The organism is Arsenophonus endosymbiont of Apis mellifera, from assembly GCF_903968575.1.
Lineage (GTDB): Bacteria > Pseudomonadota > Gammaproteobacteria > Enterobacterales > Enterobacteriaceae > Arsenophonus > Arsenophonus apicola.
In genome coordinates, this window is the sequence record NZ_CAJCFU010000071.1 from 1 (window position 1) to 57671 (window position 57671).

The 57671-nt window shown below is 35.1% G+C and carries 41 protein-coding genes, 1 tRNA gene and 1 pseudogene (1 of these 43 running past the window's edge); 25 read left to right on the forward strand and 18 right to left on the reverse strand.

Annotated elements, in window-relative coordinates; translation table 11 throughout:
* Positions 1–190: 190 nt before the first annotated feature.
* Positions 191–2827 (forward strand): phosphoenolpyruvate carboxylase, encoded by a 2637-nt coding sequence (gene ppc, locus H1X92_RS11740; RefSeq protein WP_180560329.1) that lies wholly within the window; start codon positions 191–193, stop codon positions 2825–2827.
* Between the two features lie 1522 nt (positions 2828–4349).
* Positions 4350–6173 (forward strand): ribosome-dependent GTPase TypA, encoded by a 1824-nt coding sequence (gene typA, locus H1X92_RS11745; RefSeq protein WP_180560330.1) that lies wholly within the window; start codon positions 4350–4352, stop codon positions 6171–6173.
* Positions 6174–6638: 465 nt separating this feature from the next.
* On the opposite strand, the gene H1X92_RS11750 is transcribed toward typA, so the two are convergent.
* Entirely contained in the window at positions 6639–7190 is a 552-nt protein-coding gene (locus H1X92_RS11750) for a sel1 repeat family protein (protein WP_180560331.1), read from the reverse strand.
* A gap of 697 nt (positions 7191–7887) precedes the next feature.
* On the opposite strand from H1X92_RS11750, the gene yihX reads away from it, so the two are divergent.
* From yihX to fabY, 3 genes and pseudogenes are all read left to right on the forward strand, one after another.
* The gene (gene yihX, locus H1X92_RS11755) at positions 7888–8505 is read left to right on the forward strand and encodes a glucose-1-phosphatase (RefSeq protein WP_180560332.1); all 618 of its coding nucleotides are present in this window, start codon (positions 7888–7890) and stop codon (positions 8503–8505) included.
* Between the two features lie 62 nt (positions 8506–8567).
* Entirely contained in the window at positions 8568–9005 is a 438-nt protein-coding gene (gene dtd, locus H1X92_RS11760) for a D-aminoacyl-tRNA deacylase (protein ID WP_180560333.1), read from the forward strand.
* A gap of 41 nt (positions 9006–9046) precedes the next feature.
* Positions 9047–9963 (forward strand): annotated as a pseudogene (fabY, locus tag H1X92_RS11765) (fatty acid biosynthesis protein FabY).
* 47 nt (positions 9964–10010) lie between these two features.
* Here fabY and H1X92_RS11770 read toward each other — a convergent pair.
* Complete coding sequence (locus H1X92_RS11770; RefSeq protein ID WP_180560334.1) at positions 10011–11723, reverse strand: hypothetical protein; 1713 nt, start codon at positions 11721–11723, stop codon at positions 10011–10013.
* A 434-nt stretch (positions 11724–12157) separates the two neighbouring features.
* Here H1X92_RS11770 and gltS point away from each other — a divergent pair, with 434 nt between their 5' ends.
* The gene (gene gltS / locus H1X92_RS11775) at positions 12158–13390 is read left to right on the forward strand and encodes a sodium/glutamate symporter (RefSeq protein ID WP_180560335.1); all 1233 of its coding nucleotides are present in this window, start codon (positions 12158–12160) and stop codon (positions 13388–13390) included.
* 84 nt (positions 13391–13474) lie between these two features.
* On the opposite strand, the gene recG is transcribed toward gltS, so the two are convergent.
* From recG to gmk, 5 genes are read right to left on the reverse strand one after another with little or no spacing between them, the layout of a single operon-like run.
* Positions 13475–15556: an ATP-dependent DNA helicase RecG gene (recG, locus tag H1X92_RS11780; protein ID WP_180560336.1), complete on the reverse strand. Its 2082-nt coding sequence runs from the start codon at positions 15554–15556 to the stop codon at positions 13475–13477.
* A 4-nt stretch (positions 15557–15560) separates the two neighbouring features.
* Positions 15561–16280 (reverse strand): tRNA (guanosine(18)-2'-O)-methyltransferase TrmH, encoded by a 720-nt coding sequence (trmH, locus tag H1X92_RS11785; protein ID WP_180560337.1) that lies wholly within the window; start codon positions 16278–16280, stop codon positions 15561–15563.
* A 3-nt stretch (positions 16281–16283) separates the two neighbouring features.
* Positions 16284–18401, reverse strand: a complete 2118-nt coding sequence (gene spoT, locus H1X92_RS11790) for a bifunctional GTP diphosphokinase/guanosine-3',5'-bis pyrophosphate 3'-pyrophosphohydrolase (RefSeq protein WP_180560338.1) — start codon at positions 18399–18401, stop codon at positions 16284–16286.
* A 19-nt stretch (positions 18402–18420) separates the two neighbouring features.
* Positions 18421–18696: a DNA-directed RNA polymerase subunit omega gene (rpoZ, locus tag H1X92_RS11795; protein WP_180560339.1), complete on the reverse strand. Its 276-nt coding sequence runs from the start codon at positions 18694–18696 to the stop codon at positions 18421–18423.
* A gap of 51 nt (positions 18697–18747) precedes the next feature.
* Entirely contained in the window at positions 18748–19371 is a 624-nt protein-coding gene (gmk, locus tag H1X92_RS11800) for a guanylate kinase (RefSeq protein ID WP_180560340.1), read from the reverse strand.
* Between the two features lie 299 nt (positions 19372–19670).
* On the opposite strand from gmk, the gene ligB reads away from it, so the two are divergent.
* Positions 19671–21380, forward strand: a complete 1710-nt coding sequence (ligB, locus tag H1X92_RS11805; protein WP_180560341.1) for an NAD-dependent DNA ligase LigB — start codon at positions 19671–19673, stop codon at positions 21378–21380.
* A gap of 42 nt (positions 21381–21422) precedes the next feature.
* Here ligB and H1X92_RS11810 read toward each other — a convergent pair whose 3' ends face one another.
* Positions 21423–22040, reverse strand: coding sequence for a trimeric intracellular cation channel family protein (locus tag H1X92_RS11810; RefSeq protein WP_180560342.1), 618 nt, complete (start codon positions 22038–22040; stop codon positions 21423–21425).
* A 135-nt stretch (positions 22041–22175) separates the two neighbouring features.
* Between H1X92_RS11810 and H1X92_RS11815 the strand changes: the two genes are divergently transcribed.
* Positions 22176–23477 carry a DUF3748 domain-containing protein gene (locus H1X92_RS11815; RefSeq protein ID WP_180560343.1) on the forward strand — a complete coding sequence of 434 codons (1302 nt, stop codon included), beginning with the start codon at positions 22176–22178 and terminating at the stop codon, positions 23475–23477.
* Between the two features lie 223 nt (positions 23478–23700).
* On the opposite strand, the gene H1X92_RS15935 is transcribed toward H1X92_RS11815, so the two are convergent.
* The 6 genes from H1X92_RS15935 to H1X92_RS11840 all read right to left on the reverse strand — a co-directional run bounded on the left by H1X92_RS15935 (position 23701) and on the right by H1X92_RS11840 (position 28704).
* Positions 23701–24063 carry an outer membrane protein gene (locus tag H1X92_RS15935; RefSeq protein WP_233458159.1) on the reverse strand — a complete coding sequence of 121 codons (363 nt, stop codon included), beginning with the start codon at positions 24061–24063 and terminating at the stop codon, positions 23701–23703.
* Positions 24064–24203: 140 nt separating this feature from the next.
* Entirely contained in the window at positions 24204–24443 is a 240-nt protein-coding gene (locus H1X92_RS15940) for a hypothetical protein (RefSeq protein WP_225506549.1), read from the reverse strand.
* Between the two features lie 315 nt (positions 24444–24758).
* Positions 24759–25109 (reverse strand): YceK/YidQ family lipoprotein, encoded by a 351-nt coding sequence (locus H1X92_RS11825; protein ID WP_180560344.1) that lies wholly within the window; start codon positions 25107–25109, stop codon positions 24759–24761.
* A 787-nt stretch (positions 25110–25896) separates the two neighbouring features.
* Complete coding sequence (locus tag H1X92_RS11830; RefSeq protein ID WP_180560345.1) at positions 25897–27141, reverse strand: valine--pyruvate transaminase; 1245 nt, start codon at positions 27139–27141, stop codon at positions 25897–25899.
* Between the two features lie 153 nt (positions 27142–27294).
* Positions 27295–27864 carry a DNA-3-methyladenine glycosylase I gene (locus H1X92_RS11835; RefSeq protein WP_180560346.1) on the reverse strand — a complete coding sequence of 190 codons (570 nt, stop codon included), beginning with the start codon at positions 27862–27864 and terminating at the stop codon, positions 27295–27297.
* Positions 27865–28308: 444 nt separating this feature from the next.
* On the reverse strand, positions 28309–28704 hold the full coding sequence (locus tag H1X92_RS11840) for a hypothetical protein (RefSeq protein ID WP_180560347.1): 396 nt from the start codon (positions 28702–28704) through the stop codon (positions 28309–28311).
* A 722-nt stretch (positions 28705–29426) separates the two neighbouring features.
* Here H1X92_RS11840 and H1X92_RS11845 point away from each other — a divergent pair.
* The 6 genes from H1X92_RS11845 (at position 29427) to glyS (ending at position 39208) form a co-directional block, all read left to right on the forward strand.
* Positions 29427–33716, forward strand: coding sequence for a hypothetical protein (locus H1X92_RS11845; RefSeq protein WP_180560348.1), 4290 nt, complete (start codon positions 29427–29429; stop codon positions 33714–33716).
* Between the two features lie 45 nt (positions 33717–33761).
* Positions 33762–33941, forward strand: coding sequence for a hypothetical protein (locus H1X92_RS11850; protein WP_180560349.1), 180 nt, complete (start codon positions 33762–33764; stop codon positions 33939–33941).
* A 6-nt stretch (positions 33942–33947) separates the two neighbouring features.
* Positions 33948–34262, forward strand: a complete 315-nt coding sequence (locus tag H1X92_RS11855; RefSeq protein WP_180560350.1) for a hypothetical protein — start codon at positions 33948–33950, stop codon at positions 34260–34262.
* Between the two features lie 69 nt (positions 34263–34331).
* Entirely contained in the window at positions 34332–35936 is a 1605-nt protein-coding gene (locus H1X92_RS11860) for a M10 family metallopeptidase C-terminal domain-containing protein (RefSeq protein WP_180560351.1), read from the forward strand.
* A gap of 281 nt (positions 35937–36217) precedes the next feature.
* On the forward strand, positions 36218–37129 hold the full coding sequence (gene glyQ, locus H1X92_RS11865) for a glycine--tRNA ligase subunit alpha (protein ID WP_180560352.1): 912 nt from the start codon (positions 36218–36220) through the stop codon (positions 37127–37129).
* A gap of 9 nt (positions 37130–37138) precedes the next feature.
* Positions 37139–39208 carry a glycine--tRNA ligase subunit beta gene (glyS, locus tag H1X92_RS11870; RefSeq protein WP_180560397.1) on the forward strand — a complete coding sequence of 690 codons (2070 nt, stop codon included), beginning with the start codon at positions 37139–37141 and terminating at the stop codon, positions 39206–39208.
* A 201-nt stretch (positions 39209–39409) separates the two neighbouring features.
* Here the strand turns inward: glyS and H1X92_RS11875 are convergent, their stop codons facing one another.
* The gene (locus tag H1X92_RS11875; RefSeq protein WP_180560398.1) at positions 39410–40534 is read right to left on the reverse strand and encodes a filamentous hemagglutinin N-terminal domain-containing protein; all 1125 of its coding nucleotides are present in this window, start codon (positions 40532–40534) and stop codon (positions 39410–39412) included.
* 12 nt (positions 40535–40546) lie between these two features.
* Positions 40547–40765: a hypothetical protein gene (locus H1X92_RS11880; protein WP_180560353.1), complete on the reverse strand. Its 219-nt coding sequence runs from the start codon at positions 40763–40765 to the stop codon at positions 40547–40549.
* A 344-nt stretch (positions 40766–41109) separates the two neighbouring features.
* Between H1X92_RS11880 and H1X92_RS11885 the strand changes: the two genes are divergently transcribed.
* From H1X92_RS11885 to H1X92_RS11930, 10 genes are all read left to right on the forward strand, one after another.
* Positions 41110–41186 (forward strand) — tRNA-Pro (locus H1X92_RS11885).
* A 301-nt stretch (positions 41187–41487) separates the two neighbouring features.
* Positions 41488–43131: a ShlB/FhaC/HecB family hemolysin secretion/activation protein gene (locus H1X92_RS11890; protein WP_180560354.1), complete on the forward strand. Its 1644-nt coding sequence runs from the start codon at positions 41488–41490 to the stop codon at positions 43129–43131.
* A 433-nt stretch (positions 43132–43564) separates the two neighbouring features.
* Positions 43565–45175: a dipeptide ABC transporter periplasmic-binding protein DppA gene (dppA, locus tag H1X92_RS11895; protein WP_180560355.1), complete on the forward strand. Its 1611-nt coding sequence runs from the start codon at positions 43565–43567 to the stop codon at positions 45173–45175.
* 142 nt (positions 45176–45317) lie between these two features.
* Positions 45318–46337: a dipeptide ABC transporter permease DppB gene (dppB, locus tag H1X92_RS11900; protein WP_180560356.1), complete on the forward strand. Its 1020-nt coding sequence runs from the start codon at positions 45318–45320 to the stop codon at positions 46335–46337.
* Between the two features lie 11 nt (positions 46338–46348).
* The gene (gene dppC / locus H1X92_RS11905; RefSeq protein ID WP_180560357.1) at positions 46349–47251 is read left to right on the forward strand and encodes a dipeptide ABC transporter permease DppC; all 903 of its coding nucleotides are present in this window, start codon (positions 46349–46351) and stop codon (positions 47249–47251) included.
* 12 nt (positions 47252–47263) lie between these two features.
* The gene (gene dppD / locus H1X92_RS11910; RefSeq protein WP_180560358.1) at positions 47264–48244 is read left to right on the forward strand and encodes a dipeptide ABC transporter ATP-binding protein; all 981 of its coding nucleotides are present in this window, start codon (positions 47264–47266) and stop codon (positions 48242–48244) included.
* The gene (locus H1X92_RS11915) at positions 48241–49251 is read left to right on the forward strand and encodes a peptide ABC transporter ATP-binding protein (RefSeq protein WP_180560359.1); all 1011 of its coding nucleotides are present in this window, start codon (positions 48241–48243) and stop codon (positions 49249–49251) included. Before dppD ends, H1X92_RS11915 begins: the two co-directional genes overlap by 4 nt.
* Before the next feature lie 408 nt (positions 49252–49659).
* Positions 49660–51357: a two-partner secretion domain-containing protein gene (locus H1X92_RS11920; protein WP_180560360.1), complete on the forward strand. Its 1698-nt coding sequence runs from the start codon at positions 49660–49662 to the stop codon at positions 51355–51357.
* A gap of 312 nt (positions 51358–51669) precedes the next feature.
* The gene (locus H1X92_RS11925; RefSeq protein WP_180560361.1) at positions 51670–52479 is read left to right on the forward strand and encodes a two-partner secretion domain-containing protein; all 810 of its coding nucleotides are present in this window, start codon (positions 51670–51672) and stop codon (positions 52477–52479) included.
* Between the two features lie 1247 nt (positions 52480–53726).
* Positions 53727–55196: an insulinase family protein gene (locus H1X92_RS11930; RefSeq protein ID WP_225506534.1), complete on the forward strand. Its 1470-nt coding sequence runs from the start codon at positions 53727–53729 to the stop codon at positions 55194–55196.
* Between the two features lie 200 nt (positions 55197–55396).
* On the opposite strand, the gene yhjD is transcribed toward H1X92_RS11930, so the two are convergent.
* Together yhjD and H1X92_RS11940 are read right to left on the reverse strand one after the other, a co-directional pair.
* On the reverse strand, positions 55397–56320 hold the full coding sequence (gene yhjD / locus H1X92_RS11935; protein ID WP_180560363.1) for an inner membrane protein YhjD: 924 nt from the start codon (positions 56318–56320) through the stop codon (positions 55397–55399).
* 95 nt (positions 56321–56415) lie between these two features.
* Complete coding sequence (locus H1X92_RS11940) at positions 56416–56808, reverse strand: DUF1090 domain-containing protein (protein WP_180560364.1); 393 nt, start codon at positions 56806–56808, stop codon at positions 56416–56418.
* A gap of 173 nt (positions 56809–56981) precedes the next feature.
* On the opposite strand from H1X92_RS11940, the gene H1X92_RS11945 reads away from it, so the two are divergent.
* Positions 56982–57671, forward strand: partial view of a 23S rRNA (adenine(2030)-N(6))-methyltransferase RlmJ gene (locus H1X92_RS11945; protein ID WP_180560365.1) — the 5' portion only. It continues 153 nt past the right edge of the window; 690 of the gene's 843 nt are visible here — the first part of the coding sequence; its start codon is at positions 56982–56984; its stop codon lies off the right edge, out of view.

The following is a 57671-nucleotide window of genomic DNA, read 5'->3' on the forward strand; positions in this document are numbered from 1 at the left end:
CTTCGGGCTTTTCAAGCCCGACCAAATTCCCCTCCCACCTTATGTCGGTGGGAGTACCCTTTGGAGGTTAAGATGGTATTATTTCGCTATTCTGTTATTAGCGTGGAAAGGGTAATTATCTACTGATAAAACTGTTTCAACTTATATAATGCATAAATAAATGTTTGGGCAGTGAAAGTTAGGAGTCTTAATGGATCAACAATATTCAGCGATGCGCAGTAATGTAAGTATGTTAGGTAAATTATTAGGTGATACAATTAAAAATGCTTTGGGTGAGGATATCTTAGATAAAGTAGAATCTATCCGTAAATTATCAAAATCTTCCCGAGCAGGAAATAAAGCACAGCGTCAAGCTTTATTGAAAACCTTACAGAATCTCTCTAATGATGAACTACTGCCTGTCGCCAGGGCATTTAATCAATTTCTTAATCTAGCCAATGTCGCAGAGCAATACTATAGCATTTCTCCTCATGGTGAAGCATCCAGTAATCCTGAGGTATTGGCCAATCTTTTTACTCGCTTAAAAGAAAAACGATTTACTAAAAAGGTAATAACCAAAGCGATCGATGAATTATCGATTGAATTAGTCTTAACTGCCCATCCAACAGAAATTGCACGCCGAACTTTAATTCACAAATTGATTGAAGTGAATAGCTGTCTCGCACAGTTAGATCATGATGATTTAGTGGATTATGAACGTAATAATATTATGCGACGGTTACGTCAATTAATTGCCCAATGCTGGCATACTGATGAAATCCGCAAAAATCGCCCTACGCCGATTGATGAGGCCAAATGGGGTTTTACCGTGGTTGAAAACTCATTATGGGAAGGCGTTCCTGCTTTTTTACGTGAACTTAATGAACAGCTTGAAACGAGTTTGGCGATTAATTTACCTGTTGACACGAATTTGATCCGCTTCACTTCCTGGATGGGGGGAGATCGTGATGGTAATCCATTTGTTACCGCCGCTGTCACACAAGAAGCGCTTTTACTCAGTCGCTGGAAAGCCGCTGAACTTTTTTTAGCTGACATTCAAATCTTGGTCTCTGAATTATCAATGTCAGAAGCAACGCCTGAACTGAGACAATTAGCGGGTGGTGATGATATTGATGAGCCTTATCGTCAGATTGCAAAAGGTTTACGTAGTCGTTTACGTAATACACTCGATTATCTGGACAGTTGTATTAAAGGTGAAAAGGTCTTGCCACCTGAAGACTATCTTTATGATAATCAACAACTTTGGCAACCACTTTACACTTGTTATCAATCCCTGATTGCTTGCGGTATGCCAATTATCGCCAATGGACAATTACTCGATACCTTACGTCGCATTCGTTGTTTTGGTTTGCAATTAGTACGGATTGATATCCGGCAGGAAAGTAGCCGCCATACTGATGCATTAGCAGAGTTACTCCATTACCTTGAGTTAGGTGACTATAAAAATTGGTCAGAGGAAGAAAAACAGACTTTTCTATTGTCTGAACTCAGCTCTAAACGGCCACTTTGTCCGAAAAATTGGCAGCCTAGTGCAGAAACGCAAGAAGTATTAGCGACTTGCCAGGTGATTGCTGATTCACCGGCGGATGCTATTGCCGCTTATGTTATTTCCATGGCGAAAGTGCCATCTGATGTATTAGCGGTAAAATTGTTGCTTAAAGAAAGCGGATGTTCATTAAAACTGCCAGTGGTGCCACTATTTGAAACCCTAGATGATTTAAATAACGCTGAAAGTGTAATGCAAAAATTGCTCACTATTCCCTGGTATCGTGAGATTATCGATGATAAACAAATGGTTATGATCGGTTACTCAGATTCAGCCAAAGATGCAGGTGTGATGGCGGCTTCGTGGGCTCAGTATTGCGCTCAAGAAGCGCTGATTAAACTTTGTGACAAAGAAAAAGTTAAATTAACTCTATTCCATGGTCGTGGTGGTACCGTAGGCCGCGGCGGAGCACCCGCACATTCAGCGTTGCTGTCTCAGCCACCCGGTAGTTTAAAAGGCGGATTAAGAGCCACTGAGCAAGGGGAAATGATCCGCTTCAAGTATGGTTTACCACAAGTGACGATGAGTAGTTTATTTATTTATACTAGCGCAATACTGGAAGCTAATTTATTGCCACCACCAGAACCTAAACCGGAATGGCGTGCGGTTATGGAAATATTATCTGATATATCATGTAATATGTATCGCGATTATGTCTGCCAAAAACCGGATTTTGTTCCCTATTTTCGTGCTGCCACACCCGAGCTTGAATTAGCTAAATTACCACTAGGGTCGAGGCCGACAAAACGTCGTCAGGACGGGGGTGTAGAGACATTGCGGGCTATTCCATGGATTTTTGCCTGGTCGCAAAATCGCTTAATGTTACCTGCCTGGTTAGGCGCAGGGGCAGCATTGCAGCATGTGATTGATAGTGGCATGAAATCAGTGCTTGATGATATGTGGCATAACTGGCCTTTTTTTAAGACTCGCATTGCGATGTTGGAGATGGTTTTTGCTAAAGCTGATTTATGGTTAGCTGAATATTATGATCAGCGGCTGGTTGAAAAACGACTTTGGCCATTAGGCGAAGAGCTACGTCACCAGCTGGCGCAAGATATTAACAGTGTACTTGCTATCTCGAAAGATAAAACATTAATGGCGGATCTACCGTGGATTGCAGAATCCGTTGCCTTAAGAAATGTTTATACCGATCCTTTAAATGTCTTACAGGCGGAGTTATTGCATCGCTCTCGACAACAGCAACAACCGGATCCCTATATTGAACAAGCGCTAATGGTAACGATTGCCGGGATTGCTGCTGGCATGCGTAATACCGGATAAATTTTGTTCAAAACAGCCAATTAGCTGCTTTTGCAGCTAATTTTTGCTATCGCTAGTTTGCTTAGATTATTGAGTGTGAAATACTGACTTATAATCATGGAAATAAGCATATTTAATAATGAAAGGAGTTTATAATGCTAAATAATGTTAGCAGTTATCAGAGGATAAATGATCTTAATCCATTTATAAAAAAACAGATAATATAGGTAGTCGATTAAAACAACTAAAAAGTAGTATTACTAATGTCGTTAAAGATATTCGTAACACGATAATTCCGTCAGATTTACAGTTTTCAGTATCAGCAAGATATGATAAAAATTTTGCAACTCTTTGCCACATTATAAAAAGGAATATCGATATTAAAGGTAAAATTGCGACCAATTTTAGTGGCTATGAAAAAATTATTTATCTAGCTAAGACTGGTTATTTAAAGTCAGAAAGAACAGCGGTGCTTTTTAATACTTTACTTGCCGAAATAAAAAATAATTTAGTCCAATTAATTAACTTAAAAAATAATGATTTTGTATTATCTGAAAATATTGAGAAAAATTTTTTCAAAATAGTATATACTTTTCTTTTCTTTATCAATGGGTAACGCCAGAGAGTAGTAATATTTAAAAAATAGTCACTAGTATTTTTCTCAAAAATGGTGTTAATGATAAACAGTTTAATCTATTAATTGAGCTATGGAAAAAATAGTAGAGCCAAAGTTTATACAATACCTAAATCAGTTAAATTAGTCTCAATCTGATCCTTTATTGAAAGATATTTTTATACAAAAAACCTTGAAAATTATTCCTTACGCAAAGAAAAATTAGACAAAGTGAAGATATTAACAATTGTATTAAACCATTCACTCAATTTTATCTTTCAGACAATGTTGATGGTAAAAAGAAAATTATTGCTGATGTGAAAAAGTTAATATTGCAGCAAGATGAAGAGTTTAGTCAAATAGCAGAAAATTATTTCAGCAATTATCTATGGGTATCGAATAATGGTAACGTTATTAATATTTTTAAAAAGGCCTGGAGCCATGAAAATTATGCTAGCTTGCCTAAAATGAAAATCGCAAATATCTTAACTAGCTAACAATCTAATTGGGTTGATAGCTAAGAAAAATTTTTAATAAATGCTTTTATTTATCTTAATCCATTTTTAGCAGCTACGATCATAATAATTATCTTGATATTTTTAACAATAATTGGTGTCAAAAAAGTTACTCTAAACATCTTCTCTAAAGAGGAAAGTTTATTGTCATTTAGGGTTGCAAGAAGGGCCATTTAGAATGTAAGGAAAGCATTTGCTAACAAACAAGAGGAATAATTTTATCCCATCGTTTAAATGCCTTTGAAGCAATAATCTGCTCATTTCGGCGGATTATTTAACTTGATACAGTTCACATTTATTTCACTCAGCCAATATTATGTGTAAAATAACAGCATATGTGTAGATGCCTACCGGCAAGCCACTGCTTGGCCAGAGTCATTTAATCCTTTCCAGTTAGATAATATGGTAACAATTTGTGTCTATTGAAAATTTAAGAAATATCGCCATCATCGCCCACGTCGATCATGGAAAAACGACACTGGTCGATAAATTATTACAACAATCTGGCACCTTTGGTGAACGTAATAACCTCGATGAGCGTGTAATGGATTCCAATGACTTGGAAAAAGAGCGTGGCATCACAATTTTGGCAAAAAATACCGCCATCAAATGGCATGATTATCGAATTAATATTGTTGATACCCCGGGCCATGCTGATTTTGGTGGTGAGGTTGAACGGGTTATGTCAATGGTTGATAGTGTATTGCTATTGGTTGATGCAATGGACGGCCCGATGCCGCAAACCCGTTTCGTTACGCAAAAAGCCTTTGCTCACGGTTTAAAACCGATTGTGGTGGTTAATAAAATCGATCGTCCAGGTGCTAGGCCTGATTGGGTAGTTGATCAAGTTTTTGATCTGTTTGTCAACTTAGGGGCGACTGATGAGCAACTTGATTTTCCGATCATTTACGCCTCAGCCTTAAATGGTATTGCTGGAACCGATTATAATGAGATGGCGGCAGATATGACGCCACTCTATGAAGCAATCGTAAAATATGTTGCTCCGCCGCAGGTAGATCTGGCAGGTGCTTTCCAAATGCAAATATCTCAGCTTGATTACAATAATTATCTGGGTGTTATTGGTATTGGTCGCATTAAGCGTGGCGCGGTGAAACCCAATCAGACCATCACTATTGTCAATAGTGAAGGCAAAACACGTAGTGCTAAAGTGGGTAAGGTCTTAACGCATTTAGGATTAGAGCGTATCGACTCTGAAATTGCTCAAGCCGGTGATATTATTGCCTTAACAGGTCTGGGGGAATTAAATATATCAGATACCTTATGTGATCCAAATAATATTGAAGCATTACCAGCACTGGCCGTTGATGAGCCAACGGTAAGTATGTATTTTTGTGTTAATACTTCACCGTTTTGTGGCCGTGAAGGAAAATATGTAACTTCTCGTCAAATTTTAGATCGTCTGAAAAAAGAGTTAGTGCATAATGTTGCATTACGGGTAGAAGAGACTGAAGATCCCGATGCTTTCCGTGTTTCCGGTCGTGGTGAGTTGCACCTTTCAGTATTAATTGAAAACATGCGCCGTGAAGGTTTCGAATTAGCTGTTTCTCGACCTAAAGTAATTTTCCGTCAATTTGAAGGTCGTAAACAAGAACCTTTTGAACAGGTTACCCTCGATATTGAAGAGCGGCACCAAGGCGATGTTATGATGGCATTAGGTGAACGTAAAGGTGAACTGCGTGATATGTTGCCTGATGGAAAAGGACGAGTACGGCTTGATTATATTATTCCAAGTCGTGGGCTAATTGGTTTTCGAACTGAATTTATGACTATGACCTCAGGGACAGGCTTGCTGTATGCAACCTTTAGTCACTATGATGATGTGCGTCCTGGTGAAATTGGTCGCCGCCAAAATGGTGTCATGATCTCAAATGGTCAAGGTAAAGCGGTAGCTTATGCGCTTTATAGTTTGCAAGATCGGGGTAAGTTATTTCTTGGTCATGGTGCTGAAGTCTATGAAGGACAAATTATTGGTATCCATTCCCGCTCTAATGATTTGACTGTTAACTGTTTAACCGGTAAAAAATTGACCAATGTGCGTGCTTCAGGAACCGATGAAGCAACGACTTTATCCCCGCCGATCAAAAAAACATTAGAACAGGCGTTAGAATTTATCGATGATGATGAATTAGTGGAAGTTACGCCACAATCAATTCGTTTAAGAAAACGTTATTTAACAGAAAACGACCGCCGTCGTGCCTACCGAAATAAAGAAGTTTAAATAAAATTATTGGCTTTTTGATGCAAACAAAGGTGTTATATAATACCTTTGTTTGATTCTTATTGGTTATATAAAATGACTGTAAAGGATATGGTTTATTGTTTATGTTTAAATCGATTCTATAGCGTGTTATTAGCTACTTTTTAGAATTGAATCAATTATTATGATTAATTTCATTCGCAGTGGGCATGTTTGATCAGGCCGCTCTTGTTACTCAGATCAATTTTTGTAGGGGTTTTCTTGCCATTTTTCAGATTGAGTCGCTTTGTTTTTTTCGATGTACTCAGCTATTTCCTTTTCAGAACGTTGAATACACTTATTTACCCATTTTGGGTCGTCCCTATTTTTTTCTAAACATTTATCCGATCCTTGCTGTGCCTTTAAAAGAAAAACATGAGTATCCCAGTTATTTAAAAAATGTTGGTGTTTCTGACTACCATTTTTTGCCGCTATTTCTATATAGTGTTAAGCTTTATTGAGATCTTGTTGGACACCACGTTTCCCATAAAAGTAAATAACAAAAAGTGAGTCAATAGCGGCAAAGATTTTATTTCCGCCAATACGATAAGCTTTATCATAATAATCTATTGCTTTTAAAATATCTTTTTTGACCCCGTATCCATTTTTATACTTGGTAGCAGAATAATATAAAGCTACTACATTATTAGGATTAATTTCTAATGTCTTCAGTAAAAAATAGTTCGCAATATTACACTCTTCTTCTGCTCTAGCTTCTTGATATGGTTTACCTAATTCAAAACAGCCTACGGAAAATAAAGAAAACAGAGCATAATTACTGTACTCATCGTTTTCTTTTTCTCCCTTTTTAAAAAGCGCCACTACGTCTTGCTGTGTTTTTGGGCGAGGTGCATATTTAGGTAAATCAGGCATATCACGAAGTTCTAGCTCATTATAGTTATCTCCTAAGCGACTATCTCTTGGTGCAAGGTAGTTTTGCCCCCACGCTGGCTCATCCATAATCAGCATTCCCATCATCAATATACGAAAAATTTTCATTGTTATTAACCTAAATTATTAGCAACAAAAAAGACACTATGTTTCTGCTTTATTCGCGGTTAAATCTGGTGCGATAAAAATTGTTATTAAATAAAACCATTTATTTAATTAGCAGTTTAAATAATTAATAAATTTTAAATTGATAATTTTTGTATAATTTTGATTTTATATTCAATTAATAATGAAAATTTCATTTAATATAAAATTTTACTATTTTTTACAGTTATTAGATCAACAAAACATTGCGCTATCATTATACAATCAATAACAGATAACGTTAAAATTAGGTATTATGGTTATAGAATAATATGTTAAATAGCAAAAAATCAAAGTTATAATCCCACTACACAGGTTAACTAAGCCTTTTTTTTTTCAAGTCTATTCAATAGATAACTATCACTTTATAACCTGATTATCTAAAATTAAATAGTGTTAAAAGTTTTATATGCCTGATATTAATGGAGATTGCAATAAAATTATTTTCTAATTTTAAATTAATATACATGTCTATTTTTTTAATATGACTAATAATTAGTTTTAAATTTATTTTCATTGCATTAAGTTAATTTTATATTGCATCAATTAACTTAATAATTATTATGGAAGTTTTTTATTTATCATCAATTATTATTTTCTTCTGTTTGATTGCTTTAATAATGATATAGTAGAGTTATATTAATCACTATGGAGAGAATTTATGCTGTATATTTTCGATATGGGTAATGTAATTATTAATATCGACTTTAACCGAGCTCTACAGGTATGGAGTGAATTGAGTAAGATTCCAATTGCCAGTTTGGCGCAAAAATTTGAACTAGATGAAACAGTAAAACTCCATGAATGTGATAAAATTTCTGATTTTGAATTTGCTGAATTTACTAATGAAAAATTAGGTTTGTCGTTAAGTTTTGAAGAGTTTGCTCTAGGATGGAATGCTATCTTTGTTTCATTACGTTATGATGTGATTGAAATTATGACGCGCTTACGAGAGCAAGGCCATCGAGTTGTTATTTTATCGAATACAAATCGTTTACATCAAAATTATTGGCCCTCTCATTATCCTGAAATCGCAGCTTCTTCAGACTTTCTCTACTTATCCCAAGATCTCGGAATGCGTAAACCTGATCTGGAAATCTATAAATATGTTTTACAATCAGAGGGATTTGCTGCGAAAGACGCTATTTTTTTTGATGATAGCGAGGAAAATGTTACTGTAGCTGCACAGTTGGGTATTAAAAGCTGGCATGTTACTGATAAAAATAGTGTCGCAAAATATTTTGCTAACTATGATTTCAGCATCCTTGCCAAAGAGTAGTTATCGATATTGCAGAAATAATAGCTAGTTTATTATTATCTTTGTTGTTATACAGGATTTGTATGATTGCCCTAATTCAACGTGTGACTCAGGCTAATGTGATAGTTAAAGAAAAATGTGTTGGTCAAATTGCCGAAGGTTTATTAGTTTTTTTAGCGATTGAAAAAGAGGATAGTGAGCAGAAAGCTAAACGGTTGTGTGAAAAAATTATTGGTTATCGTGTTTTTAATGATGAGCAGAATAAAATGAATTTGAGTATTCAGCAAGTAGGCGGAAGTTTGCTGGTTGTTTCCCAATTTACCTTAGCGGCTGATACCAAAAAAGGAATGAGACCTGGTTTTTCAAATAGTGCGTCTGCTGATAAAGCCAATGCACTCTATCATTATTTTATTGAACAGTGCCGATCGAAAGGAATAAAAGCAGAAACAGGGCAGTTTGCTGCTGATATGCAAATTAGTTTAACGAATAATGGTCCAGTAACATTTTACTTGCAGGTTTAGTCTATAAACTCTGCCATTATTTATTAAAAGGAGGGAATTTTATGTATCATCTGCGAGTACCAAAAACAGAAGCCGATTTTAAAAATTATTATCAGTTTCGTTGGGAGATGTTGCGTAAACCTTTCCATCAACCACCCGGCTCTGAAAAAGACGGTTATGATTCCACTGCTCATCATCAGATGATAGTGAATGAAGCGGGTCAAATACTTGCCATTGGTCGCTTATATATAAATGCAGATGATGAAGGCGCTATCCGTTTTTTATCAGTCCATCCTAGTATGCGAGGTAAAGGATTAGGAAAACTGATTGCCATGGCATTGGAATCTGTTGCCCGTCAGGAAGGTGTAAAAAGAATTGTTTCTAGTGTCCGTGAGGAGGCAGTGCCTTTTTTTCGTTGTTTAGGATTTAAAAATCGGGGTCCTATTGCAAGTCAGCTTCTTACACCAGTGAAGCACTTTTTGATGATAAAAAAGGTACAAACGCTGGATAAAATTTTGCGTAGACCTGACTGGTGTAATCAATTACAAAAAATTTGGCATGAAAAAATTCCTTTAAGCGACAAGATGGGAATAAAGATCATACAGTATACCGGTCAGAGTTTTATCACCAGTATGTCTGAAGGCAGAAATCAAAATCCACACCATAGTATTTTTGCGGGTAGTCAGTTTTCACTAGCCACTTTAACCGGTTGGGGGCTGATATGGTTATTGCTACAGGAAAGACATTGGGTGGTAATATTATTTTGGTTGATGGGCATATTCGTTATCATAAACCAATTGTTGGTCGTCCAAATGCAGTGGCTGATCTTTGTAATATACGCGGTGCGTTAGATCGGCTTGCAAGAGGATGCCAGGCAGTAGTCGAGTTAGATGTCGATATTGGTAGTGAAAAAAGTGCTCACGCCTCACTATTTACCGGCACTTACATGGTATTAGCTGATCGTAAAAAACAGAAATGATGTGGCTTGCTAGCCATAATGCAAAAATTGTCAGCTAATCGATGCAACTAAGGTTTTTCTTCGTTAGCGGTAGTTAATGGTATTTGACTATCACTTTGTACCGTTATTTCACCTTTGATCATAGAGTAAGCCTTTTTTTCTCCACTAACGGTTTGATAGAATAGTTCTCCTGTCAATGTTTGCGCGATCGGTTTAGCCAACAAGTTGCCTTTAAGTGTGAAATCGAAATCTGCTAATGTTTGTATGGGTAAATTTTTCCATCCCCAATGATTTAATATTGCTAAATCTACATTTATTCCATTGGCTGATAATGAAAAAGCACCATCATTGGCCTGCTGTTGAATATTTGCAGTCAATTTTACTAAGCCATTTTCGACATTACTATTGAGCTCGGCCTTAAAAGAGCGGTCGCTGTGGGGTAGAACTTGTATATAAGGTTGTCGTAACGTAATTTGGTTTAAGGTACCACTACTAGCCATAAACCCGCCTTTTCCCTGCCATAATCCCCATTTTTTTTGTTTGATTAAATCTATATTGGACAAATAACCATTAACATTGGTCAATTCAAAGGGAAAATTAACGTTAACATCCATAAGTAAAGAATTAGTTAATTTAAAATTGGTAATATGTAATGAATTCAGCCAATTAGGTACGACAGATTGAAAAAAATTAAACCAATCATCCGCTAATTGATAACGTATGCCGGCTAATTGTGCGTTAATAATATTGATAGATTGCTGTTTGGTATGCCATTTTGCTTCGATGTTAAAAAGACCTTTGTCATAATAGCCAGCAAGACGGTTTATATGCAGAATATCATTGGCAAATGTCATATCGGCCATTAGTTGACTAATTTGCTGATTTTTATATATTAATTCATCTATATTTAGACTAATTTCACTGTTGGAATGGTTCCAGTTGCCTGCCGAAAGGACGATGTTATTCACTTTACCTGATAAGCCGGCAATGGCCCAATCTTTTCCTTCGAAGTGGGTATCAGTCAAATTCAGCTGTTTTATGTTTAATTTTTTAATATCTAGTAGCTTATTGGCCAATTGGGAAAGTGATGAAGAAAATTGCCAACCGGTATTGGTTAACATCAGTTTTGCTAAGGTAAGTGCTTGATCGGTGTATTGAATAGCGCTTGCATTAATGACCCCATTATTGAGATAGGCAGAAAGCTCATTGATGAAAAGAAAATTAGTTTTATAACTTCCTTTTACAAGCAAGGTTGTTAAGTGAATGTTATTAATTTCAAACTGCTCGGTAGTGAATTGAAAATTTCCCTCTCCAAATGGGTTATGAGCAGTTGGTTGCCAGGGTATTATTCCACCTGTCATATTGTTTGCCGACAGACCAATATTGCCGATTCGATAGCTAACATTCATGTTTTCTAGCTGCAATATTTTGCTATTGAAAGGAAAAATTTGGCGGGAAGAGGGTAGCGTTAATTCACCTTCAGTAACAATTAACCGATGTAACCATGAGTCTGTAAATATTTTTTGCCACTGCAATTCAAAGGTAATTTGTTTGACATTTAGCTTAAAGCTATTTTGTTTATTATGAATAGCAATATCTTGTAATACAATTTCGCCAGGCCTAGTTAGGTGATGACTAATAACACCTATTTTTACATCGTACAGGGTATATTTGCTTAGTATGTCACTTAATTGTTTTGCCCCCCACTGGGTTTGTATGATCAGATATATAAATATAATCAGTATAACAAGCGTAAGAATCAGGTTTTTTAGCCAGCGCAACCGTATGCCCTCTTTATCATTATTGTTTAGTTACAATCTTACTTTATGCTGTGATGAACTATTTGGATTAATATTAAAATAAAAAGAAATTATTTGGCTAATGAAATTTTTAGCATCACCAACAAAAATAGTAGATGGTGTGGATAAACCTATTCTCAGAATTTATTTACCAGGGTTTGAAAAGCTAAAGACATAATTAATATATGGCTTTTAACGGATAAAGAGCCCATTTTAATGGTTAAATTTAAGAATAGTTATTTATCGATTAGAATATACTCTTAAAAATGCTTAATCCTATCAAATTTTTGTTTTTCACTTGTGTTCAAATGAAAAATTAACTTTAATCAATGAGCCTGCTTTTTGTGTTGTGACATAACATTCACTACATCCTTTTTGTTTTTTCATAGAAATTAACAATAAAATGAGGTACGTAAATGTATCATCTTGATGTCTATGGCACCTTTGTTGCTGCCACTTTAGTATTATTACTTGGACGTAAACTTGTACAATCGGTCGCTATTCTAAAAAGATATACTATTCCTGAACCCGTTGCCGGTGGGTTACTTGTTGCTCTCATTCTTTTGTTATTGAAGACAACGTTAGATTGGGGAGTAAGCTTTGACTTATCTTTGCAAGAGCCCATGATGTTAGCTTTTTTTGCCACAATTGGACTCAATGCTAATTTACTTAGCTTAAAAGCGGGTGGTAAAACGCTACTTATTTTCATCTTTGTAGTTATGGGTTTACTGCTAGTGCAAAATACAGTCGGTATTGCTTTGGCAAAGTTATTGGGTCTCGATCCATTGATGGGTTTATTAGCCGGTTCCATTACATTGTCTGGTGGTCATGGTACCGGCGGTGCTTGGGGTAAAGTTTTTACCGAATATTATGGCTTTCAGAGTGCGACTGAAGTTGCAATGGCTTGTGCAACATTTGGTTTAGTATTTGGTGGATTAATTGGTGGTCCGATAGCGCGCTTTTTGGTTCGTAATATGAAAACACCAGCAGTGAGTCAAGATTATGACGATAATAAAGAAATGCCTATGGCATTTGAAAAGCCACAAACAGGACGAGTAATAAGTTCTTTAGTGTTAATAGAAACATTAGCCATGATTGCTATTTGTATGGTGGTGGGTAAATTTATTTCGCAATGGCTATTGGACAGTTATCAGTTTACTGTACCTACTTTTGTTTGTGTCTTATTTACTGGGGTTATTTTAAGTAATAGCTTATCATGGGTTGGTTTCTACCGAGTATTTGATCGCGCGGTTTCAGTTTTAGGTAATGTTAGTTTGTCACTTTTTTTAGCAATGGCATTGATGAGTTTAAAACTTTGGGAACTTGCTTCGTTAGCCATACCGATGCTCATTATTTTACTAATACAAGCGATTGTCATGGGGCTTTATGCTATTTTTGTTACCTTTCCAATTATGGGTAAAAATTATGATGCCGCAGTATTAGCAGCTGGTCATTGTGGTTTTGGTTTAGGAGCAACGCCGACCGCAATTGCTAATATGCAAGCCGTAACAGAACGGTTTGGCCCTTCTCATTTGGCTTTTCTTGTCGTACCAATGGTGGGTGCTTTCTTTATTGATATTATTAATGCATTAGTGATTAAATTTTATCTATGGTTACCCATATTTTCAGCACCAATAATGAATGGATAACAGAAATATCATTGATTAATGTAACGGAGCCGCTGATTTTCAGCGGTTTTTTGCTTAGTAATCAATTGATGTGGTTAATTAATATTAGGCGTTGCTGTATTGTGAACGTTCAGGTAACCAACGTTCGATCAGAGCATTGCTATGGAGCGGATAATGTTGTTGCAAATATTGAGCGGTATTCCTGATTTCCGGCAGTAGGTCTTGATCGCGCATTAAGTCAGCCACTTTGAATTCTGCATTGCCTGTTTGGCGAGTACCTAACAACTCTCCTGGGCCACGAATTTCTAAGTCTTTTTGTGCAATGACAAAACCATCATTACTATCTCTGAGTACCTGTAAACGTAATTTAGTCGCGTAAGTGAGTGGTGTTTTATACAGTAATACACAATGTGAGGCAATATTGCCCCTGCCAACGCGGCCTCTTAATTGATGCAATTGGGCAAGCCCTAAACGCTCAGGATTTTCAATAATCATTAAACTAGCGTTTGGCACATCGACTCCAACTTCAATAACCGTCGTTGCGACTAACAGTTGTAGTTTATTGGTGGTAAAATCTGCCATCACTTGTTGTTTCTCAGCCGATTTCATCCGACCATGTACTAAGCCAATATTTAATTCAGGCAATGCGCGCGCAAGTTCTTCTTGTGTCGCTTGAGCCGCTTGTGCTTCAAGCACTTCAGAGTCATCAATTAATGTGCATACCCAATATACTTGTCGCTTTTCTATCTGGCAGGCTTTTTTTACTCGTTGAATAACTTCATTGCGGCGGCTATCAGGAATGGCAACTGTTGTGACGGGAGTTCTGCCGGGTGGTAATTCATCAATAACTGAATTATCCAGATCCGCATAAGCCGTCATAGCGAGTGTACGTGGGATCGGCGTTGCAGTCATAATTAATTGATGAGGATAAATACCATGCTGCTGACCCTTTTCCCATAGCGCCAGACGTTGATGTACACCAAAGCGATGTTGTTCATCAATGATCACTAATGCTAAGGCGTTGAATTCGACTTGTTGTTGAAAAATGGCATGGGTACCAATTATCATTGCGACTTCGCCTCGTGCAATAGCTTCTTGTTGACTCAGCCTGGCTTTTCCTTTTTGTTTACCTGATAACCAACCAACTTGGATACCAAGTGGTTCTAGCCATTGGCGAAAAGTATTGGCATGCTGTTCTGCTAATAACTCAGTAGGTGCCATTAGTGCAGCCTGTTTACCATGAGCAATAGCACGAATTGCGGCAAATAGTGCCACTAATGTTTTACCAGAACCGACATCGCCTTGGACTAAACGCATCATAGGGCTGGCTTTAGCCATATCCGCTTCAATTTCACTGACAACTCTTTGTTGGGCTTTGGTTGGTGAATAGGGTAATCGTGTCAGCAACTGTTGTTTTAATTTTTTTTCTGCTGGTAGTGGTTGGGCAGAAAATTGTTGGGTTTCACTCCGAACCGTTAGCATACTTAACTGATGAGCTAATAACTCCTCAAAAATTAATCTGTGTTGCGCCGGATGTTTACCCTTTTCCAGTATATTCAGTGGAATATCGGGTGGCGGACGATGAAGAGTTTTAATAGCTTGTGGTAAGCTTATTAGCCCTTGATTAAACGGCGCAGGGATCAACTCATTGATCGCACAGGTATCAAGTAGCGTTAGCGCTTGATCAATAAGTTTGCGTAAAGTTATCTGACGTATCCCTTCAGTTGTTGGATAAATGGGTGTTAATGTATCTTGCAACTCAATATTGTCGGCATTAGGTTTTATTTTATATTCGGGATGAATAATTTCTGGCCCTAAGTTGCCTCGCCGTATTTCACCATAAGCAATAACAAATTTACCAGTGGCTAGGCTATTTTTCATAGCGGTAGAAAAATTAAAAAACCGCAGGGTTAATATTCCTGAACCATCACTAATTTGGCTGGTCATCATTCGTTTACGTCCAAAGACGATTTTAGTTTGTAATATTTCGCCGCTGACGGTCACAGTGCTGCCCGGTTGAACATCACTAATTGTATAAAGTTGAGTTTGATCTTCATAACGTAAAGGTAGGTGAAAGAGGAGATCCTGGATAGTACGAAGGCCAATTTTATTGAGTTTTTCTGCTTGTGATGCACCTACACCGTTTAGTGATGTTAATGGAATAGCATCAAGTAATTTCCCCCGCATGCGGTTAATTCTCCAGAGTGCGTTTTTTACCTGGTACTTTTGTCGATTGCATTGCTGCCCACCATTCATCACAGGCAACAATTTCGCCATGTTCGTTAATTAATGGACGGGGGAGCCCTTTATGTTTTGAAACGGCTGCTAATACTGGATAACCGCCCTCAAAGAGCCATTCTTGTTGTTCTTCTTCTGATAGCTGACTAAAAAGGCTGTCATACATATTGGCATTTTGTCTTTGTCGTTGTGCTTCATAAAGAATTAAGGCAGAAGCAACAGAGACATTTAATGACTGTACCATGCCCATCATAGGAATATGAATATTATGATCAGCCAGTTTGAGAGCTTGTTTGGAAATACCCGTTCGTTCTTGTCCCAAAATAATACAGGTTGGTTGAGTATAATCTATTTGACGAAAATCGATAGCTTGGTTAGTAAGATGAGCGGCTAAGATTTGCATACCCGCAGCTTTGCAGGTAGAGATTGCCTTTTCAATAGTGGCATGGGTTTTTACTTTTACCCAATGATTACTACCCGCTGCTGCCGCAGATAAACTCTTGGTGCTATTTTGGCACCAGATTGCATGGATTTGTGGTATTCCAACCGCATCAGCAGTACGGATCACGGCAGAAATATTATGTGATTTATGGACATTTTCAAGACAAACCGTCAGATCAGGTTGGCGCATGGCGATTATTTGCCGAATGCGAGCATAACGTTTTGAGTTCATAACTTAGTTCCGGTTACGGCTGATGCGTAAAACATCAGGCATGATACGGATTTTTTTCATAATATTAGCTAATTGAATACGATCCTTAGCGGTTAAGCGAATAAATGCACAATAGACACGCCCATCTTTCTCTTCGATATTCATACTTTGGATACTAGAATTTACACTATTAATGGCTGCGGTTAAATTAGCTAATGCCCCTTGGTGATTAATCATATCGACTTTAATTTCAGCAATGAAATTATTATTAACCCCCTCATCCCACTCTACTTGCATAAATTTCTCTGGCTCTTTTTGATAACCTCGAATATTACGGCAAGACTCATGGTGTATAACTAAACCTTTACCTGGGCTAATATGAGCAACTATGGGATCACCGGGAATGGGACGACAACATTTGGCAAAGGTAATTAATACCCCTTCTGCTCCTTTAATCGGTAGTTTACTACGGTTATCACTATTATCTGTAATAACGTTATTTATACTAACATTGCCTAATAAATTGTGCGCTACAACGACACTCATGGTATTGCCAAGGCCAACTTCAGCAAGTAAATCATCCATTGAGTGAAGTTTCATTCTTGCCAGTTCTTTATTGATATTTTCTTGCGGAATATCGCCCAATTTCTTGCCATTACCTAAAGCATGGTTGAGTAAGCGACGACCTAAACTAATCGAATCTTCTCGTTTAAGATTTTTAAGTAGTTGGCGTATTTTTGCTCTGGCTTTGGAACTAACAACGAAATTCAACCAAGCTGCGTTCGGCCTTGCGCCTGGTGCAGTAATAATTTCTATAGTTTGCCCGGTAGTCAACGATTGTGACAGAGGATAAGGTTGACGATCAACGCGGGCTCCAACACAGGCATGACCTATATCGGTATGAACAGCATAGGCAAAATCAACCGGGGTTGCGCCAGTAGGTAATTCGACAATTCTACCTTCCGGGGTAAAAACATAAATTTCGTCAGGAAAAAGATCAGATTTTACACTTTCAATGAATTCAAAAGAATTACCTGCGCTTTGCTGCAGTTCTAGTAGGCTTTGCATCCAGCGTTGTGCCCTGATTTGAGCAGTTGTACTAGATTCTGCTTGTTCTTTATATGCCCAATGAGCAGCGACACCCATTTCTGCCATTTGATCCATATCTTCGGTACGAATTTGTACTTCAATCGGTACACCATGTGGGCCAATCATTGATGTATGTAAAGATTGATAGCCATTTGCTTTGGGGATCGCAATATAATCTTTCACTCGACCTGGCCGAGGATTGTATAAACTATGTACCTGCCCAAGAACGCGGTAACATGTATCAACGTCCTTAACAATAATGCGAAAGGCATAAATATCCATAATTGAGTGGAAGCGCTGCTCTTTCAAGTGCATTTTACGATATATTGAATAGAGATGTTTTTCTCGACCAAATACTCGGCATGGGATCCTGGCTTCTGATAATCTACCATCAATTTCTGCCAATATTTTTTGGATCATCTCTTTTCGGTTACCGCGAGCTGCTTTTACTACTTCTTTAATAACTCGGTAGCGATTTGGATAGAGTGCTTCAAAGCCTAACTCTTCCAATTCAGTTTTGAGATGATGGATACCAAGACGATGTGCCAGTGGGCTATAAATTTCTAATGTTTCTCTCGCGATCCGGCGGCGCTTATCAGCACGAAGTGAACCTAAAGTTCGCATATTGTGGGTTCGATCTGCGAGTTTGATTAAAATGACACGAATATCTTGCACCATTGCCATAATCATTTTGCGAAAATTTTCTGCTTGAGCTTCTTTTTTATCACGGAAATTGAGTTTGTCGAGTTTTGATACCCCTTCAACCAGGCCAGCAACGGTTTTACCAAAAAGCTGTTTTATATCCTGAAAAGTCGCCGGGGTATCCTCGATAACATCATGTAATAATGCGGCCATTAATGTTTCATGATCTAAACGCATTTCCGCTAAAATACATGCCACCGCAACTGGATGGGTAATATAAGGTTCACCACTTGAACGGGTTTGGCCTTCATGTGCATCCCGGGCAACAACATAAGCTTGTTTCAGTAACGATATATGCTCTTTTGGCAGATAGTCCTGAACGATTTGATTGAGGCTTTCAAACAGGTACAAGGCAGGCCTACCTTTTCAGTTAACGACGACCTTCAGCAATAGCAGATACTGCTTGCATTTCTGCTGCTTCTTGTTCCTGTTCTTCTTGACGTTCACGGACATCAAGAATTTGAGCATTAATCAACCCTGATTCTATTTCACGCAGCGAAATAACAGTAACCTTATCATTTTCTTCTTTAACTAAAGGGCTTTTACCTCTAATCTGTAATTGACGCGCACGACGCGCCGCAACTAAAACCAAATCGAAACGATTACCAATTTTTTCTACTGCATCTTGAACTGTTACACGTGCCATAATATGACTCCAAAGATAAAGAAATGACCGGATATAATACTGAACCTTTACTCAGTCTGCCAATAATTTATTAATTAAAGTATTATGTCGCAGAACCTGACGTTCTAAACGTAGACGCTCAGATCGAATAATAGATTGTAAATCTCCTAATGCGGTATTGAAATCATCATTAACAATAATGTAATCATATTCGCTATAATGTTTCATTTCAGCAACCGCTTGTTCCATCCGCCGATTAATCGTTTCTTCGCTATCTTGCCCACGACCCCGTAAACGGCGTAGTAACTCATTTTTAGACGGTGGTAAGATAAAAATAGTGCGAGCTGAGGGCATTTTTTGGCGAATTTGCTGTGCGCCTTGCCAATCGATATCTAAAAATACATCGACACCACTATTAATAATTTCTTCGATAACTGCCCGAGAGGTTCCATAATAATTGCCGAAAACGCAGGCATATTCAAGGAAATCATTGTGCTCAATCATTTGCTGAAATTTGCTTTCAGTAATGAAATAGTAGTGTTCACCGTTTTTTTCACCAGGGCGTATCGCTCTAGTGGTATGCGAAATAGAAACTTGTGTGTCATATAGAGGCTGAGTTTTTAATAAAGCCTGAATAAGACTCGATTTGCCTGCACCACTTGGGGCAGACACAATATATAACGTTCCTTGGATCATGATGATTTCTTGATTAACTGGCTAATTAATTAATAAAATTTTAAAAAGTACAAAAGCTCTTTAATAGTATACACATGCAATCAGTAACATACAGCTTTAGTAACATTTTTAATGAAAGATCTGAATTATTTTTGAAAATCATTACCATTTTTGCGAAGCGCTTTGAGAAAAAATAATTAATGCATATCTTCATAATTATTTTCTATTTACCACCTCTCAATAATTGGAATTGTATATTGAACGTATTGCCGTGAATGGAATAAATAGATGATTAAAATTATGCATGGATGCTGTTTATTATGAGATCTTTTATTTTAGTTTCAGTTTACTATCGTCGACGCTTTTTTTTATTAATGATGTTATTAAATATAAACTCAGCAATCGCGGAAAGTATGCAATGCCCGGATTGGCCTGAAGTAGTTTTACATAGGGAAATCAAAGCAATTAATTCAAAATTAAAACGCTGGAATAAAGCATATTATATTAATGGCCAAAGCTTGGTTAATGATGAAACTTACGATCAAATTTTTGCGTTATGGAAACATTGGTCAAATTGTCTTCGTCTCCCACTAGATAAAACGCATTTGCTTTCTTTACCCGTTAAAGGAAGAAAAATACACCCAGTTGTTCATACTGGCTTAAAAAAGATAACCACTGATGAAGTGCCTCGATGGATAGCGGGTCGCCATGAAGTTTGGTTACAACCTAAAGTCGATGGTGTGGCTGTTACGTTGGCCTATCAAAAGGGTAAATTAGCTGCATTAATTAGTCGGGGTAATGGTATAGAAGGAATTGATTGGACAAAAAAAGCCCATTTTTTGCCAGCAATTCCCAAAACGATTCCAAATCATGCTACGCAATTAATTTTACAAGGTGAATTGTTTTGGTATCAGTCTGGTCACCAACAAGCCATTGCGGGTGGAGCTAATGCCCGCAATAAAGTTGCGGGTTGGTTAATGCGTAAGAATTTATTGGTTCAACAAGAGAAACAAATTGGCATATTTATTTGGAGTTGGCCTAATGGGCCGTCGAATATGCAAACACAATTTGCACAATTAGAAAGATGGGGTTTTCCCTTAACCAAACGTTATTCTCATTTAGTTACTAGTGTTGATCAAATTACACAATGGCAACGCTATTATTACAATCAACCAATGCCTTTTGTAACAGATGGTATTGTATTAAAACAACTGCCATATAGTCTAGGCCAATACTGGCAAGTAGGTATAAATAATTGGTCTGTTGCTTGGAAATATACGACACAAAATAGTATTGCTCAAGTTAAAACTATTAAATTTAATATAGGAAGAACTGGCAAAATTAATCCTATCATTGTTGTTTTGCCTGTGAAAATAGATGGAAAACAGATCCGTCATATTAGTATGGGTTCATTAACCCGTTGGCAAGCGATGAAAATTTTGCCTGAAGATGCAATACAAATATCATTATCTGGTCATGGGATCCCTAAATTTGACAAGATTGTTTGGCGAATTAAACAACGGAAAATGCTGTCGGTACCCGAACAAAAAAACTATCACCAATTAAGCTGTTTTCATTACTCAATCAGATGCGAAAGTCAGTTTGTTGCTCGTTTAGTTTGGTTGGCGAAACAGCTTAAGATGGAAGGGATCAATGAAAAAGGCTGGTTAGCTTTAATCAGAGCGGGGAAAATAACCAATTTAATGGATTGGGCTAGTTTAACATTGGAACAAATCAATGAAGTGGCAATGTTTAAAACGAATAAAGGAAAATTTATTTACCAACAATTTTTATCAGCGCAAAAACGCCCTTTTCCTGAATGGGTAAAAGGGTTAGGAGTACCTGTACCAGAAAAGTTTTTTAGCAAAATAACCTATTGGGATGATTTATTTTCTAAAGAAATAAATAGTGCTATCTTGTCGCGTAAACAACAAAAAAAATTAGTGCAATTTATTGAGAATAAAGATGTTAAACAGCTAGTAAAGGTTTTGGGCCAAATTAAAATAAATGGATTTTTTAATCAAAATTAGTCGAAGTAATAACATGCTGATTTAATTAGATATATGGAAATCTTAATCATTATTCTCATAATTAAATACAGGTAATCCTAATCGATAACGAATGGCGAGTAGACGTGCGGTTAAACCGGCTATTAAGGTAATGATAATAACCATATCTTTAGGTAATGGCGTATGTAGTATTAAGCCGATATAAAGCCATGCCGCAGCAAAAGAGATGCCAGCATATATCTCTTTTTGAAAAACAAGCGGGATTGTATTACATAGCATATCGCGCAGCACGCCACCGAAAACACCTGTTACTACGGCTGCAATAGCGGCGATGATATAACTATAATTCATATCAAGCGCTATTTGAGCGCCAATAATGGAAAAGACAATAAGACCAATGGCATCCAAAATTAAAAATAATCGTCGTAAATGTTTCATCATTGGCGCAATCCAGATAGTAATAACAGCGGCACAAGCAACAATAACAATATATTCAGGATGTTTAACCCAACCAAGAGGATAGTGTCCTAATAAGATATCGCGTACGGAACCACCACCAATTGCGGTTGCGGACTCAATAATAATAACGCCAAAAACATCCATTTTGCGACGACCAGCGGCTAAAGCACCTGTCATGGCTTCAGCTGTAATACCAATAATATAAAGTATGCTAAGTAACATAATGATTTTTTAGATATGACAAACCTTAAGGTTTAAAGTTGTATTATAAAAATAAAGTATTGACTAATATTTTTGTGGTGTTCACATAATTACACTATTTTTTATCGTCCACGACAAAAGAATGCGGATAATAAAATGACTTACCAAGAACAGCAAATTACTTTTGATAAACGCAATCACCAACTGACTAATATAAATGTATGGACATCAGATAGCCAGTGGATTGTTTTTGATATACGACCAAATAATGCCTCTTTTACTGGATTAACGATAGAAAAAGTTAATATTAAAACGCAACAACAAAAACAGATCTATTGCGCCAAAAATGGCGCATATGTTGGTGTTGCTACCGTAAGTAGTGAAAATCCACCTAGATATGCTTTTATTCATGGCCCAGAAGATCCAGACGAAAATTGGCATTATGATTTTCATCATCGTCGGGGGGTGATTGTCAGCGATATAAGAACTAATGTAGCCGAAAATATTGAAGCCATGTGCATTACGCCGCCTTTTTTAGCGGGCGCATTGAGAGGAGGCACTCATGTTCATGTATTTAGTCCAGATAATAGTAGGCTTAGTTTTACTTACAATGATCACGTGATGCATGAGTGTGATCCGGAGCTTGATTTGCGTAATGTGGCGATTGCGATCCCTTATCATGCCATTAATGTCGGAATTTTGGGTCACAAAAAACATCAACGTGAGTATAGTGGCCATTATTATTGTGTTGTGATCAGCGAAACAACGCCGAGACCAAAACCGGGTAGTGATGAAATCAGCCGTGCTTATGAAGAAGGTTGGATTGGTCAAAATGGGTATCAGAGAGCTAATGGGGAAAAGCAACGTTGGGCGATTGCATTTATTGGTGACACTTACTCACTAGATGGAAAAGTCGCAGCCGAAATTTTTATAGTTGATTTACCTGAATCTGCTGAGCAGTATGCTATTGCCGGTGATAAGCCAATCCAGGGTACCGAAACTAGCATGCCAGCACCACCTAAAGGGATTAAACAGCAGCGTTTAACTTATACTCATCAACTTAAGTATCCAGGGGTAGTTAATCAGCCGCGCCATTGGCTGCGCACTTCAGCAGATGGAAGTAAAATTGGTTTTTTAATGAAGGATGATAGGGGCATTGTACAATTTTGGTTGGTTTCTCCGGTTAGTGGCGCCATGGAGCAAATTACCCAGTCTGCATGGGATATTAAGTCAGCATTTAGTTGGGATAGTCAAGGTCGGTATGTGGCGTTTATTTGCGATAATAGCTTGATGTTATGTGAAATTCCTGGCGGAAAACTGATTCGTTTGACGGGGCGTAGTGATATGCCACCCTTAGGTGATGCAGTGGTTATTTCTCCGGATGACAGCAATATAGCTTATTTGCGTAATATTGATGGCTATCAACAAATTTTTATTGTTGCGACCGGGATTGTTTGATTTGAATTAGCACTATTTTGTTATCCAATTGAGTTATGTCTTACTGCCATATAGTGAGTTTAGCTTATGTTAATCGAGGGATATCTCGCTTTCTATTCTTAATAACTAATTGATAAAAATTGTATTTATGCAAATAAATACACTAAGTTTATACAACAGAGTATATTCTTTGTTTATTATAAAAATTATTTTTTTATGTGATATCCCGTAGCACTATTAATCATCAGAAATGATAAGTTGCACTTAACATAATATCATGGGTCCTAACTTGAGTTTTTGAATTAGTTTTTACGCCTTCTAAATTGAAATAATCTACTTCAGCCTGGCCAGCATCCAGATACTTATAGCTAAGGTCGAATGAAAAATCTTGATTAACCATATATTTGATACCTGCGCCAGCACTCCAGGCAAAGTTATTGGTGGCATGAGAACGTGTTTGGAGAGTTTCGGTGCTAATTCCCCCTCCGGATATACCCAGCGTTGCTATTGGAGATGTTTTTTGGCTTATATAAGCATAACCTAAGCCAGCAGAGAGATAAGGAGTGAAATCAGATGGATTTTTAAAATCATAATAAGCGTTAAACATTAATGTATTTGCTTCTATTTGATTTTTTAATTGTGCTTCTAAAAAAAAACACGGCATTTTCTTGAGATTTTGAATAATTATAATCAGCCTTTGCCCGGCTAGTAAAGTCTAATTCAGCTCTAACGGGAAGTTTAAAATTATCATATAAAATCATAGCCTAAAGCGAGGCCAGTACCTAATACGGCAGTTCTATGGTTGTCCCCTTTTTGTTTCTCAGCAAGGTTGGTTGATAAATCGTTAAGTGGATAAAATTGGCCTGACATTTGTAGAATCGATGCACCCATTTTTGCACTGATATAAACACCATTTTTACTTTCATTTGCCAACACAGGAGATGGAATGATGCTGATAGTAATTAAAGCCATAAGTGTTTTTTTCATTATTTATTTCTCAAGTTAATAAAATAAAAAAGTTGTTTCAATCTAATAAAATAATGGTAGCTCATATGTTGAAAATTGGTATAAATAATGATTGGATAAAATATGTTTAGGTTTCCTTTAATATAATTCGGCTATTAAATTAAAGTCGGCTATGAGTGCTGATTTTAATAATGCAAGCTTTTACTTATTGATAAATATAAAAAACTTCTATCACAACTAATTGAATATTTATTTTACCTATTTTATTAATTTCAGTATTTAAAGTCAGGTTAATTTTCTGCTTAAAAATTAAGTGTGGCAGTTATGGAATCAATGTTAATTTTTTGCTGATATTTGCTGAGTGGCATTTGCGACTTGATCATTTTCCCAATTTTGAACGCGTTCTTTTGGGGAGGGGAGCGATACAACTTTTTCAATCTGAAAATAATCATATGGTAGTAAAACGGTATCAAGTAGCGCAGAAAAAGGTAAATCAATCATGGCAAGCGGTTTTATCACCCAGCCGGTATCGCTATCTTTAAGTATTCGGCTATCGGCTTTGGTGCCTGAATAGTAACCTTGATGAGGTCCAACATGGGTCATAATACTTGAGCAGCCGCTTAACAGTATCAGGCAACTGAAAATATTTAAACAGATAGTATAGATAACGAGGATTAATCTTGTCATTAAAGGTATAAGCCTAGCTTCTCCAAGCGAATATGAAATTTTAATGATAAACATTAATGGTAAAAATACCAGCATGTGAATAGAAATAAACCTTTTTAACCATTATTTTCTGTTGTATGTCCAAGATAAAGCACAGTTAATAGAAAATGGGTTGCAGAAAAGTTTATTTTCCTTTGCAATGGATGATTGGTTTAAAGAAATTGATTAACAATTTCTATATTTCTTTAGGGTTAGTCCATTCTTTGTTTTTTAAAATATGGCAGATAAGGATACTCTTTGCGGTTGAAATTTGATTAATCGGTAAAGAGAAGGATAATAATAAATGTTAAGCATGTTTAGCTTTTCTTGATAACTTATCCAGTGAATCGTTTTTTCCATCTTTTTTATAACGTGTTTGTAGATTTAAACGTCAGCATCTAACAACATCAAGTACAGTATTAACTTTAATGCTTCTTATTCTGTCAACCTTGATAGCTGGATTATTAATAAAATGATTAGATTATAATTTTAATTAAATTGAAAAATAATTGTTCGAAATAGTGGTAAAAATATCAATTTATTATTTAATTAACAGAACACTGAATATGTTGTAATAGTTACGGTGTTAAAGAGCTCGGAAAATAGATCATTTCATTTAGCAATACCCTTGAATATGATCCCGTTAACTTTACAATTCAAAGTCCTCGTTATTATTTTATCACCTCTTATCTTGTATATGATAAGAGGTTTTTTTATCATAGATAGAATTATATTGTTTAGTATATTTAATAAAGCTATTTAACTTATGCTATTGATAGGCAATTTCAATTTCATCCGCTAAAATCGCGATTCCTTGTTCTATTTTTTCCAGTGGTAGAATATAGTTCATTCGCATGCATTGATGCGAATGAGGCCATTGTCCATTAAGTCCTGGGAAAAAATAATCCCCCGGCACCATTAATACACCGCGTTTTTTAAGACGTGAATAAAGTGTTTGACTATTGATCGGTAAATTTTTAAACCAAAGCCATAGAAATATTGCGCCTTCGGGCTTATGGATCAGACAGCGACTCTCGGGTATATAACGGCGAATAATTTTTACGGTTTCAGTAACGCGTTGTTGATAAAAAGGTTTTATTACAGTTTGTGAAAGTCTCAATAGATCATTACGTTTAAGGATCGCTAGCATTAATGCTGGGCCTATACTACCAGGGGATAAGCTAATGATGCCATTCATGTTACTGATAGCGGTGATAATAGATTCGTTTGCAATAATAATACCGCAGCGACAGCCAGGTAATCCTAATTTAGATAAGCTCATAGATAGAATAATATTTTCATTCCAGATTGGTGTTGCTTGATTAAAAATAATACCTGGAAAAGGAATACCATAAGCACTATCAATTAAAAGAGGAATAGCATGCTGTTTGGCCAAAGCATCTAATTGCATCATTTCTTCATCGGTAATGACATTTCCAGTCGGATTGGTGGGTCTGGAAACGCAAATAACACCAATATCATCGGTTATTGTTAGCGATTCAAAATTAATTCGATATTTAAATTGACCACTAGGCAGGATGTCAATTTGCGGTTTATTGGCAACAAAAATATCATCATCAAGTCCAGTATCGGCATAACCTACATATTCTGGTGTTAAAGGGAAAAGAACTTTCCGTTTAATTCCTTGTTCACAACGGCCTGCTAGGATATTAAATAGATAAAAAAAAGCGCTCTGACTGCCATTAGTCAATGCGATATTTTTAGCGCTGATATTCCAGCCTACTTGCTCATTTAACGTATTTGCTAATACTTCCAGCATGGCATCTTTTCCTTGCGGGCCATCATAGTTGCATAATGCTTCATTGAGCTGGCCATTTTTAGCCATATCTATCAATAATTGCTGAAAATATTGATCCATTTCAGGAATGTACGCTGGGTTACCACCACCAAGCATAATGACGTTAGGTGTGCGTAAGCCCTCATTTAGATCTTTCATTAAAAGAGAGATACTCGATGAACTGGAAAATTTTTTACCAAATTGTGAATGTATCATGCTTTTCTTCATAACTGTGCAAATGACTAGTAAACAAACCAGCACAATATTCTGTTATTATTAATAGAATAATGGGTTGGTTAACAAATTAATGCCGAATATTATAATTTTTTATATTTATGTGATTATAAATTTATCATAATGATATTTTTATTACTCGTTTTTTTTCTGCCGACAAATACAATTGCTTAAATGGTCGTTAACCATACCGGTTGCTTGCATAAATGCGTAACAGATGGTGCTACCAACAAATTTAAAGCCACGTTTTTTTAAAGCAAGAGAAAGATGATTAGAAATAACGGTATGAGTAGGTATTTCACTTTGATGTTGCCAATGATTGATTTGTGTTTTTCCATCGACAAATTGCCAGAGAAATTGACTAAAATCCTCACCTGATTGGATCATCGCTAAGTAAGCTTGGGCATTGGTAATAATAGCATTGATTTTCATGCGATTACGCACGATACGGGGTTCTTGCATTAGACGATCAACATCCTGCTGAGTCATTTTGGCAATTTTAACTGGATTAAAGTGGTAGAAACAGTCACGATAGCCAGCACGTTTTTTCAAAATAATATACCAAGAGAGTCCGGCTTGTTGTCCTTCAAGGCAAAGCATTTCGAATAATTTATGACTATCTTTTTCTGCTTTTCCCCACTCTTGATCATGATAGGCAATATATTCCTCATCGGCAGTTACCCAATGGCAACGTAGTGGTGTCATTACTTTATTACTCCTATTGTGAGGTATCGATCTATTATTCGATATTAATAAGTTTATGATAAGGATTTTAACAGTAGCACTATGACTTGCTGTGACAATAATAGTGGTAATTTTTCTTTAAGATATGGGGGGTATTAAATAGGCAATGCATTTTGATTGCGGAAAATAGCTATTTAAATCAATTGGGAAATAGGTAAATTGTCATTTATTTTACATTTTGTAAGGTTGGCAAAGCGTTATTTAAATAAGTCTTTGATACTTTGTTATTATGACCATTTTTATTGGTTAGTAAAAGAACATTGATTTTATCATTTAAATGTTAAAATTAACCATGTGTTAGCTAATTAACCTTTTTATATACAAAAGGTTATAATAAATACATCAACTGCGAAATTAGTAATTGATTATTTTAATCAAGATTATTTAATTTATTTTTTAGTTATTTTAATCTTTAATGAATGTAATTTGAGCTTGTTTAGCTAAAAACATTTTTTTAAATTGCCATTCAATAGCTGCCGTTGCTCCTTGTGCTTTCAGCTTATTTTTAACCATAAGCCAAAAATTGGCATTATCAGTATAAATAATAATTCTATGAGCATTAGCCAGTGCATAATAATAAACAGGAGAGGTTTGTTCAGCAGTGGCAGGAAAAAACGTTGAATATTGCCATTTTTGGCCACTATTAAAAGAAGCGTTGATCTTCTGAATATGACTAATATTTAACAGGGCAGAATGGTTAAATTCACGACTTTTTTTGTCAAGATCCATCAATGCTGGCTGTGGCCGTGAAGCGCAGCTGGTTAGCGTTAATAATGTCAGCATTAAAAATAATATTTTCATGTTAATCACATCTGTTTATTCAACTTTACTTTAACGGGGTGATTCATATTGAATCGTTTTACTGCAATATTTTATTCGACGCTAATAAACAAAGATTTGTTATATCACAACGTTATGTTAATTATCTTGAGAGAAAATAAGTAAGTAAATATCATATCTTACTATGTTAACGTATGGAAGCGAGTGTTTTTTGAGAAATGAGTTAGTGAAGTTGAATTTGTCCCTGTTAAGTATTAATAACAATAAAACATGGTATGAGTTTATTTGTAATAAAGTGAAATAAACATTGATTCTTTTGCCTCCTTTGATTCCAACTAATTGACTATTCTGAAGAAGTTTCATAATAGATGATAATAACGGTTTTTATTATTCCATGATGTGAATAATAAAAGCTAGCCAGCAGCACATAGTGATGTAATTAATAGATTGAATAACTAATATCGTTAAATTTTTTGGCTTGAAATAGTATTTTTTATATTAAGAACAATCTTATTACATTATTTTCTTAAATTGAAATTGCCTTTGTTTATTGTATTAAAGATTATTTTTTACTGACTCTAATTTAGTCATTATCATGACTATTCATTTATTATTCTATTTTTATTTATTTTTTAAATAGTTATTTATCGCTATTATTTTTAACAAAAAATTAACATAATTTTTTGAAAGAATATATAATAAGAAATCTATTGTAATTTATGTAATTTTTAAGGTAAGGATTAATGAAAGTATCGGCTAATGTTTTTAATCATAATTATATTTCAGTTGATGATAAAGTTAGTAATAAAAACAGACTGTTAAAAAATAATGACGAAAACATGGTGACTAACATACAGCCAGTGGCTGGTAATTTTGCTGAAAAAAATGCTAATGTTAATAGTCTTGATTCGGTAATAAATCATAACATTATTAAAGAGAGAGAAATTAGACAGGCAAGTTTACCAGAGTACCATAACTCAATTAAAGTTGATAAGCTGATAAATTTAATTATAAAAATAATAAATAATATTAATAAGCAAATCGATATCAAAAATACTAATGAATATATTGAATTAAATACACAAATTTATAAATTAAGAAAAAAAATATCAAATGATAAAATATTAGCTTCGGGATTAGAAGACCAAATTAATGTTAATAATTTATTAAAAAAAGAGATACAAGCACATGAGTATGATTTGGCGATCTATTCTAGAATTTTAATTTTAGCACAAGAATCGACAACGATAAATCAAATATATAATATGGGATATCAAATAAACTCAGAGCCTCTATCTAGTATAAAGGGTAAAATATATGAAATTTCGAATATTATTTTATCATTTATTGATATAAATGAAAATGAAAGCGAAGAAAATATTAATAACCAAAAAGAATCATTGATCAAAAAGTTAGATAATTTTCTTATATCAATAGATTCTTCACATTTATTAGTTGAAAATCAATTTTTAAATACTGTGGAAAATGATATTAACAATAAACTTAATAATATATCATCTACACCTATTAGATTTGAGTTAAATAAAATTTATCAAGAAGTAATTAATTCTTATTTTGATAAAATTGATATTAATGATCAAACGGAACTGTTAGTAAATATTCACAAAATAAATATTCTTACTCGGCTATTTAATGAAAAATATAGTTTTAATAAAAATAGTGATAAACCTAATTTGCCAATTGAAGTTATCAGTGTTTATGCATTATGGTTAGTTTATTCTATCTATGAAACTGATCAACATGCTTTTGGTGATTTAACGATAGAAGATATTGTTAAGACAGAGATAATATATAGTTATACGGATGATAATGATAACATTATATCTGATACTTTTAATATTTTTGAATATTTAACCCGACATATTGAAGAAATTAACTCACCTTTGATGAATAAAAAGAATATTAACATAAAATTCCCAACAGAATTTAGTCCTGTACTGATTAATTATTTGAATGAGGAAGCAATAAATTTAAAGAATCAAATTGATATGTTAAAAAATATTGATTTATTAAAAGAAGAAAAAGATAAGTTACTAGAAAAAATGCCACATTTGGAAAATTATTTAGCCAAATATTTAGCACAACAAAGCAAAATTTGTAATGTTGATAATACTTCTTTAAATGATTTGGTAAAACTCCGCTATAAATCTGAATCATATAACCCAGAAATAGAAAGTGCTCAAAAGTATTTTTATCCACCTATAGAAAAAATGTACACTGTGCGGGATATTTTATTAGGCCGTGAGCGTAAGTGGTTATCGGAAAACCTAAATTATAAATTAGATGAAGTACTAGGCGCGTTATATCCTGATCAATATACAAAAGAACTTATCAATAAAATAAATTCTGCTGATATTCAAAATAGTTATATTGCTGAAATGGAAAAAATTAAAAAAAATGAGGAGATAAAAAAGGCCTTTTATGACTATTTAGAGCATGTATTAACCACTTATGGTAAAAAGGACGCTTTATACTATTTAGTGGAAAATAGTCCGGGATTGTTAGTGTTTTCTGATTGGGATCGCGGGCCTGTTACTGGCATTGATAAAACGGCTAACAGCATTGAAGCGGACCACACACCTATTGCCGTGATATCCGTTTTTACCGGTGAATGTCTTCATTATCCCTCATTTCGTGATTTTAAGCGCGCGATTTCTGCAAGTGAAAAATTAAAATCATGGGTAAAATTCCATTTTAATAATTACAGTGAGCTTAATCCTTTAGAGCTTAAATTAAAAAGAGAAAATACAGACTACTCTTTTATATTTGAATCTATTATCGATTTTAATATAAAAAAAGCCGATATATTAATCAAATCGCACACTGAAGCGTTACTTATTGAACTATTTAGTCGCTTAGAAGATATAATAGTCCCTTATACTTTTTTTTCATTTTTAATGGGCAATTTAACTGGAATGGTATACGGAAGTATTTTGGCTGCAACACCTTCATTTCTAAAAGCATCAATGAGTGATCAGGAAGAGGAATATAAAAATTATCTAAAAGAAGGGATAATGAATATTGCTGCTGAAATTCTCGGTGTTGCTATTTCAGAGGTTATGACTAAATCCCTAGCGAAAGCCGTTAAATTTTATTCAAAATTTAAATTTAAAAGAAGAGTAATTAATTATGATCAAATGGAGATGATAAAATTAACTCAAGATTTTCAAAAAGGTCATTTTGATATGAAGATTACTTTGTCACCTGAGAAAAACGAAAATCGATTTTTATTAAAAATTGGAGAAAAATTCAACCCAAATAATCTGACCGCTGATATTCCGGCAGAAAAGTATTTAACTGAATTACATTCGAATCCCTCTATTGCTAAAAAGATTGATGATCTAATTACAGAAGATGATTCATCAATAACTGCTATTGCGAAATATATGCGCGATCATGACATGACAGATATTAGATATCGAGGGGTATCTATCTGGAATAATGAACTAGATGAAAGTCCTATGAATCATTTGACTGTAGTTGGCAAAAAAGACAATAAGGAATATGTTTTTGACTTAACTGCTCATCGTTTTAAAAATATTGACAACTCATCCTTAGATGGCCCACTTATTTTAGAAGAATCAATATGGGAAAAAAGATACCGTGAAGCTTTCCCTAAAAAATTAATTAAATATAAAGATTTTGCTGGTGAGCAAATGGCTGTAGCAAATTTTAGATTATATTTCAATCAATCTGCTATTGATATTATTGACGTTATTGAAGGTACTAAAACATTAAACTCACCTGATTGGTATATAAAAGTACTAACAGCAAAGACTGATATTAATCCTACAATTAATTATACAATTAATAAAAATCCACTTCTCAATGTCGTTCATGCAATTGAACTTAATAATAAAACCTATAAAAATAATTGGGAATATATTAGCGATATATTATATCGTTCTCATAAGATAGATGAACAATGTAAGGAGCCATTAATACGTGGATTATCAACAATAGCGCGAGATTCAAATGCTAAAAATATCTTTGATCCATCGATGCGTATATTGCGTAGTTACCGGCAAGTTAGAAGCATGAATGAATTAATACAAGCTAAAGCTGGAGAAATTTTATTTTTTTATACCGAAGAGGAAAAATTGGTTCATATGCTGGTAAGTTTGGGAAATGGCCTATTTAGTGGTAATAATAATAGTAAATTAGGTGGTTATCTCAATAATAGTAATAGCATTATTATGGCAGAACAGATTGGTAACTTTGTCAGTGATAAGATAGAGCGATATTCTCCAGAATTAGGTAAATTAAAGGTATATGCAGCCCAGCCATATGGCAGCGGATTACCCCAAAACACGATTAAAGACATTGCTCAGGAAGCCTTGAAAAAAGAACCAATTGAATCAGAGTTATTGGAGTTTATGACTCGAATTTTAAGCGATTCTCAAGAGTTGACATTTGAACAAGCAGCCGTCTTTCAAGAAGATTTGCGGGCAATCTTAACGGCAGACAATAATAAAACGAGTATTAGTAGCTTGTTAACAAATATAAAAAAAATAGACAATGTTACACAATTATCGGCATTGCTAGCTGGTCGATTGGTATTTTTTTATAACTCGGATTACAGTTTAAAAAGTATGATGATAAGCTTAGGAGAAGGGAAATTTTTTATTAGTCAAGGTGATCACATAGGTTTAGTGACAAAGCAATTGCATGATATTGTTTCAGTAGATCAATTTGCCCGCGTTGCGGGTGGTAGATTTAACTATACAAATATTGTTACTGGGACAATTAATTTACAACGTATGCGGCAAAAGACGCTACTAGGTCAGAATTCAGTTTTCAATTTAGAGGGCAATAAATTATTTATTAAGCCGCAGGGAAGACCTTCAATTATAAATTATATGGATTCTACCGATTTAAGTAATATTATTGAAGGCTTAGCAATAGAACTATATGGCCTTAATAATTGGCAAAAAGTAGAAACCATTGAGTTACAATCTTTTTTCGGTGGATTTGGTTCAATTCCTTCCGGTCAAGTGATAGCACATAAATAAGATAAAACAGTAATAGTACATGCTTTTTCCTCTGAAAATGGTTTTGTGAAAAAAAATTATGAATCAGCACCAACACCTAAAGTATATGAAGCTGATGTTTATCTTAGTGATGATGATTTAAAGTTAGCCATAGAGCAAAGTCTGGCAAATAGCGAGTTTTGGAAACAATTAATACTATTATTTGAAAACTCAGATAAATTAATAGATAGAATAAACGATAGCTAATTTGGATTGAAAGATGTATCAGGACATCTTGTTTTTGATATGGCAAAATTAATTTTAAAAAAAATGGACTTAGAAGATTTTTTATCTTCGCATCCAGAATATTATGGATTTAATGGTAAGGAATTTAATGATATTTTTAGGAGATTAAAAAAGATACTTGATTCTACAGAAGTTACCAATTCAGACCAATTTGCTGAATTTATGATGAACCTTATTTCGTTTAATAAATATTCATACTCTATAGCAGATAAGTTTCTTAGCTCAAATCTATTAGCAGTTGAATCTATAAATAAAGCCTTAGAAAATGATTCGTTAAAATAATATTGAATTATTTTAATCGATACTTCGGTTATATCATTTTTTACTTTTAATATGAATTAGGGGGTTTTCATGATTGAAAATTATCTACCTAAAAAAATGTCACAATATTATTATAAGGTAGTGGCTCAGCTTAATTATAATAAAAGAGGGAGTGAAGTCACAAGAAATACTAAACAATCTTATGATTCCTTTGAAGCTAGTCAACAAATATTAAATTCTATAATAGCAAATAATAACCCTCGTTTACGGTTTCAAAATAATGAAATAACTTATTCATTTACATCTTCTGATGATAGTGATGAAATTAATGAATTAACGCATGAACAAAGAATACAGGTAAAAGAATCTTTAGATGCCTGGTCTGATGTCATTAATATAAAATTCATTGAGGTAGATAAAAATACCGCGAGTACTCTTAGATTTTTTCCTAGTATGAACTTACAGGATGGGAAATTTTCTTATTTATCAAATCAAGATATGAATTTAGATAGCATACCCTGTTTTTTTAACATACAGACACATCGTCATATATTACAACCTGAAAAGGGTATTTATGGTCGAATGGTATTAGTCCATCAAATTGGCCATGCGCTCGGTTTAACTCATCCTGGAAATTATACTAATATCGTTTCTGATATTGAATCACCGCAATATTTGCAATGGAAGCATGAACGAGAATCTTATTGGAATAAAGCTAATTATCTAGAAGATTCGCTTAAATATACGGTTATGAGTAATTGGAGTGAAAAATATACTAATGCTGATTTTGGCGGTGCTTATCCATATACCCCGCTTATAGATGATATATATGCTGTACAGCAATTATATGGTGCTAACATGGCAGCCAGAAAAGGGGATACTATATATGGATTTAATGCTAATGCGGATAAAAATTATTATTTAATAAATGAAGATGATAAAGGTAATATTTTCACGGTATGGGATGCTGATGGTAATGACACCTTTGATTTTGCTGGTTATTATCAAGATCAACAGATAAATTTGAATCCGGGTTCATTTTCTAATGTTGGTGGTTTAAAAGGAAATATATCAATAGCCAAAGAAGTCATTATTGAAAATGCGATTGGTGGTCGAGGAAATGATATCATTATCGGCAATGAATTTAATAATATTATCAATGGTGGAGCAGGAAGTGATATTATTTATGGCGGATTGGGACAAGATATACTTTGGGGTGGAAATAATGTAGATCCAACCAAATTTAGTGAAAATATAGCCGCGATTCATTCTTATGTTCTCTTTACTCCTCCCTATCAAGAGTCTCAACAATCTGAACATATAGTGAAAACGAATAATCTGAAGAAATTGCTTGCTACTTCCTTAGAAAATGAAACGCTTTCTTCTGATGTTTTTGTTTATACTGCTTTTGAAGAGTCATTACCTACCTCGCCTGATATGATAATGGACTTTCGCACTAACAGAGATAAAATTGATTTGTCGGCGATCAATGCCAGTCATAATATTGCTAACAATGGTAAAAATTTTATTCATTTTGGGGTCGGATTTCACGGTGTTCCTGGAGAAACCGTCATATCTTATAGCAATAAAGACCATTTTTATCGTATCAGTATCAATGCTGATGATGATTTTGAACCAGATTTTGTTATTAAAGTTGCCGGTAAAATTGTAGCGGACACTGATTTTATTTTATAAATAGTTTTGCCTAATTATATGAAGATGGTAGAGCAAAAGTTTTATAATAAGCCAAATTGAAAATATCTTTTGGCGGTTAACTGTTGTGTTAATTTTTAATGTAAATAGTTAACTAGTGATGGGATTAATGCAACAGCAAACTTAAAATTACTAAAGATTTATGAAGCTATTTTCCGCGTAAAACAACATCAATGTGTAATCGGTGCTGCATATCTGTTCGCCAAAGGGTATACTGAACCACTTTTTTAAAATCACAATCTATCTATCGCGCGAATCTAAACATGCAAAAGTTCGATACCAAAACCTTTCAGGGATTGATCCTAACATTACAGGATTACTGGGCGCGTCAAGGCTGCACCATTGTTCAACCATTGGATATGGAAGTTGGTGCCGGGACGTCGCATCCGATAACTTGCTTGCGAGCACTAGGCCCGGAGCCGATTGCTGCCGCTTATGTGCAACCCTCTCGTCGGCCAACTGATGGACGTTATGGTGAAAATCCTAATCGTCTTCAGCACTATTATCAATTTCAAGTCATTATTAAACCCTCACCAGATAATATTCAAGAGCTATATCTTGGTTCATTACAAGCATTGGGGTTAGATCCTACAATTCATGATATTCGCTTTGTTGAAGATAACTGGGAAAATCCAACTTTAGGAGCCTGGGGACTTGGTTGGGAAGTTTGGCTAAATGGGATGGAAGTCACCCAGTTTACCTATTTTCAGCAAGTCGGTGGTTTAGAGTGCAAACCCGTTACCGGAGAGATCACCTACGGTCTTGAGCGTTTGGCTATGTATATTCAAGGCGTTGATAGTGTTTATGATCTACTCTGGTCTGATGGCCCGTTAGGAAAAACAACCTATGGTGATATTTATCTTCAAAATGAAGTTGAGCAGTCGGCTTATAATTTTGAATATGCTAATGTTGATTTCCTATTCAAATGTTTTGAAGAGTATGAAAAAGAAGCACAATATTTATTATCGCTAGATACGCCACTGCCTTTACCCGCTTATGAGCGTATTTTAAAAGCTGCCCATACATTTAATTTATTAGATGCCCGTAAAGCGATTTCAGTTACTGAACGGCAACGTTATATTTTACGTATTCGCACCTTAACTAAAGGGGTTGCAGCAGCTTATTATGCTGCTCGCGAAGCACTGGGTTTTCCAATCTGTAAAAATAAGAACTAAGAGGCTGTCATTATGCAACAGACTTTCCTGGTGGAAATCGGCACAGAAGAGTTACCGCCGAAGGCTCTTCGTTCGTTAGCTGAATCATTTGCGGCAAATTTTAAACATCAATTAGCGCAGGCTGAGCTGCCGCATGGTGAAGTGCTTTGGTATGCTTCCCCTCGCCGTTTAGCATTAAAAGTAACCGACTTGGCCGCCTATCAAGCTGATCGTGAAGTTGAGAAGCGTGGCCCAGCAATTAGTCAGGCTTTTGATGCTAGCGGTAAGCCCACTAAGGCCGCTGAAGGTTGGGCGCGAGGTTGTGGAATTAGCGTTGAGCAGGCAGAACGTTTGGTCACTGATAAAGGGGAGTGGTTATTTTATCGCGCAACTAGCAAAGGTCGCGCGGCACAAGCGTTGCTTGTCGATATGGTAGCTAACGCACTGAGCCAGTTACCGATCCCGAAACTAATGCGCTGGGGAGATAAGGAAACCCAATTTGTCCGTCCAGTTCATACTTTAATCATGTTATTTGGTGATCAACTGCTCGAAGGTGAAGTATTGGGTGTTCACAGTGGTCGCGTGATCCGTGGCCATCGGTTCATGGGTGAAGCTGAACTGACTATTGATTCAGCTGAACAATACCCGGCGATCTTACGTGAACGTGGTAAAGTTATTGCTGATTATGCAGAGCGTAAGGCTTTCATCAAGCATCAGGCAAATAAGGTAGCACAGCAATTAGGTGGTATTGCTGAATTGTCTGATAGTTTACTAGAAGAAGTAACATCCTTGGTTGAATGGCCAGTTGTATTAAACGCAAAATTTGAACAGAAATTTTTGTCAGTACCGGCGGAAGCTTTGGTCCATACGATGAAAAGCGATCAAAAATACTTTCCAGTTTATGATCAGGTTGGCAATTTAATGGCCAATTTTATTTTTGTTGCCAATATTGAATCTTCTGAGCCACAGCAAATCATTGCCGGTAATGAAAAGGTGATCCGTCCACGTCTGGCAGATGCTGAATTTTTCTTTAAAACCGATTGTAAAAAGCGTTTAGAAGAATATTTACCTCGATTGGCAACAGTTTTATTCCAAAAACAGCTGGGTACATTGCGCGATAAAACCGATCGTTTAGAAGTGTTAGCCGGCTGGATCGCGGCTAAAATTGGTGCTGATGTTAATCATGCTACTCGTGCGGGTCTGTTGTCCAAATGTGATTTGATGACCAATATGGTGTTCGAATTTACTGACACACAAGGTATTATGGGGATGCATTATGCTCGTCGAAATGGTGAAGCTGAAGATGTAGCGCTAGCAATCAAAGAGCAGTATCAACCTCGTTTTGCTGGTGACCAATTACCCAATAATCGTGTTGCGGTTACCTTAGCACTGGCCGATAAAATGGATACCCTGGTAGGTATTTTTGGCATTGGCCAACCACCTAAAGGTGATAAAGATCCTTTTGCATTACGTCGCGCGGCGCTTGGCGTATTACGTATTATTGTTGAAAAGGGATACGATCTAGATTTATTAGAGTTAACGCAGCAGACGGCTCAGCTATATGGTAATAAGCTAACTAATAAAAATGTTATCGATGACGTGGTCGAGTTTATGTTGGGGCGTTTTCGTGCCTGGTATCAAGAGCAAGGATATCGTATTGATACTATCCAGGCTGTTCTAGCTCGCCGGCCAACTAAACCGGCCGATTTTGATGCCCGCGTGAAAGCTGTTACCCATTTTCGGACTTTGGAAGCGGCTGAAGCACTGGCGGCGGCTAATAAACGGGTTGCCAATATTCTGAATAAGTCAGATGAGAAATTGAATGACAATGTTGCCGCTAGCGTGTTAAAAGCACCCGAAGAGGTCACCTTAGCGGCTCATCTAGTTGTATTACAAGATAAATTAGCACCATTATTTGCTGATGGACAATACCAGAGCGCATTAATCGAATTGGCTTCACTGCGTGAGATTATCAATGCTTTCTTTGATAATGTAATGGTGATGGATGCTGATCAAATAGTAAGGATCAATCGTTTGACCTTGCTGAGTCAGTTGCGTGATCTGTTTTTACAGGTAGCCGATATCTCGTTATTACAATAATTTATTCATCGATTAAAAATCCCTTGAATTAATCTTCAAGGGATTTTTATTTATAATTAATCTTTGTCTTTACTAGAAAGAAAAATAGTTATATTACTAATATTATGACTGCATTAAAAAATTGTATTTTTAACAGCGATAAATAAATTTTTATCATTGCTAATGATAGTTTTATATTAATTAGTAAAATAAACAGATCTATCACATAATATTTTTAGAAAGATCGATTTCAATATTGTTATTAGCATTTCGTTTATGGGGTAATACAAAGCTAAAATCAAGAAGTTTACTAGATTTTATCTTTGTTAAATCGTATTTTGCTGAAGTTAATATAAACTGATTGACAACATATGCGTTATTTGCCTTTATGTTGACTTTTTGGTTATGATCGATGATTCCGCTATTGTAAAATGTTCCATCTTTTATTTCATAAAGACCAGTTTTGCTTTCTATTTCAGATTGATTATTAATAATGGCATTATCGCCAAATACTTCGACTAATCCTGTATTTTTTATCTTACCATTATTATTAAATTTTCCATCTCTGATAAGAAAATGACTATTTTTACCTTTTATTTTTGCTTGATTGTCAATACTTGCATTGATTCCAGTAACGACTAATATTTCAGTATTATTTATGGTACCGTTATTATAAAATTCTCCATTGATTATTTCATAGTGACTATTTTTATTGCTGAAAAGGGTACCAGAATTATTAAATATGCCATTTTTTATTGTAAAATGACTATGCTTACTATTTATTGCTGAATGGTCGTCAATGGTTAATTTTGCATTTTTAGCTAGGATTATATTTTGTAGGATATCGTCAGTAATATTAATAAATTTTGTCGCATTAATATTATTTATAGTAGTAAAAATATTGCTAATAACAGGCGTATCATGAACTGCAATGGTAATATCATTGACATTTAATTGGCTGGATTCTAAATGGATTGATTTTGCTAATAATTGTATTGTCTTAGCATCGGTAAAATTACCTGGTTTGATATTTTTAAAATGAATGTGTTTTCCTCTTATATTATTAGTTAAATAGCTAGAGGGAATATTATTCTCAAATGGGTAAGTAATTAAACTGACACGATCGACATTATTGAAACTGCAGTGTTCACTACAATTAATACCATTGGGATTAGCAATAATTAAATGAGGTTTATTATTGCCTAAAATTGCAATATTACCATTGATATTGGATTTTTCTGCTGAAATCACTTCAGTAATAATAAGGTTGGCTGGGTTTTCAGTGGCATTATTAATTTTTATGCCATGTTCACTAATATTAAATTTGTCATATTTATTATGAGAAATTTTAAACTGCCCCTAAGAAACTGCTGGTAATATATTAATCGTTAACGGCTTATCGGTAGAATTTAAATTAATTTTTCCATTAGAACTAACAATTTCAGTGGCTTGTTTTGATGGTATAGAATTATTATTTATTCCAGATAATTCAGACGCAAATATATCCCTAGAAAATGATATTGATATCATTAATGCTAATAAAGCTAATTTATGGTTATTGTTTTTTGATAAATTCATGCTATATCCTTATAAAATAAATGATTTGCTATCTATAAATTTTTGATTAATTTATTTTAACTTTTTTAAAAAGACAATTAATTTTTTTTAAACTTATTATTTCATATAGAATTTATAATATCTTTAATGTGTTATTAATATGATTAAATAATACTAATTGATATAAATTATAATCAAGGGTTGTCTTATATTATTGTTAATTATATTGTTGTCAAAATAAATCTTTAGTTATTTACTTACTTATTAAAAAGTAACTTGTTGATTTTTTTATCATCGTAATAGTAAATATTCACTAAAAAATTATTGACGACTTTATCGTGTCGCAGTAAGATGCACACCGTTTTCGGCGAGTAGCGCAGCCTGGTAGCGCAACTGGTTTGGGACCAGTGGGTCGGAGGTTCGAATCCTCTCTCGCCGACCAAATTTCCTAGCCCTGCTTTTAGTAGAATTTTTCCTTTCTGCCTATTTAATCATACCTACTGATTCTATAACTTAATTTATTATCAGACTGAATACATTAGAGATAAAGTCTCAATGTATTTTTTCTGAATTTATTCAATAAGTATGATAATTAATTTTACTCTTCTGGTCTTTTGTTTAATAAAGAATAAAATAGTTGCTAATTTTTGATATTTTTATTTTTATAAAAAAATTAATTTTATCTTTTTGTTATCTATCAGTGAAGGGAATTCACGTTTTTAATTCATAGCGAAGGAATGCTGATGAAAAAGTATCTATGTTTCTTATTATTGGCTATTTATGGTCACGGTTATGCACGAGTTGGTGTTGGCAAATTATCCTTAAAAGAGGCAAAACAAGAGATCACACAACAGCAACCGGTCGCTATTCCAATTAACTTACAACATATTAATAAAAATAAAATTTATCCCATTGAATCTCCTTGTTTGAATGTTAATTTTGTATTTTTTAATGGTCAGGAATTATTTGCTATATCACTACAGAAAAAATTATCTACCTTAGCAGATAATATTATTGGTCAATGTCTAGGTGATGAGGGGATAAAAATTTTTCTCACCAAAGTGAATCAAATATTTATTGATTCTGGCTATGTAACGACAAAAATTTCGCTACCGGAACAAAGTTTCATTTATGGCATTTTACGCATTGAACTGATCCCGGGTCTTATTTCTGATATTCGTTACGCTGATACAGGTAAAAGCCACTATTCTCTGCGTACTGCTTTTCCGCAAACAACCATTCTTAATGTTCGCGACATTGAGCAAGGATTAGAAAATTTACAGAACTCGCCTTCAACCCAACCAAAAATTACTGTTGATGATGATCCTAATACAGCTAATAGTAGTATCTTAACCATTAATCGACAGAAAAAACGGGCTATTCGCGGCCGACTTTCTGTTGATAATAGTGGTCTTAAAGATTATGCCAATTTAATGATTGATAATATGTTACTGTTTGATAACCCTACACTATTAAATGATTTTTTCTATTTTTATATTAGTCGTGATTTAGATACCGACCATAGTCGTGGGGTTAAAATTGGGACATTCTTTTACTCACTACCTTTTCGGAACTGGCAGTTTAATTTATCAGGTAATTATCAAGATCAATATTCTGCCAATGGTATCAAAACATCGGTCGGTAATTTGTACAAAAGTAGTCGTTCTAAATCATTAACTGCGCAAGCTCAATACTTGATTAAGCGACGTTATGATAGTAAGACTTACTTGAATTTTGGCACTAGTATTGCGACCAATAATGGCTACTTTGCTGGCCAAGAAATGAGTGTTCATAAGCGTAGGGCAACTTATTGGAATGTTGGTCTGAAGCATCAACAATATCTACCACGAGGTGAGCTCAATCTGGCAATGGAATATAAGCAAGGCGCTAATTGGTTTGGTGCCATGCCTTCGCCGGCAACGGATTTAAAAAGACCGCAAATTTTTAATTTTTCAGTTGCTATTAATCAACCCTGGCAAATAAGTAAACAAATTTTTCTTTATGAGGCAACAGCCGCTATGCAGTTAAGTCGTTCGCGACTGGATAGCTTATTAGAGGCTAAAAGCATCGGTGACAGCAGCAGCGTGCGTGGCGCAATGTTAACTAATATTATATCTGGTTCACAAAGTTTGCACATTAAGAATGAACTTAGTTGGTATACACCGTTGCCGGGCCATGTGCTCTATGCGACATTGGATTATGGTTCTGTTTCTGAAGATCGAGCGCGCTTTTGGCGTGATGAGTATTTAGTTGGTACATCGCTAGGACTAAAAGGCAGTTATAAACAATTGGGCTATACGATTTTCGTTGGTTTCCCACTAATAAATTCGTCAGATATTAAGCAAGATAATATGATTTCTGGTTTTCGTCTCACTTTTAGTTATTGATCACTTCTCAGGTATTTACTTTAAGTGGATACCTGCCTGATATTAATTTTCTATTTTTATGTTTCATCGTCAGTCATGAATTTATGATTTTCTGGCAAATCTTACCATAATCAAGCAATAATTGTTCATTAATTGACCAATTAGACATGCAGATGAAAATAGTTGTTAATCCTTATTTTGGTTGTATTTTTTAGAATTTATCACTAATAAATTGCAAATTATTTATTGTTTTATCCTATTTTTGTGAATTATAGGTTTTATCATTGTTTCTTGCTTGTTTAAAAAAACAGCAATAAAAGTATTGACGTGAGCGTCAACAATTGATTTATTGTTTAACGTCGATGATAAAAATATAACTAAATTACAATATCAGTGACACTATTTAATAAATTGCTTAAAAAATATAATAAAGTGACAACAGGGGAAGCACAATATGAAAATTTTTATGAAAAAAGCAGGGGTTTTATCTCTTAGTATCAGTTTGATTACATTAATTATTTCTACTAATGTACAGGCAAAAACTTTGGTTTATTGTTCAGAAGGCTCACCTGAAGGGTTTAATCCACAATTATTTGCATCAGGAACAACTTATGATGCTAGTTCTATCCCACTTTATAATCGACTGGTAGAGTTTAAATTGGGTACAACAGAGATAAAACCGGCATTAGCTGAACGCTGGCAAGTGAGTGATGATGGAAAAGTCTATACTTTCTATTTGCGCAAAGGTGTCAAATGGCATACTAGCAAAAACTTCAAACCAAGCCGCGAATTCAATGCTGATGATGTCATTTATACTTTTATGCGGCAAAAAGATGCAACTCATCCCTATCATAAAGTTTCTGGTGGCAGCTATGAATATTTTATTGGTATGGATATGGATAAAATCATCGATAAGATAGAAAAGATTGATGAACATACTGTGCGTTTTACACTTACTCGTTCTGAGGCACCCTTTTTAGCTGATATGGCAATGGATTTTGCTTCTATTTTATCTGCGGAATATGCCGAACAGATGATGAAAAAAGGTAAGCCGGAACAGGTTGATCTTGATCCGATTGGTACCGGGCCATTTCAATTAATTCAATATCAAAAAGATTCACGCATTCTTTATAAGGCCAATCGTGATTATTGGGGAGCTAAACCTAAAATTGATCGTTTAGTTTTTTCAATTACACCAGATGCTGCAGTACGCTATGCCAAGTTACAGAAAAATGAATGCCAGGTTATGGCATTCCCAAATCCAGCGGATCTTGAACGTATTAGGCAAAATAAACAAATCGTATTAATGGAACAACCGGGTCTTAATGTTGGCTATTTGGCCTTTAACACTGAAAAAAAGCCACTTGATAATGTAAAAGTCCGCCTGGCCCTAACAATGGCCGTCAATAAAGATGCCATTATTGAGGCAGTTTACCAAGGTGCAGGCCAGAAAGCGAAAACGCTTATTCCATCAACCATGTGGGGATATAACCAGGCAATTCACGATCACCCGTATGATCCACAGAAAGCAAAAGTGTTACTGAAAGAAGCGGGTATTGCGGAAGGTACCACTATCGATATTTGGGCAATGCCAGTACAGCGGCCTTATAACCCTAATGCTAGGCGTATGGCAGAGATGATCCAAGCCGATTGGGCAAAAGTGGGAATTAAAGCCAACATCGTTAGCTATGAATGGGGTGAATATCTAAAACGTGCCAAGAATGGAGAGCATCAAACGGTAATGATTGGTTGGACGGGGGATAATGGTGATCCAGATAACTTTTTCGCTACCTTATTTAGCTGTGCAGCTAAAGCAAAAAGTATCAATTACTCCAAATGGTGTAATAAAGATTATGAGGCTGTCATTCAGCCAGCGCGTGTAACATTTGATCATAATAAACGTATTGAATTGTATCGACAGGCTCAGGCTATTATGCATGAACAAGTCCCTGCTTTGATTATCGCTCACTCAACGGTATATAAGCCTATTCGTAAAGAAGTGACGGGTTTTGTGGTTGATCCGCTAGGCAAACATCATTTCGAAGTGGTTGATATTAAAAAATAAATTTAATTGTACTGAGTTGATTGTTAATTAATTACTCTATCGGGACTACTGATAGAGTAATAGTTGGCTTTGCTAGTTTTTCAATCAAATGAAATCAAACAACTTAAGTATATTAGTCAACATTTAACAGAGAAATCATCGAATGTGGCAATTTATATTTCGGCGTTTGGGTATTGTGATCCCTACGTTTATCGGTATTACCATACTGACTTTTGCGTTTATCCATATGATCCCAGGTGATCCCGTGACGATTATGGCTGGTGAACGCGGTTTAAGTCCGGAGCGTCATGCACAGATGATCTCACAATTAGGGTTGGATCAACCGTTATGGCAACAATATTTAAATTATGTTTATGATGTGTTGCGAGGCGATTTGGGGATTTCCTTAAAAAGTCGTTTGCCTGTTTGGCAAGAATTTTGGCCACGATTTATGGCAACCTTAGAATTGGGTATTTGTGCCATGATATTTGCGATTGCAGTGGGGATACCTATCGGCGTATTAGCAGCGGTTAAGCGTGGTTCTGTTTTCGATCATACCGCCATAGGTATGTCATTAACCGGCTATTCGATGCCTATTTTTTGGTGGGGGATCATGCTCATTATGCTGGTTTCGGTACATTGGGATCTAACTCCCGTTTCAGGCCGCGTGAGTGATAGTGTTTTTCTGGATGATAGCTATCCATTAACTGGCTTTATGTTAATTGATACCTTGCTGTGGGGAGAAACGGGCAATTTTATCGATACAGTAGAGCATTTGATCTTACCCGCTATTGTTTTAGGTACCATACCCTTAGCGGTAATAGTGCGTATGACACGCTCTTCTATGCTGGAAGTGTTGGGTGAAGATTATATTCGAACCGCGCGGGCAAAAGGGTTAAGCCGAAGTCGCGTTATTTTGATCCACGCGTTGCGGAATGCATTGTTGCCGGTAGTGACAGTGATAGGCTTGCAAGTTGGTACCTTATTAGCCGGAGCGATCTTAACGGAAACTATTTTTTCTTGGCCAGGTTTAGGGCGTTGGTTAATTGAAGGGTTACAACGTCGTGATTATCCGGTGGTTCAGGGGGGAGTTTTATTGATAGCAACCTTGATAATATTAGTTAATCTGTTGGTTGACTTATTGTATGGCATCGTTGATCCACGAATTCGGTATAAAAAATAAGGAAGGCAACTATGTCTCAAGCAATTGAACAACAAATAGATAAGATGCCAGAGCCATTGGCACCGTTACAAGAGTTTTGGCATTACTTTAGCCGCAATAAAGGAGCGGTTATTGGCATGGGGTATATTGTCCTCATGGTCGTTATGGCTTTATTAGCTGACTTACTTGCTCCTCATTCACCTAATGAACAATTTCGACAATTTTTATTGACGCCACCGGTTTGGCAAGAAGGTGGCAATTGGCAATTTATTTTAGGGACTGATGACGTAGGGAGAGATCTATTATCTAGGTTGATGCATGGTGCACGCTTATCGTTATTGGTTGGTAGTTTAGTCGTTATTCTTTCCCTGATTATGGGCGTCTCACTTGGCTTATTTGCCGGTTATATTGGTGGCTTGGTTGATATTGCCATCATGCGCGTTGTCGATATTATGCTGGCTTTACCCAGTTTATTACTGGCATTAGTGTTAGTAGCGGTTTTTGGTCCCTCCATTGTCAATGCTTCATTGGCATTGGCTTTTGTTGCTTTACCACACTATGTGCGACTGACCCGAGCGGCTGTATTATTGGAAATCAATCGTGAATATGTAACGGCATCGCATGTGGTTGGTGCGAGTGCATTACGCCAAATGTTTATTAATATTTTACCAAATTGTTTTGCTCCTTTAATTGTGCAGGCGTCTTTGGGTTTTTCCAATGCTATTTTGGATATGGCGGCATTAGGGTTTCTTGGTATGGGCGCTCAGCCACCAACTCCGGAATGGGGTACGATGTTATCGGATGTTTTGCAGTTCACGCAAAGTGCATGGTGGGTCGTAACATTTCCTGGTTTAGCCATTTTGCTAACGGTATTGGCATTTAATTTGATGGGCGACGGTTTGCGCGATGCCTTCGATCCTAAACTCAAGCAATAATGAGGTGATCTAATGGCATTATTAGAGATAAAAAACCTTTCGGTGCATTTTGGTGAGCAAAGTACTCCTTTTCGTGCAGATGATCAGATTAGCTATCAAGTAAAAGCCGGTGAGGTGGTAGGTATCGTCGGTGAATCAGGTTCAGGTAAGTCAGTCAGTTCATTGGCTATTATGGGGCTGATTGATAAGCCAGGCCATGTGATCGCCGATAGATTAGCTTTTGCTGGCCGTGATCTATTAAACATGACAGAAAAAGAGCGCTGTCAATTAATTGGTGCAGAAGTGGCGATGATTTTTCAGGATCCGATGACCAGCCTTAATCCTTGTTTTACGGTTGGCTATCAGATTATGGAAACGCTAAAAATTCATCAGGGCGGTAATCATCGTCGCTGTTATCAGCGAGCGATAGATTTATTAACCATGGTAGGCATTCCTGAGCCAAAATCACGCTTTAACATTTACCCGCATCAGTTATCGGGGGGAATGAGCCAGCGTGTCATGATTGCAATGGCACTGGCTTGTCGTCCTAAATTATTGATTGCGGATGAGCCAACAACGGCGCTTGATGTAACTATTCAGGCACAAATTATGGAACTGTTGTTAAGTTTGCAACAACAAGAAAATATGGCTTTAGTACTAATTAGCCATGATTTAGCCTTAGTAGCGCAAGCGGCTGATCACATTATTGTCATGTATGCTGGGCAGGTGGTGGAATCGGGTAAAGCCAGTGATATTTTTACTGCCCCTCGTCACCCCTACACTCAATCACTATTGAGAGCATTGCCTGAATTTGCGGTGAATAAACAGCGCTTAGCTTCACTACCGGGTGTGGTTCCGGGGAAATATGATCGCCCCATTGGCTGTTTACTTCATCCTCGTTGTCCTTTTGTCGGTGAAAAATGTCGAACTGAGGAGCCACAATTGAATGTTATCGCTGATAGGCAAGTAAAATGTCATGCTCCACTGGATGATAATGGGAGGCCAACAATATGAATAAACGTAAGCCATTAATAACTCCCTTACTAAAGGCAACGGAGCTGAAAAAATATTATCCAGTCAAAGGTGACCTATTTTCAGCGGATAGAACGGTAAAAGCCTTGGATGGCATTTCATTTGAGCTGCAAAAAGGTAAAACATTAGCGATAGTTGGCGAATCGGGATGTGGTAAATCGACGCTAGGGCGGCTATTAACGATGATAGAGACGCCGACTGCAGGTGAACTTTACTATCAAGGACAGGATTTATTTGTTAAAGATAAAACGGCACATAAATTGCGGCGGCAAAAAATCCAAATGGTTTTTCAAAACCCTTATGCCTCGTTGAATCCACGTAAAAAAATTGCTCAAATCCTGGAAGAACCTTTATTAATTAATACCCCACTCTCTGCGATGGAGCGTAAAGAAAAGATATTGCATATGATGGCAAAAGTAGGGTTGAAGGCAGAACATTTACAGCGTTATCCCCATATGTTTTCTGGCGGGCAAAGACAGCGAATTGCTATTGCGCGTGGATTGATGCTTGAGCCGGATATTGTGATTGCGGATGAACCTGTATCAGCACTAGATGTCTCTGTGCGGGCACAGGTATTGAATTTAATGATGGATCTACAACAGGATTTTGGTTTGTCGTATGTTTTTATTTCTCATGATTTATCGGTGGTTGAGCATATCGCTGATGAGGTGATGGTGATGTATTTAGGTCGCTGTGTTGAAAAAGGCACTAAAGAACAAATTTTTAACTGTCCACGCCATCCTTATACTCAAGCGTTATTATCGGCCACCCCTCGGCTCAACCCTGATTTACATCGTGAACGGATTAAATTAACCGGTGAATTACCAAGTCCAATTGATCCACCACCAGGCTGTGCATTTGCAGCCAGGTGTCTACATGCTGTTGCCCACTGTAGCCACTCACGGCCAGAGTTAAATAGTTATTATGGTCAACAGGTTGCTTGTTTTGCTGCCGATTTAACTAATAAATTAGTGGTCACTCGCGACTAATTGATATCTTTATTAACTGAAGTGATAATAATATTTTTAGTATTATTGTCACTTTTTTATTATTAAGCTAACAAGCTTGTATATTAATATTATCAGATGTAGGGTAATATTTAGCTTAAATAAATTAAATAACCCACTAAATCCCTACAGAAAAAATAAATCAAGAAGGAATTATTTATAAAATGAATAATATAATACTAGTTTGAAAATTATCTTAAATAATAAGAATATTTAAAAATACTTTTATCATTAAATTTTATATTAATTATAATTAATATTTTTATTATAATAATTTTATTAATAATTATATTTATGTTTTTTATTTAATTTGACACATTACCTAATATTTATTTAAGATGTAAACGCTTTAGTCTAAGCGTTAATTTATTAATTACAGGGAATTTTTATATGGGAAAAAATAAAATAAGTTTTATCGCCTTAAGTATTGCTAGCATTCTTTCTTCTTTTCATATTAATGCTAGTGAAAATATTATTATTGATAATAATAAAAAAAGAGATCTGGCAGTAGAAATTAAAAATGGTATTGAACATATTAATATTGAAAAAGCGAATGAAAATGGCATTTCCTATAATTATTATCAAAAGTTTAATGTCAGTGAAAAAGGTGTGGTTATTAAGAATCCAACCTCTTTAACGAACTCAGCAGCAAAATTTATTATTAACGAAGTCACATCTAATGAAAAAAGCTTACTCAATGGTGAATTACGGGTTCAAGGCGATAATGCATATTTGATGGTGGCTAATCCAAATGGTATTGAATGTAATGGTTGTTCGTTTTCCGGTACTGATCAACAGTTACTAGTAACCGGTAAAATTAAATTAATCAACGATGAGGAATCAACATTATTTTCAGAGGGAGGTACTATTCACTATAAAAATGGAGATTTGAAAATTAATCCCTCAGCTGGAGGCAAGATTATATTTAAAAATAATATTAAGTCAGTTCATGATAGAGGAGTATTAACACTTATCACTAATGAAACAGCGATGTCTGATGGTTATCTAAAAGGTAACTTACTTAAAACCATTATTGGCAATAATGAAATTAAATTTTCTCCTAAAGATAATCCTTATCAATATTTTGTAAAAAATAATTTTTCTACCAAGCAAGAGGTTCCAGCTAATTATTCCCTTATTCGTAAAGGTGAAAACGGTAAAATGGATTTATATCGTGTAGCTGCTTATCCTGACTATGTTCACTCGGTTACGGGTCACTTTGGTCAGCTTGAAAATAGCCCTTATGCAGGTTTGTTGATTAACGAAAAAGCAAGTGTAAAATTTGATGAATTGAGCATTACACAAACGGGTGATAGTCGTATTATTAATAAAGGGCAGCTACGCGTTAAAAGGCTTTATGCTAATGTTGATAATGACATTATTAATGAGCAAGATGCTAAATTGATTATTGGTGAAAAACGAAATGATAGATATGAAAATAAGCATTTAAACAAATCGTTCATCAAATCAAAGCTATTAAAATTTGATCATGCATCTTTTGAAATGAATAACTCTGATATGAATATTAATGTTGATTTATTTGAAAATATCAATAGTTATTTAAGTATTAATGATGCAATTGTTGTGGTAAAAAGCAACATGTTTAATAATAAAGAAGATTATTATCAGTATTATCATTTTACAGGTGATAAACCATCATCATATGGCCAATTCTTATTCAACAATTCTAAGTTAGTATTTAAAAGTAAAGAGTTTATCAATAATGCTGGTTTAATGGGTAATGGCCGTTTGGAAATTAATGCTGATTATGTAAAAAATAAAGGGATTATTAAGGTCGAGGGTAAAAAAACAACAAATATTGGGCAATATACTATTAAAAGTGGGGTAGTAAACATAAAAGCTAAAGAATTGCTTGATACATCGGGAAGTAATATCGCAGCTAGTAATGGTTTAATGGTTGATACCCAGCAATTAAAAGCTAAAGATGGTAATATTAAAATTCTTAATAACAAAATTAAGCCTATTGTTCATGTCGCGGGATTAGCTAATATTAATACTAATGAAAGTTGGAAACTTGCTAATAGTAAAAAAATCGATCTGCGTTGGAAAATGTCAACAGAAAAATAAAGTATTTATTTCTATATAAATAAGTTATTAGTCATAGCGCCTACTCCAATATAGGTGCTATTGTTTTATTCAGCAATTAGTTATATGAATGATAAATTTTATTATTAATCAAATTAAAATCTGATCAATATTTAAAATGCAAAATGGATTAGCAGTTTTTATTATTGAAGTTTATTTCTGTAAAAAAATAATAATATTGTTACAAATAATTATATTTTCTTTTTTATTTTTCTTGACGAAAAATATAATACCTATTTAAGATAAAAACGCTTTAGTCTAAGTGTTATTATGTTAATTAAAGGGAGTTGTTATATGAGAAAAAATAAATTAAGTTTTATCGTTTTAAGTATTGCCAGTATCTTTTATTATTTCCATGTCACTGCTAGTCAAAATATAGTTATCGATAATATTAAGAAAAAAGATCTTAGCGTTGAAATTAAAAATGGTATTGAACATATTAATATTGAAAAAACGGATGAAAATGGTATTTCTCATAATTATTATCAAAAGTTTAATATTAGTCAAGAAGGTGTTATTATTGAGAATACAAATGATGTAGCAGCAAAAATTATTGTTAATGAAGTGACTTCAGATAAAAAAAGTTTCCTCAGAGGTGTGTTAGCCGTTAATGGTCAACCAGCAGAGCTAATTATTGCTAATCCTAATGGTATTAAATGTAAGGGTTGTTGGTTTTCAGGTTCAACAATTCAGCGGTTATTAGTAGGAAAAGTTTTTTATATAGATGAACATTCTCTAGCCAGATTTAGAGACGTGGGTTTTGATAAAGTGCAGACAGGAGAATTACTTTTACCGACTGAAAATGGCGATATTGTATTTAAAGGTATTAATCATGTTCATCGTAGCGAAGAAGGACGTTTAGATCTTATCTCCCGTCATGTTAAGATAATGGATCATAGTTCTCTATCAGCAAATACGATTTATGCCATTATCGGTGATAATATTGTAAGAGTTTCTAATCAGAATAAATTATCCATTATTGGAAAGAGTAGGTTATCAAATCCAATACCTGTTTCCGGTTTAACTATTGGAAAAGACGCAACAATTCAAGCTAAATATACAAATATTATTTTAACAGATAATAATCCAATAAATAATAAATAGTATTTATTGAGGAATAAGCTGGGTGTCAATATAATAGGTAATTTTATTAATAAAAAATGCGCAGTTAGCTATTGGTCATAATGGTAATTATACACAAGAAGAATTTTTGAACTCTACAATAAAAACTAAAAGTATTAAGTTGGACTGTGCATATTTTTATATTAATAAAGGAAAAGTAACATTTTCTCTTAAGTTATTATTTGTTAATTATGATAGCATTATAAATTTTAACAACTAAACTATTTTCCGATATAATTAATTCAGATTATATTGCAGGTAATGATAAAATAAATAGTGTAAATTAGATTTTAATAAATCAATAATAAACAAAAAAATAAGGTTCTCTTTAATTAACAGAAACTTAATTTCAGCTACTGAGCATCTAAAAATAAAATTATTTGTGATATGGAAAATAGTGGAACTATAGAGATTATAGAAACCGGTCTAGTATCAATATCAGTAGAAATACAATAAATATAGATGCTATTAATGTTAATAATGATAACGGTAAAATAAGTTAGCTGACGATTTAACGATTGATAAAGTTAGTTTGTCTGCTATAAATGAGATTATTTCAACTATCGATGAGGAGAAAAAAGGCTAATATTATACCAGTTGATGAAATATCATTAGCTGGAATAAAAAATGCTGAATTTAGTCAAAGTAATAAAGTATTAGCGGGTATGTTTAAATAGTTAACCTCTCATCATAGCGGCTAGGGCTTAGATAGTCGCTATTGTTTTTTCTACTCAATAAACTAATCAATTTCTATAAGAATAATATTTCACAAAATTATTAGAATGAGAATTCTAACACAAATATAGAGGTCAAAATTGTATTAGCCCATTAATTAAACTTGATCATTAGTGATAGATGTTGTTATTCGTTATATTTAAGTAATTTTGTTTATAAATTAACGATTTTATTGATTGTACTACAGTCAATTATTAATATGTTTTATATTGTTTAAGCTGATAATATTAGAGGCCTGTATTAAACGACTATTTTTAACCATAATGTGATTAATAAAATTCGATTTACATCAATACTCTGTTAAAAAACTTAGTGGTGAACCTAAAGGCTAACATGATAGTCTTATGGATCTAAAAACATCACAAATATTATGAGAATTAACCAGAGATCGACTGTCTAAGCCCTGAGGTGGTACTTTCCATAAAAAATAAATGTGGCATTTGATGGTTAAATCCAACAATTAACAACAAGAGGTTTGCATGCAGGGCATTAAAATGCGGTATTTTATTGGTGGCGTACTAATGGCTTTGTCCAGCCAACTGCCGGCAGAAACTTTGCAACCTGATCCTGCCTGGCAGCAGGGTAAATTAGATAATGGCTTTTCCTGGCAACTATTACAAACACCGCAGCGGCCGAATGATAGGATCCAATTGCGATTAGTTATTAAAGCGGGTTCAATGGTAGAAACAGCAAGTCAAAGAGGCTTTACCTATTTGATCCCCAAAATGGCACTATTTCATAGTAAAACCTTAAGCAGTTCGCAATTACAGCAGTTATGGCACAATGCGATTGATCCAGCAGCACCGATCCCGCCGGCGATTGTCTCTTATGATGTCACCCTATATAACCTAAGCTTACCTAATAATCGACCTGAATTACTTAAAGAAGCACTACAATGGTTGGCTGGCTCGGCAGCGGGTGGTCAATTTGATAAAAAATCCTTAATGATGATAACGCAGTTGCCAAAGAATTTGGTAGTAACACACCCAGCTAATGTAAAAGATCCTTTATGGCGGGCGAGAATAAGAGGATCAACGTTAATTGGCCATGAGCCGGGTGCGATGCCAGTTACGCCGGTTAAATTGGAAGAAATCAACAAATTTGTTCAACAATGGTATACGCCTGATATAATGACGCTTTATGTCGCTGGCCATGTAGATAGCCGTACATTGACGGAAAATATTAATCAGGTTTTTTCAACACTTAATGGAAAGCGCTCTATGCCGGTTACTATGGCCACTCTGCCTGTTCTTACACCACAAATAATTAATTTAACCAGCTTAGATCCAGCAAAAGATATTTTATCGCTGACTTGGGATTTTGGTTGGCGAACCATTAACGATTCTGAAATGTTAAAGCGATATTGGCGTGATGATTTAGCCAGAGAGACTATTTTTCGCTCAATAAAACAGACTTTTGACAAAAAATATGGCAAAGCTGTTGGATTGAATATGGATTGCCGTATTCAATATCAGAGAGCGAGCTGTGCATTATTAGTATCAGCAGCGCCTGAAAAAATGAAGAGTGTAACCGAGGGCTTATTAGCAGAATTATCTGCCATTAATAATAAAGGTGTGTCTCGGGCCATATTTGAACAAATAGTACAAGAAAAACAGCAGCAATTAGATCAACTGTTTGCGGCTTATGCCAGAGTAAGTACTGACATATTAATTAATCAGCGTCTGATTTCACAACAGAATGGTGTCATAGATATTGCGCCGGAACAGTTCCAGCGCTTACGGCAAGCTTTTTTAGCAGAATTAACATTAGCTGTAATAACAGAGGATGCTAAACGGTTGGTTGCGCAAGAACCTACCTTTATTTTATCTCAACCAGTGGATAAAAAACGATTAGATATTGCGCAGATCAGGAACAAGTTTAAACAAGTTCTGTGGTCGGCAGTGACAACATCCGCAACGGAACAGGAAGTAAATGAAGGCTCACCTGTTACCCGCGCTAATTAAGAATGGCAAAGAATTATAGTTTAATACTATATGGGTATCATGAATAGGCAGCTTATCATTAAAAATAAATACAGTTATGCGGCAAATAGTTACTGGTGATTAATTTTTTCAGCGGTATTTATGTAACATAATTTTTGGATTTTATTTACTAATATTTTTTCACTAATAAATTATTGAGCGTCAGTTTTATGCTTGCATTGTTATGCAGGTTTATCTGTGGCTATCCAGGCAGCACAAAAAAGAGTCAAACGGGCAAAAAAGTAGAAAAAAGCCATAAGCCCAATAACTGAACCAAATGCTGCACCTGATGGTGAGCTTGCCAGATTAGGCAATACCCAAGTCATAATAGATTTGAGTATTTCAAAGCCAATAGCGGCGATTAGTGTTCCTTTTAGTAGCGAAATGCGACGAAATTGTTGATGAGGTAAGATCCAAAAAATCCATAGAAAGAGTAGATAATTTGCCATAATTGAGATAGTTAAACCAACTATTGTCCAAATTGGACGTAGCCATTCAATACCATCAAGATGCAATAGACTAACCAGTGTTGCTTGTGCCGAACCAGCAATAGAAGTTAATGTTATGGTGATGACTAAGGCGATTAATAAGCCAATGAGAAAAAGAAAATCACGCAAATAACGGAAAAAAATGGATTCATTCTCATCTTCGTTTCTTTTCCAAATATCACCAGATTGCGCTAAAATTGCTTGACGAAGGTTATTAACCCAATTAACACCAGAATAAAGTGCAATGGCTAAACCAGTCAAACCGACGGCAGTACGTTGACGAATAGCTGTATCGATGCTTCTTTCCAGCGTTTGGGCTAATGTTGGATCACTAATGCTTTTTGAAATACCACGGATCAATTTTTCCAATAAATCGGGGTTAGAGGCTAGTATAAAGCCAGTTGCAGCAAAGGAAAACATAAGGACAGGGATCAAAGAGAGAAAAGAAAAATAGGTAATAGCGGCGCCAAATTGATTGCCCATACGGTCATTAAAACGTTCTGCTGCACGGATCAAATGGGCAATAAATGGAATATTACAGATAACATTAACCCACTTCTTTGAATAGGTTAATGCTTTCTTACCACTAACAACACTTTTACTCAACGTGTTTTTCACCTTTTGCTCTCCTTATGCTACACGGCTATTATTTGCTCAAAGTTATTTTTAAGCATGGCCTATTTTTATCTAAATCCGTTTAATTTGCCGATGATTTATTTGCTTGCTTTCAATGTTTCCTCTGCCTGACGAAGTTCAGTTTTGGCTTGTTGTAGTTTTTGTTGCTGCTTACTAATTTTATTCTTATCGCCTTTTGTTTGCGCGGCTTTTAAGTCAACTTCACGTTCTTTGACTTTTAAGCGTTTTTTCTCAACTTCATTTTTATTTTTTTGATACACAGATTCAGATGTACAATTATGTTGTAAATTTTTTAACGCTTTTTCTAATCCATCAAGGCGATGTTTATTACCATGTTTTTTAGCATATTCGATTTCGGTCTGTAATTTTTGTTTTTTTATTTCACAGAGATTTATTTGTTGGCTAGCATATACTGAGTAACTAGCAAGCATAACCCCAATACAACATATTGATAATGGTATTTTTCTCATCTTACATTCACCTTTTTATTGTTAATAGTCTATTTAGCATAATGCTATAAAGGCATTATGTCATTATTAGTGATTAATATTACTATGATAAAATGTGCGGTAATATAAGCCGCATAATGGCTATATTTTTAGCTCTCATAAAATAGTTTTCTACATTAAATGGTAATAAATTTATGTTAAGTTATCGTCACAGTTTCCATGCAGGTAATCACGCTGATGTGTTAAAGCATATTGTACAAAGTTTGATTATTGAGTCCCTTAAGGAAAAAGAAACGCCTGTTCTTTATCTTGATACCCACGCTGGAGCTGGTCGTTATCAATTAACAACTAAGCATGCTGGTAAGACGGAAGAATATCGTGAGGGAATTGCGCGTTTATGGCAAAGAGATGATTTGCCGACAGTATTAGCTCCTTACCTAGCAGTAATGACTAAACTTAATGCTAAAGGTGAGCTTCATTATTATCCAGGATCGCCATTATTGGCTAAGTTTTTGTTACGCGAACAGGATAAATTGGTATTGACTGAATTACATCCTAGTGATTATCCCTTACTGCGATCAGAATTTGCAAAAGATAAGCGAGCACAAGTTTTACGCCAAGATGGCTTTCAACAGTTAAAATCTAAGTTACCGCCATCAAGTCGTCGAGGCATTATTTTGATTGATCCATCTTACGAATTAAAATCAGATTATCAGTCCGTCGTTAACGCGGTTTTAGAAGGTTATAAACGGTTTGCTACAGGAATTTACGCTATTTGGTATCCAGTAGTTTTGCGCCAGCAAGTTAAGCGAATGATCCAAGGACTGCAAAATAGTGGGATGCGTAAAATACTAAAGATTGAGTTAGCCGTGCGTCCAGATAGC

Coding starts and splice junctions, on each gene's coding strand:
- ppc (WP_180560329.1), top strand. CDS start 191: ATGGATCAACAATATTCAGCGATGCGCAGTAATGTAAGTATGTTAGGT.
- rpoZ (WP_180560339.1), bottom strand. CDS start 18,696: ATGGCACGTGTAACAGTTCAAGATGCAGTAGAAAAAATTGGTAATCGT.
- dtd (WP_180560333.1), top strand. CDS start 8,568: ATGATTGCCCTAATTCAACGTGTGACTCAGGCTAATGTGATAGTTAAA.
- H1X92_RS15940 (WP_225506549.1), bottom strand. CDS start 24,443: ATGAAAAAAACACTTATGGCTTTAATTACTATCAGCATCATTCCATCT.
- H1X92_RS11925 (WP_180560361.1), top strand. CDS start 51,670: ATGAGAAAAAATAAATTAAGTTTTATCGTTTTAAGTATTGCCAGTATC.
- H1X92_RS11930 (WP_225506534.1), top strand. CDS start 53,727: ATGCGGTATTTTATTGGTGGCGTACTAATGGCTTTGTCCAGCCAACTG.
- gmk (WP_180560340.1), bottom strand. CDS start 19,371: ATGATCCAAGGAACGTTATATATTGTGTCTGCCCCAAGTGGTGCAGGC.
- H1X92_RS11940 (WP_180560364.1), bottom strand. CDS start 56,808: ATGAGAAAAATACCATTATCAATATGTTGTATTGGGGTTATGCTTGCT.
- dppD (WP_180560358.1), top strand. CDS start 47,264: ATGGCATTATTAGAGATAAAAAACCTTTCGGTGCATTTTGGTGAGCAA.
- gltS (WP_180560335.1), top strand. CDS start 12,158: ATGTATCATCTTGATGTCTATGGCACCTTTGTTGCTGCCACTTTAGTA.
- H1X92_RS11815 (WP_180560343.1), top strand. CDS start 22,176: ATGACTTACCAAGAACAGCAAATTACTTTTGATAAACGCAATCACCAA.
- H1X92_RS11915 (WP_180560359.1), top strand. CDS start 48,241: ATGAATAAACGTAAGCCATTAATAACTCCCTTACTAAAGGCAACGGAG.
- trmH (WP_180560337.1), bottom strand. CDS start 16,280: ATGAACTCAAAACGTTATGCTCGCATTCGGCAAATAATCGCCATGCGC.
- glyQ (WP_180560352.1), top strand. CDS start 36,218: ATGCAAAAGTTCGATACCAAAACCTTTCAGGGATTGATCCTAACATTA.
- H1X92_RS11750 (WP_180560331.1), bottom strand. CDS start 7,190: ATGAAAATTTTTCGTATATTGATGATGGGAATGCTGATTATGGATGAG.
- H1X92_RS11845 (WP_180560348.1), top strand. CDS start 29,427: ATGAAAGTATCGGCTAATGTTTTTAATCATAATTATATTTCAGTTGAT.
- H1X92_RS11835 (WP_180560346.1), bottom strand. CDS start 27,864: ATGACACCACTACGTTGCCATTGGGTAACTGCCGATGAGGAATATATT.
- dppC (WP_180560357.1), top strand. CDS start 46,349: ATGTCTCAAGCAATTGAACAACAAATAGATAAGATGCCAGAGCCATTG.
- H1X92_RS11890 (WP_180560354.1), top strand. CDS start 41,488: ATGAAAAAGTATCTATGTTTCTTATTATTGGCTATTTATGGTCACGGT.
- H1X92_RS11840 (WP_180560347.1), bottom strand. CDS start 28,704: ATGAAAATATTATTTTTAATGCTGACATTATTAACGCTAACCAGCTGC.
- H1X92_RS11830 (WP_180560345.1), bottom strand. CDS start 27,141: ATGATACATTCACAATTTGGTAAAAAATTTTCCAGTTCATCGAGTATC.
- H1X92_RS15935 (WP_233458159.1), bottom strand. CDS start 24,063: ATGTTTAACGCTTATTATGATTTTAAAAATCCATCTGATTTCACTCCT.
- H1X92_RS11860 (WP_180560351.1), top strand. CDS start 34,332: ATGATTGAAAATTATCTACCTAAAAAAATGTCACAATATTATTATAAG.
- H1X92_RS11810 (WP_180560342.1), bottom strand. CDS start 22,040: ATGTTACTTAGCATACTTTATATTATTGGTATTACAGCTGAAGCCATG.
- dppA (WP_180560355.1), top strand. CDS start 43,565: ATGAAAATTTTTATGAAAAAAGCAGGGGTTTTATCTCTTAGTATCAGT.
- recG (WP_180560336.1), bottom strand. CDS start 15,556: ATGCGGGGGAAATTACTTGATGCTATTCCATTAACATCACTAAACGGT.
- yihX (WP_180560332.1), top strand. CDS start 7,888: ATGCTGTATATTTTCGATATGGGTAATGTAATTATTAATATCGACTTT.
- H1X92_RS11880 (WP_180560353.1), bottom strand. CDS start 40,765: ATGAATTTATCAAAAAACAATAACCATAAATTAGCTTTATTAGCATTA.
- ligB (WP_180560341.1), top strand. CDS start 19,671: ATGAGATCTTTTATTTTAGTTTCAGTTTACTATCGTCGACGCTTTTTT.
- dppB (WP_180560356.1), top strand. CDS start 45,318: ATGTGGCAATTTATATTTCGGCGTTTGGGTATTGTGATCCCTACGTTT.
- H1X92_RS11920 (WP_180560360.1), top strand. CDS start 49,660: ATGGGAAAAAATAAAATAAGTTTTATCGCCTTAAGTATTGCTAGCATT.
- H1X92_RS11825 (WP_180560344.1), bottom strand. CDS start 25,109: ATGACAAGATTAATCCTCGTTATCTATACTATCTGTTTAAATATTTTC.